Below are 57,671 nucleotides of genomic sequence, written 5' to 3'. Positions count from 1 at the left end.
AATCCCGAAAAGACAACGATGCCCAAGGGTTGCAAAAATTCTGAGCCTTCACCGATGCCCAAGGCCAAGGGAAATAGACCCAATACCGTTGTGATGGTGGTCATTAAAATCGGGCGGAGTCGTTGGGGAGCAGCCTCTAACATTGCCGCTCGATAACTCAGGTGATCGCCCTGCCGAATTTGGTTAGCCAGCTCCACCAAAATAATCGCGTTATTCACGACGATACCGATGAGCAAAACTGCTCCGACAATTACCATTGCACCGATAGCCGTCTCCGTCATAAACAATCCAAAAATTCCGCCCGCCAAAGCCATGGGTACCGTCAACATAATCACCAGCGGATCGATCAACGAATTGTATTGCACCGCCATCACGACAAACACCAAAAATGCGGCCATTATGCCCAATACCTTGAGAGCTGTTTGGATCTGTTGATTGGTTTCTCCGGCAGCACTCGGTCGTCGCGAAACCCCTTCCGGCAAGTCTAATTCCGCATAAATTTCATCGAGTTCTGTTAGCGCCTCACTCAGAGTTGCGCCCTCGGTGAGACTGCCTTCAATCAATAAAATTTGGCGTTGATTAATTCGCTGAATTTCTCCCGGCGCATCACCCGTTTGTACAGTCGCCAAATCACCGAGATTCACTAATTTCTGACTATCTGTAAACAGCGGGATTGTTCGTAATTGTGATGCTTGCTGAATGGTTTGGGGTTTGAGCTGAACCCGTATATCGATCAGGCGATCGCCCCGTTGTAGTTGCGTCTGCACAGATCCATCGAGAGCGGTTTGAATCGTATCGCCAATTTCAGTCGCCGTTAAACCAAGAGCCGTTGCCCGTTGCCAATCAGGTTGAATTTGCACTTCCGGTTGCGGAGGAGTCGCATCCGGTTCATAGGTCGCCGATGTCGCTTTTTCTTCCAAAGCAGCCAACAGAATTTCACCAGCACGATCTAGAGATTTGGTATCAGGACCTTGCAACACGAGGTCAATATCATCACGGGTGAGCGCATTGCCAAAAAATAAACCTCGCACCGTTCCCGGTCGCATAAAAATCGAAGTCCCGATCGCCCGCACATTTTTCCGCAGCTCACCATTGACCCGCGAGACATAACTATCGACATCCGTTCCCGGCTTGAGCGTAATAGTGCTCGACCCCCGCAAAGCATTATTAACCGTGATATTGCTAAATAGCGCACCACCCGAAGTCGTAAACACATATTCCGTTTCCGGTTGCGCCAACAACACCTCATCAACTGCCGCCATCACTGTGCGATTTTCTTCCACAGTTGTGCCCACCGGAAAACGAACAAATAACCCGGCCAAACCAGTATTAATTCTCGGCAAAATTTCCTGCGGTAATTGCCCCACCATCCAAAAACTACTGCCCCCAAAGATGGCGATCGCCGCAATGAGCACAAAAATTCGACGGTCTAAAACCCAACTCAAAATCTTTTTATAGCGTTCCGTTACCGCGGCTAATCCTGACGCAAACAGACGAATGGGCAATGTACTTTGCAGAGAGCTAGTGGTGTTTCGTGTCAGGAGCCGAGCAGAGAGACTGGGCACAATGGTCAGGGCGATCGCCAGAGAAGCCGCCACCGCAAAACTGATGGTGAGAATCAACTCACTAAAAATCAGCGCAAGAAATCCGCCAACTAGCAAAAATGGCAAGACTGAAACGAGATTTGTAGTGGTGGAGGCAAGTAGAGCTGATTCCAAAGATTGGCTGCTACTTTCCACTGTTCGCCGTAATTTGCCGCGAGCACCCGACTGACCTTGCACACCCTTCGCAATATTTTCGAGCATCACAATCGAGTTATCGACAACAATACCTACCCCCAAGGCCAATCCCCCAAGACTAAAAACATTCAGTGAAAGATTAAACACCCGCATCAAGCTAATCGCAGTCAATGTCGCCAGAGGAATTGCCAGCACAATAATCAAGGTTTGGCGCAGTGAACCCAAGAACAACAGCACGGCGATCGCCGCGAGAGTTGCCCCAGTTAATCCGGCGATCGCCACATTACGGATGGAGCTACGAATAAACTTCGATTCATCCAGCGTCGCAGTCATCTCCAAATCATCAGAAAGCACACCCGACTGCTGCAATTCCTCTAACTTTGCCTTCACCCCATCAATCACCCGAATAGTATTCGCGTCCGGCTGCTTTTGCACGGTCATCTTTACCGCCGGTTGACCATTCAGCGTGACCGTTAAACGTTGCTCGGCAATACCATCATTGATATCGGCAACATCTTGCAATTTAATGGTTTGGGGATTTTCATTTGAACCAACTTGTATCGGCAAATTCCGAATTTCATCGGCATCCTGAAACTGACCCATCACCCGCGTCAAAACTTCTGTGTCGCCGCCCCGCAATAATCCACCAGACGTATCTTGATTGCGATCGCCCAACGCCTGCAACACATCTGAGATATTCAGTCCCAAGGCCTGTAGCCGTTTCAGATCGAGATTCACTTGAACCTCTTCCTCGACACCGCCGGACACATCCACATTGGCGACCCCAGGCACTCGAATCAATTCCCGCGCCAGCTCCTCATCGGCAAACACCCGCAGATCAACCGGTTGCAACACACTGGATGTTAACGCCATTTCATAGATTGGCAGTTGAGACGGATCGAACCGAAATAACCGGGGTTGATCGACGCTTTCTGGGAGAGAGCTACGGGCGCGATTGAGGGTGGCAGTGGCATCATTTAACGATTGATCGACATCGGCACCAGCATCAAAAAACATGTCGATACTGATCCGCCCCTCACGGGTTTGGGAAAAAATTTGCGTTACCCCTTCCGTCGCGGCGAGGGCTTCTTCCAGCGGTCTCGTCACCTCATTAACCAAGACTTCTGGCACAACACCTGGCGCATCAGCCCGCACCCCAATGCGCGGATAACTAATCGCTGGCAACAAATCCACTGGCATCTGAAATAGCGAGTAGACCCCCACCACAATCAAGGCGATCGCCAACATCAAAGTACCGATATGCCGCCGAATGGCGAGGGTCGTCAGGCTCGTTTTCTGAGGAGTCGCCATAATTTAGGGTTCCGATAGGAGGCTCAATGTAACCGTTTCGCCAGTTTCGAGGGGGCGATCGCCTTTGAGAATATATTTTTCGTTGGGCGCTAACCCAGACAAAATTTCCACCTGACCATTTTCGATTTTGCCGAGACGTACCGGACGGGTTTGCACTTTTGTTGTCTCACCAGTTATCACTGGCACAAAAATCACATCACCATTGGTCTGCCCAACCTCCAATGCACTTACCGGAATGGTGACCGTTTGCGCCAAAACATTTTGTTTACTGACTCGCGCCAACAACCCTGCCGCAATTTTCCCGGCGGGATTTGGAATCGTAATTTCTACTGGGATCAAACGCGCTTCTGCATCGGCGATCGGCGAAATTTTGGTCACTTCTCCCGGAAAGATTTCATCGGGAAAAGCATCCAACTGCACCGAAACAAGCTTACCCAATTTGAATTCGCTGAGGTCACGATCCGAAATTTGGATTTCTACTTTAATTGCGCTCAAATCCCCAATTTCCAATAGCTCTTGCCCTGACTGCAAAATATCGCCAGTCTCGGCATTCTTTGCGAAAATCACTCCCGATTGCGGTGAAAAGATTTGGGTATAAGTGAGGCGTTCCTGGGTCTGCGCCATGATCGCTTGTTGGGCTTTAACCCGTTTCTCGGCAGCGGCGATCGCCTGGCTTTGAGTAGCCAACTGCGCCTGACTCGATTTCAAAACTTGCGCGGCGGTTTCTTCAGCGGTTTGGGCAACCTCTGCCTGTTGCTCGGCGATCGCCCCCGTATCTGCTAAATCTTGAAACCGTTTTGCATCAGCCTGTGCCTGTTTAAGAGCCGCTTGATTTTCCGCTATTTGGGCATTAATTTCCGCCAGTTCCGACTCAGATTCTTTCACTTCGAATTGTCGGGCAGCCAACTCAGCCGCAGCTTCATTCACTTCCGTCTGCAACAAATCTGGTTCAATTACCGCTAACAAAGCACCTTGACCAATGCGATCACCCACTTCACCATTCAGCGCTAATAATTGCCCTTCTAAACGCGACCGCACTGTAATTGTTTTCAGCGGCAACGTTGTGCCCGTATAACTCGTTGCGGCATTTGTATCCACGGCGGCGATCGCCACATCCACTAAAGGCGGTTTTTCTGCCTGACCTTGACCTTGGCCGGGGCGAGACGGTTGAGCGACACTCTCTTTTTCGAGGCTACAGCCCACCGTGAGCATCGATAAACCAACGAACAACCCTAGACTCACGGATGACTTCAGACATTGCAACATGGTAAATATTACCCGCCCGCACCGGAGCATTATGAAAAGACTTTTGGCATTGAATTGCCGCCGATCTTAACATTCTCTTTTGATTTTGCCTGTCGTCCTCAGGGTGAAGCTTTATCGTTTTGCCACCTCAGTTTTGGCGATCGCCTACAATAATCAAGATACAAAGACTTTTAGTTAGACAGAAGAAAGAAGCATTATGTCCGTATTGGCGGCGATCGCAGTTTTAGCACTCCTCATCGTGATCCATGAACTGGGACATTTCTCAGCAGCTAGACTCCAGAATATTCATGTCAACCGTTTCTCTATCGGCTTTGGCCCAATCTTACTGAAATACCAAGGCAAAGAAACCGAATATGCCATCCGCGCGTTTCCCCTAGGCGGTTATGTTGGCTTTCCCGATGACGATCCAGAGAGCGATATTCCTCCCGAAGATCCCGATCTATTGCGGAACCGTCCCATCTTTGACCGGGCGATCGTGATCAGTGCGGGCGTAATCGCAAACTTGATTTTCGCCTATTTCTTACTTGTCACCCAGGCTGGCACCGTTGGTTTCCAAGACATCAATTACCAACCTGGTGTCCGCATTCCCCAAGTCCTCACTGAAATGGCTTCTCCTGCCGCCAAAGCAGGGATGCAGGGTGAAGATGTTGTCCTAGCCGTCAATCAAACCGAACTGTCCACTGGAGAGGGAGCCCTAGACGAATTGCGAGATTTCATTCAGGATGCCCCTGGCGAAGTCCTCACCCTTGAGGTTTTACGCGGCGATGAAACTCTCTCCATTGATGTCATTCCCGATGCTGACAACAATGGTGAAGGAAAAATTGGCGTTATGCTTGCTCCCAATGGTGAAATCATTCGTCGCCGTGCAGATAACCCCATTGCCGCTCTCCAAGCTGGGTCTCGCGAATTTCAGCGTTTAGTCGGCTTAACCGTTCAAGGATTTGGACAGCTCCTCTTAAACTTCCAAGAAACAGCTCAACAAGTAGCTGGCCCAGTGGCGATTGTTGCCGTTGGTGCTGACCTGGCAAAGGACGACCTCAGCAACCTGTTCCAATTCGGCTCTCTGATTAGCATTAACCTCGCTATCATCAATATCCTGCCTCTACCAGCCCTTGATGGTGGCCAACTCGCCTTCCTTTTAGTCGAAGGCCTACGAGGTAAGCCATTACCAATGCGCCTCCAGGAAAACATCATGCAAACAGGCTTAGTGCTCTTACTCGGTCTTGGTGTCTTCCTGATTGTCCGCGATACAGTTAACCTCGCATTTTTCCAGAATTTCATTCGCTAAGGTTGGCGATCGCCTCTTTCCCTCATTCTAAAAACCTTAGAATGGGGGATTTTTATTGCTGCTTTTTTATTTTTTATTATTAAACTCACCTTTAAAACATTCAAAACCATGTCTCAAAAATTCAGTCCCGAAAAACTCGAACGCCTCCGCACCGAAGCCAAAAATCCCTACCGCACCCTCAGACAATTCGTTTATGTCTGCTTTGGCATTTCTGGATCTGTGGGTGGCTTAGTCTTTATCGGCCAAATTTTGGCAGGGCGAGACCTCGCTAATGCCATCCCAAACTTTGGCATTCAAGCAGGGGTCGTAGGACTGATGATTTTTCTGTGGCGCTGGGAAGATAAGAACAAAAAGAAAAACAAATAGAGCGCTTAGCATTAACCGCCTTATTATCCATTGCCAATAAAAAAGACAACCAAAGTTGGTTGCCCTTAAAAATGCTTTGAAAATTTTATAAAGAGATTTCAAAAATAGAATGAAAGATTAGTTAACGGTCTTACCGCCGCCCCAAGCTTCGCCACGAACCTGTGCTTGCACAAGAACATAACCAGCAACATTCTGAAGATCTTCTTCGTTGTAATTTCTCATGGAGTTCCAGATATCAGCACGGGTAGTGTTGGGGTGGAGTTGGAGAAGATCGTACTCACCATCGTAGGAAGTAGGTTCCTTGAGGTAATCCACCATCGCAAGGATATTGTCGCGACGAGGATCAGCACCCTCTAGGTCATCAGAACTCAAATTAACGTTAGGGTTACTCTTTGTACGACCACTGTTGTGGCACTTACTACAGGTGTCGATGAAAACCCGTTCGCCCTTCGCAACCTGCTGGTCACTGAGGACAACAGTCTCAGTTTCACTGAGGCTTACAGTACGGTCAGCTTCACGCAGTTCAGTTGCGTTCGCTACGGTGGTGTTTAGCTGCCAAAACAGCATAACGAATGCAGCAACGCCAAAAATAAATTTTTTAAGTGGGTCGATCCCCAGAATTTTATTCATGTTTTTCCTCGGTACAGCAATAGCATAATAAATCTGTCTCCACTTATTTAACTGCGAAGGCAGTGTTACAGGCAAGATTTTGCTGCTGTTCTAGGTATATATTCTTATGGTTTTCTTGTGCTGAAAATGGCTGAGGCGAAATTTCCCCAAAAGCCATCATTATCATGCCATTGAGCGGAATTTTTCTAGTGAAACTGTAAAGAAGAGCAATATTTTAAGGAAAGTTGCAGTTCTTTGCTTTTTGTAGTTTTAGATACGTCTGGTTGACTTCTTTGTATGAATTGCTACCATTTTTAGAGTGTGATACTCGTTATTTAACGGCGTAATGCGGGCGTAAAACTCAACGAACAGGCTCATTCACAAGCCTTTCGTTCTATAGGGAACTCAATCGAAACTCTTAAACCGTCCGACACCAGGCATATGTAATCAGCAATTTCTTGAGCATTAAGGGTTTTAAGCTAATGGCAAATCTCACTTCTGAACTTTCTCCGCAAGCTGTCGCCGTCATCAATCGGTTAGAGCCGGAAACGCTACAAATGGGCGATCGCAGTCCAGCGGTCGAGATTTTACAGGATGCTTTAGCGAAGTTGCATTTTTTTAATGGCTCAGCAGATGGTGTCTACGGTATTAAAACGGCAAATGGTGTACGTCGGGTACAACGGCATTTGGGGTTAGACGATACAGGGATTTTCGACCACAACACTTGGTATGGGATGACTTATTGGTCAAATGATTTGGTGATTGATCAACCACCAGCCTCTTCAAATCGCCCTTGGTCTCCTTTCAAACGCGTGGCGAAATTATTTGGTATTTAGATAGAAAATAGAAAAACAAAGATATTAAGGCTGTTTCAAAAAGCTCTATGAGTTTAAAAGTTCGGCGATCGCCACGGCGCAGTCAGATTGTGTACCGAAAGGTTTGCCAAGGTAAAACTGCAATCTTGAGTAAGCTTGCTGTAGTTCTTTAAGCTGTTCGGCGATCGCCGCAGGAATTCTGCCAGAAAACAAAAAATACGGCACAACAAAAATTGTATTTAAAGGTTCCTTCGTCAGTAAAGCCACCGTTTCCTGTAGAGCTGGTTCTGTAGACCAGTAAGCAGTATTGGCATTAAGCGAAGCTGCAAGGGTCTCAATCTGCGGATTCGCGCCTGAACGACTACTACCGTGGGCGAGAAGGATACGTTTAGCTTCTGGTCGTTTTTCAAATTGGCGCTCTAGGAAAGGAGCCAGTAAGCCATCTTGTCCGAGATAAGGCAGAGTTTGCACCGTTATATTAGGAAATTGTTCGCGCAGTTGGGCGATCGCCTCAGGAATATCTTCTCGAACATGGACACCGGGCGATAGAAATAACGGCAAAATCTGGAGCTGTAGATCTGGTTGCTCTAGATAGGACTGTAGAAATTCGGCGATCGCCGCTGCCATTGATTTATCGGTGCATTCGAGGTAGACCCCGCACACTGGATTTTCAACCCTTGCACGGACTCGTTCCAGCAAGAGATTAAATTCTTGGCGATAAATATCGCTATAACTGCCGTGGACCACAACAACTGACAACCGTTGCATATTTCCTCAAGCTTTTTCAAAAAAAGAGACGGGTTGAAGATTATAGAACTCCATTGGAACAGAAATCACGTCGAAACGTTAAGACAACAAATTCACAACAATAAACAGAATATATTCCAAGAAAAAAAGTTTCCAAATAAATTGGTAGAAAGAAGTGATTTCGGGTTTAAGGTCAAGGTTTACCGCTTGGCTACGAATGATTAAAACGGCAGCCAAAAGAATATGGAGAACGGTAAACACGAATGAATTAAGATTCGTATCCAATAACCACACACCACCAATCATTCCCGCATAACAAGCACCAATAATTCCGAGGGATAGTTGAAAAATCTTTTGTTTGCCCAGCAGTAACGTAAAGGTGCGAATACGATATTGCTGGTCTCCTTCCATATCCGGAACATCCTTAAAGATGGCGATCGCCACAGTGAAGACAATAATAAAAGCCGTCAATAGCCAAACCGTTGGTGTAATCACCACAGATTGCTGCAAGATTTGCTGGAAATGGGCAAAAAGTCCAAGGTTTACCACCACACCCCGCACTGTAAAAATACACATCGCTGCGAGCAGTGGAAATCGTTTCAAGCGTACAGGTGGCAATGAGTAGAGCGTGCCAATCATTAGACTGCTACACACCGTCACCGTTAGCCATAATCCACTAAATATGCTCAAAATAAGGGCGATCGCCCCAGCCAGAGCAACGATACCCCAACCTGTTTTCGCGGAGAACTCTCCCGCCGCCACAGGCAGATGAGGTTTATTAATTTTGTCGATCTCGATGTCCGTGAGCTGATTTAAACCCACAATAAAGACATTGCCACCAAGACAAGCAATCCAGGCTGTGAGCACACCCCAGCCATAAAGACCAAATAGCTTTTCCGGAGAAGTCGCGAGGAATGCTAAAGCCCACACACTTAAGCTCGTACCGATGATGGTGTGGGGGCGAGAAAATTGCCAGAGCGATCGCCAAAAAGGCTTATTTCGGAGAGATGGGGAATTCACAGACAAACTTGGCACCTTCGGGAAAATTAGGTTCACACCAAATCTTACCGCTATGTTTTTCAACGATGATCTGATAACAAATTGATAACCCTAACCCTGTACCTTTTCCTACCGGTTTCGTCGTAAAAAACGGATCAAATAATTTCGCCCGAATCTCTTCCGGAATACCTTTGCCATCATCCGCAATTGTCACCTGCACCGTATTAGATTCCACTTGACGGGTCGTCACCCAGATTTTGCCAAAGTGCTCGGGATTTTCCTCATAACATTCATCCAGCACATCCATCGAATTCGATAACAAATTCATAAACACTTGATTGAGCTGACTCGGATGGCATTCAATCATTGGTAATGACCCAAAATCAGAGATCACCTCGATGGGTTCTTGACCTGGATACCGTTCCATTCGACGCTGTAGCAACAGCAACGTACTCTCAATGCCCTCATGGATATCCACGCGTTTTTGGGAGGCTTCATCTAGCCGAGAGAAATTACGAAGCGATAGCACTAAATTCTGAATACGCTCACTCCCATCCCGCATTGAGTCCAAAATTTTTGGTAAGTCTTCCATAATAAAATCCATTTCCAACTCTTCGAGCTGGTCATGCACTTCTTTGGGAACTGGCGCTAAATATGATTGGTAAACGTGAATTAACTCAATCAGACTATCGGTGTATTCATCGATATATTTTAGATTGCCGTAAACGTAATTAATCGGGTTATTAATTTCATGGGCAATGCTAGCCACCATTTCTCCAAGGGATGACATTTTTTCGGATTGGATTAATTGTGCCTGGGTACTTTTCAGTTCATTGAGTGTAAAGGCAAGGGTATTCGCAAATTCCTGTAATCCCACTTGGGACTGGCGCAAAGCATCTTCTGTTTTGCGATGCTCATTAATCTCTATCTCTAAATTTTTGTTGGTAATCGTTAGGGCACGAGTCCGTTCAATTACCTTGAATTCCAGCTCAGCCGCAAGGGTTTCACTGTGTTCGAGAGCCACTTGAAGGCGCTCCATCACGCGGTTATATCGCTCGGCAATAACGCCCACTTCCGTGAAGGGTTCAACAGGAGCACGAAGACTCAAATCTTTGGTTTGGGCTTGTTGCTCCATGACCTGCATAAGGTCATAGATTTCGGTATGGGCATGGTGCTCAGTAATATTGAGCCCAAGTCGTTCTGCTTCGGCGGTAACACGGAGGGGGAAGAATTTTTTCCAGAGGCCAACTAACAAATAGCTGAGGCCAAATGACCAGATAAAGGCGATCGCCACACCGGCAGCTTGAATAAATAGTTGAGAGAGACGACTCGTCGGGAGCAACTCCACCTGACCAAATAATGCGACACAGAGTGTTCCCCAAGCGCCAGCAAAACCATGTACCGGAATCGCGGCGATCGCATCATCGATTTCCCAGCAATCGAGACAATATTGGCCGATCAACATAACAGCACCACCAGTAGCCCCAATAATCACAGCCATCGGCGTACTGACAATATGACAACAGGCAGTAATTGAAACTAAGCCTGCGAGAGAACCATTAATCAAAGCTTCGACATCGATATTACGCGTCTGAATAGCCCGGATACTACCGGCTCCCAGCAAGCCCGTCACAGCAGCCATGAGGGTATTCAGCAAAATGTGGGGCACGTCGTCGTTAAAGGCTAAGGTACTGCCCGCATTAAACCCAAACCAGCCGAACCACAGCAGCATGGTTCCTAAGACAGAAATGATCAGGTTCGAGCCATGGATTTTATGTTTTCTACCCTTTTCATAGACACCCGTACGACTCCCTAAATGAAGTAATACAGCGAGAGCCACCCATGCGCCAATACTATGAACAACGGTTGACCCCGCAAAATCAATAAAGCCTCGTATGCCGAGCCATCCTTGTATCTCAGGCGTATTTAAACCGTTCCAAGCCCAATGGCCAAACAAAGGGTAGACCACACAAGAAATCATCATGGCGATCGCCAAATAGGCCGTAAATCTCGTGCGTTCGGCGATCGCCCCAGAGACAATCGTCGTTGCCGTACCGCAAAACATTATCTGAAATAAGAAAAATGCAATCTCTTGGGGATCTTGCCAATCATGCAAAAAATAATTTTGGCCCCACCAACCAGTAGCTGAAAGCCCAAACATCAGCCCATAGCCGACAACCCAAAAGCAAAACGTCGAGACCGCAAAATCTGCTAAATTCTTAACCGCAACATTAATATTATTTTTCGATCGTGTTAGGCCAGATTCGAGGCACATAAAGCCTGGCTGCATTAGAAAAACCAAGCAGGCACAAATCAAAACCCACAGACTATCTACCATGTAAATGCCTTCGATTCGTTACGCACAATACCAACGCTCCCGCGCGACCTGGACTATCTCAGAGTCTTGTCCTATCTCTTTCGAAGAGAAAATCAATGAGACAGGAAAGATTTAACGATTTTTCTCGACAGCTTTAAGTAAAGTTTAATACATCTTCCTTTGAGCTTTTCTGCCATATCAGCGATCTGAAACTTTAACCATAATCTATGACTTCTGCGCTTTTTTTAACCCTACAAGACCGGATTAAAGCCTCAAAAAAACAGGCGATTCCTTTCGCTGAATATATGGAGATTGTGCTCTACGATTCACAACATGGTTATTACAGTGGTGGCAACGTTGATATTGGGAAACAAGGAGATTTCTTTACCGCATCTTCCTTAGGTTCTGACTTTGGAGAACTACTAGCAGAGCAAATTGTTGAACTACACCAAATACTCGATTGCGATCCATTTCAAATCGTTGAAGTCGGTGCAGGGAAAGGGGAATTAGCTAAAGATATTTTGAGCTATTTGCAATCTCATCACCTCAAAATATTCAAAAAAATCAAATATATTATCATCGAAAAATCTCCAGCATTAATTCAACAGCAACAGGAAAAATTAGAAGCATTTACTGAGGAGATTAACGTTACTTGGTCTGACTGGTCGGCGATCGCCCCAGAGAGTATTCAGGGTTGTGTCTTTAGCAATGAGCTTTTAGATGCCTTTCCAGTCCATCGTGTGGTGGTGAAAGAATCTCAGTTACAGGAAATTTACGTCGCTCTAGACCCAAATTCCGAGACTAGTTTCACCGAGACAATAGAAGAATTATCTCAGCCAGCCCTAACGACATATTTTCAAAATTTAGAGTTGGCGATCACCGACTATCCAGATGGTTTTCAGACAGAAGTTAATTTACAGATGTTTGATTGGCTGAAACAGGTCGAGTCAAAACTAAAATCTGGCTATATTTTAACGATTGACTATGGTTATCCAGCGGCAAAATATTACCATCCCCAACGCTCTCAAGGGACATTACAAGCTTATTTTCAACATCGCCATCATAGTGATTTTTATGTCAATTTAGGTCAGCAAGATTTAACCGCTCATGTGGATTTCACAACCTTACAAAGATGTGGTGAAACCTTAGGGTTAGAGACTTTGGGCTTGACTCAACAAGGTTTATTTTTAATGGCATTAGGGTTAGGCGATCGCCTAAATGAGTTGGCCACAAATCCTCAAGATGTGATGACTGTTTTACGCCGCCGCGATGCCCTCCACCAATTGATGGATCCGATGGGTTTAGGGAAATTCTATGTCTTACTCCAGGGAAAAACCTTAACAGAGAAACAATTACAGTCAACACCAACAGGGTTTGCGCATCCTATCTAATTTTGCCCTAACCTAGAGAGCGAAATGATTGCGGAAAATTTTGTGCCTATGCGTCCCATTTTATACCTTGCGATTACAAGCCACGGATTTGGTCATGCAGTACGTACAGCATCGGTAGCTGCAAAGGTACAAGAATTATTACCCGAAACACTGCTAATTTTCGTGACGACGGTACCGAATTGGTTGTTGGCAAGCTATATCAAAGGCGACTACATCCAGCGGGCTAAAAAACTAGATGTTGGGGTAATCCAGTCGGATAGCTTTTCGATGGATCAAGCAGCAACTCTGGCAAAATTGCAAGATATTCGGGAGCGAGCGAGCCGGATTATTGCAGATGAGGTGAGTTTTTTACGACAAAATCGTGCTGGGCTCGTCTTAGCTGATATTCCTCCACTGGCAGCACCGATCGCCCATGGAGCAGATCTTCCTTGTTGGTTTATGGGAAATTTTGGTTGGGATTTTATTTATCGGGATTGGGGTGGTGATTTTATCGAAGAGTCAGACTGGATTACAAAGCATTACCAGACAGGCGATCGCCTCTTTCGTTTGCCGCTAAACGAACCAATGACACAATTTTCTAATATCACCGATGTTGGTTTAATTGGTGGCGACCCTAGTCAAGATATTAATCAACTCCGAAAAACATTTAACCTCACAACACCCAAAGAAAAAACAATCTTATTGACCTTTGGAGGCATGGGTTTAGAGGGTATACCTTACGATGCTCTCAGGCAATTTGAGGATTATCAGTTCATTACTTTCGATCGCCAAGCGCCAGACTTGGAGAATCTTTGCAAAATTACAGATACAATTTACCGACCCGTAGACTTTTTCCCGCTGTGTGACCGTATTGTATCGAAGCCAGGGTTTGGGACATTTGCCGAAGCGATGCGCCAAGGTACTTCGATCGCCACGCTGCCTCGAGAGGATTTTGCGGAAGGAGCCATTATGTTGGCAAACCTCCAGCAATTTAGTCATCATCAAATTCTTGATCCAATTGCTTTTCGTCAAGGCAATTGGGAATTTATTCGGGAAACACCTACTGCTCCCATTGGCGATCGCCCTATCAATAAAACCGGCGTAACGGCGATCGCCCAAGAAATTGTGAATTACCTCAGTCAATAATTAACCACACCATGTTTGATTACTCATGACCTTGGTTCTCCTCTAACCAAAATTGGTCATCTTGAAAGATCGTGTTCAGTAACTGCTGCCAAGCCTGAGGATAATCCGCACGGTAGGTTGCCAAAAGATCTACCGCATCACCCCATAACCCAAAGAAAGGTGAAAGCTGAGCAAGTTCAAAAGCAATGCGACTCCGCTCTTGGTTAAGTCGATGAAGCTTCACTCTGTCTAAGTTGACAGGAGTTGCCAAGATCGCATCCATCTCCTGCCCCAACTGGTTATAACGTTGCCATAAGACTTGATAGTGAGCCTTCAGTCTATCTTCCACCCAGATCAAAGTTTGGGGTTGACCTCCATCAGAGAGAGCAGCTCCTAATGCCTGTCTATCGGACAACGTCAGAGCTGAATCGCTACGTAATAAGGCATCCTTTAAAGCAGCCAGCGTTGTAGCTTGGGTATCTAATCTCAGCTGTGAACTAGCCTGGCGACGAACTGAACCATAAATATAAACATTGGCGCTGTTATCTTTTTCATCACAAACCAATGTCAGATCCCACCAATATTGCTTGCCAACCTCTAAGGCATTTTTCGGTAGTTTAATTTGGACAAAGCCTTGACGACTACTGATATCGTAAATTTCTTCGTAATGCTCTAAAAAGTCTGTTTTGTTCTCGACACCCAAAACGCTGAAATCATCACCATCACTCAGAATGCTAAATTCTGCACGGATTGCATCATTTTCGGGAATATAGAACCAAAGGCTAATTTCTGATGCCGCAGTGTCAGCGATAACCTCATCTCCCACCACAGGGATAACCCCTCGAAATAACGGCACCGCTTTTTTATTAATGCAGTAACCTCTTTGGGTCGGATTCGGCGTTGGTGGCATACCAGAATCCGGAATGGGTAAGTAGAGCTGAGAGCCTGCTCCCACCGTGCCGCTATCCTTTGGCTGACCAATATCCGACTGCTCTGGGAAAAGCGTCAAAACATTACCCAATTGGCCAAGATGATCCTGAGGTGGGGACTGCGTAATCTCTGGCGGCAATAGACCGTTGGCGATCGCTGACTTCTGAGCATAGCCAAGACCAATGCCCACAAGTACAAATTTCAAGCCAACATTGTATTTGTTCATGGAGTGAGTCCACATAAATCACCTTCAGATTCCACGGAAAGAAATGTTCAATACTAATAACTTCTGTTTGATCGCATGAAGTTCAGTAAAATTACGCTCTTTGTTAAAGATTTGATGAAGCTCTAGGGCCAATCTCAATCACAAAAAAGGCGTAGCAATCTAGTGCCACGCCCTATCAAAAAATTGCCATTAGGCATTAAATTGTCGATTAAGACTGGCTGAGTAAACGAATAATCAAGTCTTCTTCTTCTACCGTGCTCGGATCATCCGCAGGGAAAAGAGCCTTCAGCAAAGATTGCCAATCGTTAGGATAGTCAGCGCGATATTCTGCGAGAAAATCGACTGTATCGCCCCAAACGCCATAAAACGCAGACAGTTGGGCTAACTCCAGAACCATTTCCCCTCGCTGCATTTCCAAGGATTGAATCTCTGCTCGGTTAATGCCAGGGTTTTGCTGTGCTTTCGCCAAGGACTGGTTAAGTTTGGCATAGTCGCTGCGCAATGCAGTGAAGTGGGTTAGGAGGCGATCGCTAACCATCTTGACTGTTGCAGAGCTACGGTTTGTGTCTAGAGCCGATGCTAACTCCTGAGCTTCAGTGCTGGAGAGCGATAGATAAGAGTTAGAACCCTTCAGAGTTGCCGTCAATTTATCTAATAAAGCTGCGTCATTGGGAAGCACCATCTGAGCAAGATTTTGACGCTCAACAGAACCAAAGAGATAAATATCAGCACTGCGATCAATCTCATCACAGGCAAGGGTGAGATCCCACCAATAGGACTGGCCTGGCTTGAGAGTATTGTCTGGTAACTCAACTTGGAGTAGACCAGATTTTTGATTGATGTCATTAATCACTTGATAATGCACAAGGGCATCAGCATCATTATTTTGAGCAAAGACGCTGAATTCCGCTCTGACAGCATCGTTCTCTGGCATATACCACCAGAAATTGAGGTCTGTAGAAACTGTTGTGGCGATCGCCTCACCTTCATTATTAACGGGGAGTACAGGACGGAAAAGAACTTTCGTTTCACGGTTAATACAACCACCGCGCTTACCGCCGCCGAGAGTACTGCCAGGTTGACCACGATCGGTATCCGGAAGATTGAGGCTAAGTTGTGTTCCGATCGAAACGCTTGTCTCAGCCTGATGAGGAGCAGCGGCGATCACTGGATTGAGACCAACCCCTAACCCCATAAAGATCAAGAATGATTGCAACGAAAAATTGAGCTTACTCATAGTTCCTCATAAATGTCCGCCAAACGAACAAAACCCTTGAAAAATATCACAATAAAATTAATGAAGCGTGGACGACATTGCCCTTCAATAAAAGCTAAAAATCAATGTAGAGATTAGCTATCGGAAGATACAGCAGTCACGTAAAGATCAGATTCTGGTAACACATGCGCCGCGACAATATAAGGTAAATTTGCACCCTGTAGTCCCCTAGAAATTCTTTCTGGTGTCTCAGGAAAAATGACGAACAACGGACAGACTTGTTCCGCCATTTCACTAAACATGTGGCTCTCATCATTGGGCATTAGCCATTCATAATCTTGATCAAGATAAACCTGCGTATGCCGCCAACGCAGCAACAACTCGGAAAAATCCTCGTCAGGTCGATGGATAAACACCATAATTTCAACGCCAAGTTTGACTTTCCATTCTGGGTCACACATTAAGATTGCAAGGTCGCAGGGCAAAATCTGGGTTTTTGTAATCTTTTTTGAAGTGTGGAGTTGAAGATGGCTCTGAGAGTCCTCTGTCTTGAGTCTGGCTACAGGTAAAGGAATCGTCACCAAACTCTTTTCTGGACGACGCATACTCGGAATCAGTGACAAATAAGGACGATGTTGCTTAAGCAGGGTGATCGCCGCCGACCGCTCAGAATATTGTGCCAACAAAGCCTCATATTGGGACTGCTTAACTGCCATAAAAAACAAACTGGTTCAGAATAAACAACTACAATTGCCGCCATGAGGCCGACACTTACTTTTTTAACCTAATGTCTCGAAGACCTTAAACATTGGCAGATACATCGAGAGCAAAATTACACCAACCATCCCTGCGATGACCACCATCATCACAGGCTCAAGAATACTTGTCATTGCTTTCACTGTTTGCTCAACCTCATCCTCATAAAAGTCAGCAACTTTCATCATCATGCTGTCAAGTTCACCCGTTTCTTCACCAATGGTCATCATCTGAATCGACAAAATTGGAAAAACCTTATCTCGATCCAAGGCAACACTTAACATGCCACCTTCTTGGATTTCAGCCTTTGCTCTATTAATCGAATTCGCGATCACAACATTACCTGCTGTCGCACCGACGATATCAAATGAGCTCAAAATTGGGACACCGGAACGAGTCAAGGTACCAAAAATCCGACAAAATCTCGCCACGGCATTCTTCTGAAGCAAGTCACCGACTAAAGGAATCTTGAGCATGAGGGCGTCAATTTGCCAGTGGCCTGCGGGGGTTTTGTAGTATTGACGGACAGCAAAGAAAAGAATGTTTAAACCAATAAACATCACGATGACATTACCGAAGGGAATTGGAATTAAGCCTTCGTTAGTGCGCAAAAATTGACTGATGGCCATCATTACAAGGGTCAAACCAGGAAGCTCAGTACCGATACTTGCAAAAATGTCGGCAAAAACAGGAATCAGAAAAACCGTCATCCCGAAAAATACGGCGATCGCCAAAAATGCCACAGCTAATGGATAAGTCATTGCTGACTTAATTTGGTTTTCCAACTTCGCCATATCCTCTAGCACTTTTGCCAGACGGTTAAGGACTTCATCAAGCACACCACCTATCTCACCAGCTTCAACCATACTCACGTAAAGGGTATCAAAACATTCCTCATGGGGACGCATCGCGTCAGAGAGATTCACACCTTGTTGTACCTCAGTTTTGATGGCACCCAAGGCTTTTCGCATCTTGTAATTACTGTGGTTTTCTCCCAGAATGCTCAGGCAACGAACGATCGCCACACCAGCATTGATCATCACCGCAAACTGTCGCGAAAAAACAGCTTTATCTTTGACTGTTACTTTTGAGAGAGCCTCCTCAATAAAGCCAAGATCAATCTCCCCTTGCTTCAGGACTTTGCCCACATCTCCATATTGGGCTTCAAGCATTGTTCGGGCTTGCTCAGCAGAGTTAGCCTCTATTTTTTGTTTTACTTTTTGACCACTACGGTCAACTACCTGAGCAGTGTATACAGCCATTTTTCTAATTTGCGGTGATGATCTATGGGTAAAACGTTAATTATTCTAAGAGAAATTTTGATGTGTAGAATACTTTCCTTAATGGGACAACAGGGTTAGCGCCGCTTCATCTTTGCACCGCCACCAAGAGCACCACCAACAAGTCTTTGGAGTTCATCAGGTTTGCCGCTCTTAGCCAGTCCCTCTTCAAATGTAATCGATCCGGCAGAAACTAGCCCCGCAAGGGCTTGCTCCATCGTTTGCATCCCCAATTTCATACCAGTTTGAATCGCGGAATACACTTGGGCCGATTTTCCTTCGCGGATTAGGTTGGCGATCGCCGGGGTGACAACCATGATTTCCTGAGCCATTGCCCGACCAAACTCACCTGGTTTCGGATTAGATTTTTGGACGAGACATTGACTAAATACTGCCAAAAGCGAATTAGAAAGCATCGCTCGAATTTGAGGCTGTTGAATTGGTGGGAATACATCGAGCATCCGGTCAATCGTTCCAGCAGCGGAGTTTGTGTGGAGCGTGCCAAAAACAAGGTGCCCTGTTTCAGCGGCGGAGATGGCAAGGGAGATCGTCTCCAAGTCCCGCATCTCACCCACAAGAATAATATCTGGGTCTTCCCGAAGTGCAGCCTTTAGGGCATTCGCAAAACTCTTTGTATCTTCACCTTTTTGGCGTTGGTGGAAAAGACTTTTATTATTGGGAAAAACATATTCGATTGGGTCTTCTACCGTCAAAATATGTTCAGCACGGGTGCGGTTGATCAGATCCAACATCGCCGCCATCGTTGTGGTTTTACCAGAACCTGTTTGACCCGTCACCAAAACTAAACCACGGGGACGTTCTGCCATCTCCCGCACAATATCAGGCAGCCCCAACATATCAAAATTCGGAATTTTCGAGGATAATGCTCGCAAACAAGCAGCGTAACAACCACGCTCGCGATAAACATTTACACGGAAACGAGCCAATCCTTTTACGCCATAAGAGCAGTCCAATTCCCAATTCTTCTCAAGGTCTTTGCGCTGAGTACCATTGAGCATACTGAAAATCAGCTTTTGCGCTTCTTGGGGCGATAGCGGTTCATCATCGATAGGGGCAAGTTTACCACTAACTCGGAAATAGACTGGTGCTCCAGCTTGAATATGCATGTCTGAGCCGCCCATTTCAACGAGTTGCTCCATCAAATCTTCGATCATTACATCCATGAATCTATCGCTCCTCAAGTATCGTGATATTCAAAAAAAGTATTGAAGTAAAAGTTGGGGTTTAAATGTTTTGCTATCCTCTTTTAATCATTCCCAGAAGGCGATCGCCACCCTACAGAAATAAAGGTCAACCAAGTCCTCCCAAGCTAAAAACGCGGCGTCATACAGTAGGGGCAATCCACCCATTCTGGTTTTAGCTCAGCTGCACAGGTACCACAGGTCAACCCGGTTTTCCGTTTTGCTTTGAGTTCTGCCTCAAGGCCCGAATCGGAGAAGGTTACACGTTCGACTTCATCAAAGGTCGTATAGCCCTCTTTTACCAAATCAAGACTGTAGGCCAAGATACTGAGCATACCTTCTTGCACAGCAACCTCTTTAATCAGATCAGTAGTGGCACCGCTGTTAATCAGTGCTTCGATCTCCTCCGTATTGCGCATAAACTCATACACACCAACACGACCCTTATAGCCGCCACCATTACACTTCGGACATAGGGTGCCTTTAGAGCGTGCTGTTTGGATTTGATCGGCACTGAGAGTATTGGCTTTATAAATTGTAAGTTCACCATCTTGGGAAGCTGCCAAACCGAAGCGACCTAGTTCATCAGCGGTCGGTTGATAGGGCACACGACATTCGCTACAAACCCGCCTCATAAGACGTTGGGCTAGGACACCCAGCAATGATCCAGAAATCATAAAGGGCTCTACACCCATTTCATCCAATCGGGCGATCGCCCTTGGTGCGTCGTTCGTATGAAGCGTTGTCAAAACCAAGTGACCGGTTAATGCTGCCTCAATCGCTGTTTTTGCTGTTTCTTTATCGCGAGTCTCACCCACCAGAATCACATCTGGATCCTGTCGCATAAACGCGCGGAGAATCGAGGCAAAATCCATCCCTTTTTCGCGAATTACCTGAACTTGCGTGATACCAGGAAGCGAATATTCAATCGGGTCTTCCGCTGTACTAATGTTGACACCTGGATGATTTCGTTCAGCGAGAATCGAATACAGTGTCGTCGATTTACCAGAACCCGTGGGTCCCGTCACCAAAATCAGACCAAATGGACGCTGGGCCATTTCTCGCACCTGCTCCAAAATATCTGGATTGGTAATCAAAATATCTAAGCCTAGCTGTGTCGAAGAGTTATCCAAGATCCGGAGACAAATCTTTTCGCCATAACGACTTGGAAGACTGTTCACACGAAAATCAACTTTACGACCTTTAAAGACTCGACGAATCCGACCATCCTGCGGCAATCGTCGCTCCGCAATATCAAGCTCTGCCATAATCTTGAAACGGGCAGATACAGCCGGAATAATCTTCTTTGGTAAGGGCTCAAAAGCATATTGCAATACACCATCCTTACGGAATCGAATACGCAAATCTTTTTCTTGAGGTTCTATGTGAATATCAGAAACTCCTTCCTGCAAAGCTTTGAGCAAAACCTTGTTAACGAGCTTAATCACAGGCGCAGAACTCGCCTGGTTTTCACTCATCAGATCAGCGCTTTCATCGGCAGCTTCATCTAGTCCCTCATCATCACCGAGGTCAAGATCATCAAGCTCAACAGCCTTACGCATCTCGTCTGCTTCGGCTGCTCTTTCTGCTTCTTCCTTCTCGTCGGCTTGTTGTTGAACTTGTACTTCTAAATATTCGTCGAGAATGCGCCGATAATCTTCATCTGTAATTACAATGCGCTGCATTTTGATGTTTTGCAGCCGGAAGAGACGATTGATATCATCTTGTGCAGCCAGATTATCCGGATCAACCATTGCCACAATGACTTCGATTGCTTCGTCGATCTCAATACGGCGTAAAGGCAAAATTTTGTGACGGCGACAAAGCTCAATAGGGATAAGGCTATTGATCAGCTCTCCCATTTGACTGCTATCGATATCCTGGATTTCAGGGTCAATAGAATCAACACCATAAAGAATCTTAAGTTCGAAAAGATGGTGCTTTTTGTATTGTCGAACTAATTCGGGGGAGAGTGCCTTGCCAGTAAGCTCCTCAATCACAGATGTCAGGGGTCGACCGCTCTTACGGGTCTCAACTAAAGCCTTTTCCATCTGTTGGTGGTCAACAACGCCAGATTGGATGAGTTTGTTGCCAAACGGAGAAAAATCATTACGGAGCGCTAAGGCTTTCTTCCGTTTTGAGAGAGGCGATTGAGTCATAAATTGTTACCGGGCAGGACAGCAAGTATCTATTTATCTAGTTGCACTTCAGTACAACAGTCCTGAGATCCTAATTGTTCCCTCAAAATGTCTACAAAAAGCGATATTTTGAGAAATCATGATTTCAGATTTAGTGATAATTAATTTAAGGCTTAGAATCTTTAGTGAGCAAAGCTTAAGCTTCTATCATTCCAATATAGCGGTTGCTTGAATTTTTGTTCCTTTTCCCTCCGCAAGGATCGAGATTTTTTGAGGACGATGTTACATTTAGTAATGTTAATATCCAAACTCTCCTATCTTCGTTATTCTTTTTCAGGCGATCGCCGCTAGGATACAAAGCAAGAAAGGGAAAGTTGTATTTAATAAAGCTCATCTCGTTTCTTAACCGAATCAATTCACTTAGACGACCATGGCAGAAGACGCACAAAACTTAGAGACCTCAACAGAAGACCTAAATCAAACATCAGAAGCAGCATCTGAGGAAACTCTGGATCAACAAAATAGTGCTGACGTGGATAACCAGACAACTTCTGAAGCTGAGGCAAACTCTGAAACAGATCTTGAATTTGGGGAAAGTGAACTAGATGACACGCCCTTAGATAGCGCTGAACTTGAAGCTGTGATCACTGCTCTACAGCAAGAAATCACAACCTTACGTCAACAGCTCACAACCCAAGGTCAACAAGCAGATAATTTCAAAGCACAGTACATGCGCATTGCTGCTGATTTTGAAAATTTTCGGAAGCGCAGCAGCAAAGAAAAAGAAGACATGGAAATGCGGATCAAGTGCAATACCGTCAATGACATGCTTGGTGCAGTGGATAATTTTGAACGAGCAAGATTACAAATCAAACCTGCCAATGACGGTGAAATGACTATCCATAAGAGCTATCAAGGGGTCTATAAACAGCTTGTCGAAGGCCTGAAGAAAATCGGCGTCTCCGCTATGCGACCAGAAGGCGAAGAATTTGATCCCAACTTTCATGAAGCTGTTTTCCAAGAGCCCACAAGCGAATATCCAGAAGGTACAGTGATCGAACAGGTTGTGCGTGGATATTTATTGGGCGACAAAGTCTTACGTCATGCAATGGTGAAAGTTGCCGCAGCTCCTGCAGAAGAAGCATCTAGTGAAAACACTGATGCTGAGACCTAAAGAAGCATTAAATGCTGATGCAGTTCTATCTAAAGTTTTTCATGTCATCTTATATTTCGACTAGATCCTTTAGACATCCTCGTCTGCTTAAAACCAACTTTAAATATAACTTCCAAACAACAACTCTTTCTATCACTAAACCATGGGTAAAGTAATTGGCATTGACTTAGGCACAACCAATAGCTGCGTTTCTATCCTTGAAGCAGGCAAGCCAATGGTCGTCACAAATGCAGAAGGCGGTAGAACGACCCCAAGTATAGTGGGCTTTGGTAAAGGTAATGAAAGGTTGGTTGGTCAACTAGCAAAACGACAGAGCGTGACAAATGCAGAAAATACAGTGTATAGTATCAAGCGTTTTATTGGCCGCCGCTGGGATGACACTGAACGGGAACGTTCTCGCGTACCTTACAACTGTGTAAAAGGCCGTGATGATACCGTCGATGTAGAGATTCGCCGCCGGAGCTTTACACCTCAAGAAATCTCTGCAATGGTTTTGCAAAAGCTGAAAACAGATGCAGAAGCATTCCTCGGAGAAAAAGTTTCACAAGCTGTTATTACTGTTCCTGCTTACTTTACTGATGCCCAGCGCCAAGCAACAAAAGATGCTGGCACGATCGCCGGACTAGAAGTACTTAGAATCATCAATGAGCCGACAGCAGCAGCCTTAGCTTATGGACTCGACAAACAAGATCAAGAACAATTTATTCTTGTATTTGACCTTGGTGGTGGAACGTTTGACGTTTCTGTTTTGCAACTGGGAGATGGGGTCTTTGAGGTGAAAGCAACCTCTGGCAATAATCACCTTGGTGGCGACGATTTCGATAATGTCATTGTTCGGTGGATGGCAAAAACCTTCCACAAAAATGAAGGGATTGACCTTAGTACCGACAAAATGGCATTGCAACGACTCCGAGAAGCTGCAGAGAAAGCACAAATCGAGTTGTCTGGAACTTTAACCACTTCCATTAACTTACCCTTTATCACTGCTGATGAAACTGGACCCAAGCATCTCGAAGTTGATCTGACCCGTGCCCAGTTTGAAAAGTTAGCCCAGAAATACATTGAGGGAACTCTAAAACCTGTCCAACAAGCTCTAAAGGACTCAGAACTTACCGCTGACCGAATTGATCGCATTATTCTAGTTGGTGGCTCAACCCGAATCCCAGCAGTTCAAAAAGCTATTCAAGCTTTTTTTGATGGCAAACAGGCAGATCGTTCAATTAATCCCGATGAGGCTGTCGCCTTAGGAGCTGCCATCCAAGCGGGTGTTTTAGGCGGAGAAGTAGAAGATGTTCTTCTCCTTGATGTCACTCCCATTTCTCTGGGCATCGAAACCCTTGGCGAAGTATTCACAAAGGTTATTGACCGCAATACAACAGTTCCAACCAGTAAGTCCCAAACCTTTTCGACAGCGACGGATGGTCAAACATCTGTCGAAATTCATGTCTTACAAGGTGAACGAGCCTTGGCAAAAGATAATAAAAGTTTAGGTCGTTTTCTACTGACTGGCATACCACCAGCACCAAGAGGCTTACCTCAAATCGAAGTGAGCTTTGAAATTGATGTCAATGGTATTTTGCAAGTGTCAGCGCAAGATAAAGGCACAGGCAAAGCGCAAAGCATCAAAATCACGAATACAGGTGGTTTGAGTCCTGCCGAAGTCGATAAAATGCGTGCGGAAGCAGCTCAATTTGAAGAGCAAGATCGTCGTCGCCTCAAAATTGTGGAATTACAGAACCAAGCCGATAGCTTGTTCTATAGCTTCGAAACAACTCTGCGTGAGAATAGCTCACTCCTCAATGAAGAAAAAGAGACAGAGTTAACAGAAAAGCGCCATGCCCTTGAACGAGCTTTTAGCGATAAATCTGTCACAACGGAAGCTGTTCAAGCACTTCTCGATGATTTTCGGGATTCTCTACTAGCAATTGGTTCTCAGATCTACGATGGGAATCAGAATGCAGGGTCTGCCCAGTCCTCCGCCGATGCAAATCCTGCATTTGATTCTGATCACGAAACAATGGTTATTCCTTCCGGAAATGAAGGGATGGTTGAGAACGGCGAAGGCAATATTACAGGTGACTATGAGGCAATCGATTAAGGTCGCTGAACTAAAACAACTCTATTGCTGATAGTAATGGTCTAGAGTTCGCAGCTTTCCCCTCTTCAAGTTAAGATTAGTAAACGCTTTTTTTGCTCATTCATTCAGAACTAAATTTATGGCTGGTGATTATTACGAAATCCTTGGTGTGTCCCGTGATTGCGGGAAGGATGAGCTAAAGCGGGCTTATCGTCGTTTAGCTCGTCAATATCACCCAGATGTAAATAAAGAAGCGGGAGCTGAGGATAAGTTTAAAGAAATTAATCGCGCTTACGAGGTGCTATCTGAGCCTGAAACTCGTGCTCGTTATGATCGTTTCGGGGAAGCGGGAGTTTCTGGTGCTGGTGCCAGTGGTGCTGAATATGGAGATATGGGTGGCTTTGCCGATATCTTTGAGACAATATTTAGCGGTTTTGGTGGTATGGGTGGCCCTGGTGGGTCAGCTGGAGGGACACGTCGTCGTAGTGGACCAACCCGTGGTGATGATTTACGGCTAGACCTAAAGCTTGATTTTAAGGAAGCTATTTTTGGTGGCGAGAAGGAAATCCGCATTCCGCATTTAGAGACTTGTACAACTTGTAGTGGCTCTGGTGCGAAGGCGGGTACATCGTCTGATACCTGTGGAACTTGTAGTGGCTCTGGTCAAGTCCGCCGAGCAACCCGAACTCCTTTTGGGAGTTTTGCACAGGTATCTGTCTGCCCCACTTGTAATGGTGATGGTCAAGTTATTGCAGAAAAATGTGAATCCTGTGGTGGTGTTGGCAGAAAACAGGAAACAAAGAAGTTAAAAATCACAATTCCACCAGGAGTCGATACAGGGACACGTTTGCGGGTATCTCGCGAAGGTGATGCTGGTTTAAAGGGAGGTCCTCCAGGTGATCTTTATGTTTATCTCGCGGTTAATTCGGACAAGAAATTCCGTCGTGAAGGCATTAATATCCACTCAGATGTTGAGGTGAGCTACCTTCAAGCAATTCTTGGAGCCAGAATTACTGTTGAAACAGTCGATGGTACTGAGGAGCTTGATATTCCAGCAGGTTTACAACCGAATAAGGTTCTGACTTTGGAAAATCAAGGTGTCCCGAAATTAGGGAATCCAGTGAGTCGTGGTGATCATTTAATTACAATTAAAGTTGTGATTCCGACGAAGCTGGGACGCGAAGAGCGAGAGCTATTGCACCAGTTAGCACAATTAAAAGGTGCTGGTACTGGTAAGGGTGGCTTTGAAGGAATTTTAGGCAATATTTTTAATAAATAATGGGTGATTCTAAGTCATTGGTTGCTGATGCTCAGCTAGATTTACGGGGAACGCCTTGCCCGATTAATTTTGTGCGGACAAAGTTACAGTTAAAAAAAATGGCCGCGAATACACTGTTGGAAGTATGGCTTGATGCAGGTGAGCCCATGGAACAGGTTCCGGATAGTTTAGTCATGGAAGGTTATCTCGTTGAACAGGCGATCGCCCAAGAAGATGGTGAATATTATTCGCTCTGGGTTCGTTGTCCTGCTGGGGAGTAACAGTAGTGACTCAAACTGAAATTATTTCGGTAGAAGGCACAGTAACAGCGGTACAAGCAAATTTTTATCATGTCCAACCTAATAACGGGTCGGCAGATTTATTATGTACGCGACGCACTCGATTAAAGAAAATTGGGCAGCAGGTCATGGTTGGTGATCAGGTTGTGGTCGAGGAGATCGATCGTCAGGATAAGCGGGGGGCGATCGCCGCAGTTTTACCAAGGAAAACCGAACTAGATCGCCCCCCTGTGGCGAATGCAAATCAATTATTGCTGGTGTTTGCGCTGGCGGAACCGGCCCTTGATCCTTGGCAACTCAGTCGTTTTCTCGTCAAGGCTGAATCAACGGGCTTATCGTTACTTTTGGCGCTAAACAAACAAGATTTACTGGAAAGTCATGAATGTCACGCTTGGCATAAACGGCTGAGTGAATGGGGTTATGATGCAGTGCTTTTGAGCATTGAACAGCGGATCGGTTTAGAGAAATTACAGCAAAAATTGGCAGGAAAAATCTCGATTGTGGCAGGGCCTTCTGGGGTCGGAAAATCCAGTCTCATCAATTGTTTAATTCCCGAAGCAACATTGCGGGTTGGGCAGGTGTCTGGCAAATTGCAGCGAGGACGACATACAACGCGCCACGTTGAGCTTTTTGAGTTGCCATGTGGGGGATTATTGGCAGATAGTCCGGGATTTAATCAACCGGATTGGCAAATTTTACCGCAAGCTCTGGGTAATTATTTTCCTGAAATTCGTCAGCAATTAGCACAAGAAAATTGTCAATTTAAGGATTGTCTCCATCTGCAAGAGCCGAATTGTGCAGTGTCTGATGATTGGGAACGATACGAGATTTATCAAAAATTTCTCGATGAGGCGATCGCCTACAAAGAAAATCAGCAACAACAGCGGGACGAAGAAACACAGCAAAAAGTAAAAATGACGGCGGGCGGCAAACAGCATGAACCTAAATTAGCAACAAAAAAATATCGCCGAACTTCGAGACGGGAACGCCACCAAAATTTAAAAGATCTCTATGAAAAGCAGTCTATCGATGATTTATTTCTTGACGAGTAGGCGACAGGACTCCTTTAAAATGAGGAGTTGCACACCCAGTCAGACAATCGATATATGACGGCATCTTGGCAACGCTGGCTATTTTTACAATTTCCCTTTGAGCTTTGGCTACGGAATAGCTATATTTATGGCGGTTTCGGCCTGCTGCAATCATGGCGGGGAGGGAGTTGGCTATTGCAATGGGCGGAGCCACTCGGTGTCCTAATTCTCTGCGCTTTGCTAGTTTTTGCGCCGTTTGTTTCGACTGGAGTGATTGGTTTTTTCCTCCTTGCAGGAGCAGCCTACTGGGCGTTATTGAGCATTTCTGATCCACCAGCGGATTATCTGACATCAATTCATGTGTTGGTTTTTCTGTTTGCTAGTGTTGCGGCGATCGCCACAGTATTATCTCCAGTAAAATCGGCCGCCTTGTCTGGCCTAATTAAACTCTGTCTATATCTATTCTTTTTTCTTCTGAGTGCAAGGGTGCTGCGATCGCCCAAAGTTTTAGCAGGGGTGATTTGGGTTTATTTAATGCTCTCGCTGGTGGTCAGTGGCTATGGCATTCGACAAGAATATTTTGGTGTCGAACAGCTTGCAACATGGAATGATCCACTCTCCGAACTCGCCAACGACACAAGGGTTTATAGCTATCTCGGCAATCCCAATCTTCTCGCCAGTTATTTGATTCCGGCGATCGCCTTTAGTGCAGTCGCATTCTTGGTATGGCGGACATTTCCACAGAAGATTTTGGCAGCAGTAGCCTTTTTTAGTAATACGGCCTGTGTCTTTTTTACCGATAGCCGTGGTGGTTGGTTAGCACTGTTAGCGTCAGGGATTGTTGGCGCGCTAATGCTTTATGTCTGGTACGGCGATCGCCTCAGTCCTTTTTGGCGACGCTGGCTATTGCCTCTTTGCTTCGCCTTTGGCTTAGGATTGCTTGCCGTTGCGGTGGTGGCTGTAGATTCGATCCGTATTCGTCTATTCAGCATTTTTGCAGGGCGAGGAGACAGTAGTAATAATTTTCGGATTAATGTTTGGTACGCCGTATTTAGAATGATTGGCGATCGCCCATTTTTTGGCATTGGCCCTGGCAATGATGCTTTTAACCTGATGTATCCACGCTATATGGAAAGCCGTTTCTCGGCCTTGAGTGCCTACTCTGTCATTCTCGAAACTGCCGTTGAAGTTGGATTTATTGGCCTAAGTATCTTCTGTTGGCTCATTATCAATGTCTTTGGACAGGGTCTCGAAATCGTTAAACATTGCCGTGACCACAAAAAACTGGAAGGGCTTTGGCTTGTAGGGGCGATCGCCGCAATGGCTGGTTTAATGACCCAAGGACTATTTGACACCGTTTGGTATCGCCCTCAAGTAAATACCCTCTGGTGGTTAATGGTTGGGATGATTGCTGCATACTATCCCCAAATTCGTCATTCTCAACCTAAATAATCTTCACGCTTTTATTACATTTTTTCATTACTTTTCCCCAAGCAATTGATCTCTATTTTCTGTAGGATCAAAATATCTTTCCTCATAAAAATTTCAGATAATGTTCAGCTAGTTCTCAAAAAATAGCTGAATAGCACTTCAATTTCATCTCGAGAAAAACTCATTGTTTCTAATACACTACTCTCCGTATTTCCTATGTTAATACAACACTATGATTTTAATTGGCGACGATCCAGAATCGAGTTCTGACCTCTATAAAAAGATTTTACAAAGCTCTAATGATACTTGCTTTGAAACGAGTCAGAAGGAAATCTTTAAGCAAGCAATTGCTTTAAAACCGCAACTCATTATTCTAAATGCTGAGCTATTTGGAAATGCGGTTTATCGTCTTTGTGTCAATTTGAGGGAACAGTATCCTCTCATTAATACATCGCTAATTTTAATCAATGTCCCCAACGAGACAGTAGAGAAATCCCGTGGCTTTCAGTCAGGTGCTAATGATGTTGTGACTCAGCCCTGCGATCGCCTCGAACTTTTCCAAAGAGTGAAACAGCAACTCTCGAATGTAAAACTCCGACAGCTCCAACAGCAACGTAATCAATCATTAAAACAAACAGTCAAACAACAAAAAGCTCTCAGTGTCGTCATCCAACGCATTCGCCGTAGCCTCGATCTTGAAAGTATTTTCTGGAGTACAGCCAGCGAAATTCACTATGCTCTAAATTGTGACCGGGTTGTTATTTATCGGTTTAATCCAGATTGGAGTGGTAATTTTGTCGCAGAAGCTGTTTCTTCTCAATGGCGATCGCTCATCGATGATCCCAACCTTGCAGTCGAAGAAATAAAATCCACGTCAGCAAAACAGGCTGATTCGGGTGAATGTATCATCCAACTTCTCGATGGCACAAAAAAAAGTTGGATTGAAGATACTTACCTCCAAGAAAATAAAGGTATCTATGAAAAAGAAGGGATACCTTATCGTGTAGCAGATGATGTTTATAAAGCAGGATTTTCTGAGTGCTACATCGAACTGCTCGAAACATTTCAAGCGAAAGCCTATGTTGTCCTGCCCATTTTCTTGGGCGATCGCCTCTGGGGTTTACTAGGTATTTACCAAAATGATGCTCCTCGACAATGGCAAACAGAAGAAAAAGAAATGCTCCTCCAAATTTCCAGCCAACTCGGTATTGCCCTCCAGCAAGCTGAGCTCATCACAGAACTCCGCAGCGCCAAAGAAAAAGCAGACATCGCAAATAAAGCAAAAAGCCTCTTTCTTGCAAGGATGAGCCATGAACTAAGAACGCCCCTTAGTTCAATCCTCGGTTTTGCTGAATTGCTGAGTGTAGACCCAACGTTGAACGAAGATCAGCTAGACTCCATCACCTGCATTAGCCAAAGTGGCAAACATCTCCTCGATTTAATTAATGATGTTCTATCCATTTCGCAAATCGAAGCAGGTCAAATCACCCTTAATCCAGACATCTTTGAATTGACTGAGTGCTTAAATTCCATTAAAGATATTGTCCAAATTGCGGCGACACAAAAGGATATCAAACTTACCTTTCATATTGATGGCAGTTTGCCTCCCTATGTCTATTTCGACCAAGCAAAACTTAAACAGATACTCATTAATCTATTAAACAACGCCATTAAATTCACCGACGTTGGTCAAGTCATTCTCCAAGTGTCTTATCGCACCACAGGCAAGTCATCTTACTTTATTCGCTTTGAAGTAATTGATACGGGTTTGGGTATCAAAGCCGTCGAGCAAAAGACATTATTTCGCTCTTTTCAACAAACCACTTCTGGTCGCCAATCAAAACAAGGAACGGGCTTAGGGTTAGCTATTAGTCAAAGCTTTGTGCAGAAGATGGGAGGGAAAATAAAGGTCGATAGTGAAGCAGGAGAAGGTTCTCGTTTTTGGTTTGATCTGCCTCTTACAGAGGAATATGCGTCTACCGAACAACAAGCTCAATTCACCATAAATGACAAGGATATTCAGCCTGACAAAGACCAAACTATGACCAAGGTTCTAGTGATTGAAGATCATCCAATTCAGCGAGAGTTATTAGAACTCCAGCTCATTGAGATGGGATTCGAAACGAAAGTGACTGCTGATGGTGCCGATGGGCTCGAATGTTGGCGCAGGTGGCAACCAAATATCATTCTGCTCGATCTGCGTATGCCTTCGGTGGATGGCTCCACTGTCATTCAGGAAATTGATCAGGCGATCGCCGACAACCCAGAATATACAAAACCTAAAATTATCGTCATTACAGCCGATGTCTTTTACGCTCAAGAAAATAAAGACCTATCCTTAAACTGCGACGAGATTATCTACAAACCAGTTAAGCCCAAACGATTACTCAGCACCATCAATTACCACTTAAAGAACAGCAGAAAAACAGCTTAAAAAATCAAGCTTCAATCAAAATTTTTAATGATTTAAGAACGCGACGGGCAATTTAAGCTTGCGCGGGTATTTTTTCGTGTGAAGGAATTCCAGGTGCCAAGTTCTTTGGGCGATCGGCTACAAAGATAGGATCGCTCTGAATCACTCAAACCCCTCACATCACTAAAATCAGCCCCAGCTAAACTTTCGATTTGCTCTAACATTGCCCCTGTTAAATCTGCCCCTCGCAAATCAGCCATCTCCAATTCCACATTGATGAGACGAGCTTCCCTTAAACAAGCACCAGTTAAAAAGGATCGCTTCAAATTGGCACCACTAAACGCAACACCCGTTAAATTAGCACCAGTAAAATCAGTGCCACTCAAGTAGGCACCACGAAGATTTGCGCCCTGTAAATCGGCACCTCGTAAATTGGCTGTATTGAGATAAGCGCCAGAAAGATTTGCCTTGGGCCCTACAGCACCAGAATTGCGGTAATTGAAATCGTCTGGCCAGATTGTCTGAGAATTATAGAAAGCCAGAGTTAAATTGGCACCATCAAGGACTGCACCTGCAAGATCACAATCATTCAAAATAGTGCGTTGTAAATAAGCTTCAGAAAGCGTGGCTCCTTTCAGAGATGCATTGGTTAAATTGGCACGGCGTAGGTCTGCATTCTGTAACTGAGCACCAGCTAAAGTTGCCCCAGTGAAATTCACACCAATTAAAATTGCGCCTTGTAAATTAGCATCACTGAGATCATATCCCGCTAAATCAAGGTCTTCTAAATTAGCATTCTCTAAGCTATTTCCTCTCTCTAATATCTCTTTGACTTCGGCAGGAAGATAATGCTTAAAACTGAGGCGATTAGCGAGAGAACTCATGAAATTTAAAATGGTGTGAAATTAAAAAACATAATGATTGTAAAATCCAGTGAGTCATTCAGTTGACTTTTAATATTTATTTGTTAACTTTGTTAAATTTTCATTCACAAAAGGTCTGAGGGCAAACAAAAGATGCTTATTGAAACACCCATGAGTATGATGGCATTTTTCCGCAAGAGTGAAGGGACATGGTTTTCCCAGCGGACAGTGCATCGTTTTGATTCGGCGGCTGATGAGTCGGGGGAATCGAATTTAATTATTTCTGTTTTGTCAAAAGATGATCCTAAGGTTTTAGAAATTTGTGAAGTACAAAATACGGATCCAGCGCTTGTTAGTGGTGGTGCTAGTTTCCAATGGCAAGGAAATTTGAGTGAGAAAGAACCAGACCCAAATTATGAAGCAATCTTAGTCGACATTCCAAACCCTGATAATCCTTGTGAAGGTAAGTTTCTGCGAAACAAGGGTTATGTAGAAGGGATTCCTGTGGTCGGTGTTTACAATTTTGCGCTGGATGGTGTCATGACAATTGACACAGAATATGAGCGTAATCAAGGTCGTGAACGCGCTTGGTTTATCACAGATGATTTCCGAGTACGGGTCAGCACGGTTCAGATTATGAATGGAGTGAATCTGATGACTTATGCATCAGAACGCCGCTGTGTGTCACCGGAATCTTTGCGAGAGATGATGCAAAAACAATTTGCTTGATCTGCAATTAAATTTCGTCCGTTTTTATTCGGCCATTTTTTAAAATACACGGTGCTGTAAGCAGGGCATTTGCTGACGGACTTGCTTGAGGCGGATGGGGCTAATTTCGGCGATCGCCACCCCGGGATGAACCCCAACATCATCTAAAATTGTGCCCCAAGGATCAACGATCATGGCGTGGCCATGAGAATAGCGCATTCCGTAGTGCTTACCAGTTTGAGCAGGGGCAACCACATAAGCTGTATTTTCAATTGCCCGCGCTTGGATCAACGTTTGCCAATGATCTTTACCGGTATAAGCAGTGAATGCAGCAGGAATACAAAGAATGTCCGCCCCTTGCTTAGAAAGGTGACGGTACAGTTCTGGGAAACGTACGTCATAGCAAACAGATAAACCAATATTGCCAAGCTGTGGCGTCCGACAGAGCTGTGGCAAGCTATTTCCTGCCTGTACAGTGCTTGATTCAGTGTAGGTGTTGCCATCCGGCAAATCTACATCGAATAAGTGGACTTTGTTATAGCGTGCGAGTTCTTGCCCTTCTGGGGAAATGAGCAGCGCGGTATTACAGACTTTATTTTCACCGGCAGGCACAGGAAATCCACCACCCAACAATGTAATGCGAAATCGCTGAGCCATCGTTTTGAGAAATTTCTCACTTTGCTCAGCAATTTCCTGAGCTTGGGTCATTTTGCTTGCTTCATCGCCGAGATACGAAAAATTCTCGGGTAATGTGACTAACTCAGCACCTTGGTTGACCGCCAACTGGATTAGATCTTCTGCCTCTCCGAGGTTATGAATAAGGTGCGGCTTACTCTTCATTTGGACAGCGGCGGCAAGGTAGGATTTCATGCTGGTCGTTTTATGGGGCTGGGGAGGAATGGCGTTTGATAGAAATACTTTGTTTATCAAACTGGTTTAATAAGATAGCAGAATCTAATGATTTCACCACAGGCGATCGCCAAAAAATTAATTAGTCTTTTTCCCCGTTAATCTGTCATATTTGGTGGGGATCCACCCCAATGAAAAATAAGTCATCATCCTAAAGCCGCAGATTACTAAAAGGCGCAGAAAATTGATCCCATCCTCGAAAACGCTAGAAGCCAGCTATATTGGGCTTTCTCCCAATAAATTAGTGGATTTGTTCAGTTTTTTTTTATTATTCCGGACATTTTTGAAAAAGATCAGTTAACCTATAACCAATTAAGTTTGTCCAAGACCCTTGGCAAACTGCACATCTAACCAAAAGTAGAAATTTCCAAGTCCATGCCATCGGGCGATCGCCATTCGTATAGAATCGATCCCCAAATGACAAAGACAAACGTTAATTTCAGAAAAATCTTATTTAAGAAGTGCCAGTTTGCAAGATTTTTGTTATAACCGTGTGGGCGATTAGACATATTTTTTTTAGAATGTCTAGCAATTTCAGCCGAAATGAATAGTTAAACCGTTTCGGTTCAGGGATTTAACCCATTCAGGATAAATCTGTATAGACGATTGTCTACTGGTGTTTATCTGCCTCAAAGCAGGATCAAACCCAAAACTTTTTTTCATGACCGGATATTTTGCAGGAGCATCACAACCAAATGAGCTATCGCAAGGAATTCCGTTAGACTGATTATTCTCAAATTTTGTACACCGTCATATATAGCTAATAGAAAGAGGAAAACAGGCATGACCCAAGCGAAGACAGCACTGGAACTAACCACTAAAACGAGTCAGAACAATGCTGAGATTGATTACAGTGCCCTTGCCGAGGCGGAAGTCACGACAGTAAAAGAAGAATACGTCGAAATCAAACTCACCACTAAAAAAACTCGTAAGGCTAAAACCAGTCGTCGCAAGGAGTCTGCCACCAAAAAGAAACCCTACACTGAAGATTCAATTCGGATTTATCTTCAGGAAATCGGTCGTATTCGCCTCCTCCGTGCTGAAGAAGAAATTGAACTCGCTCGTAAGATTGCAGATTTGCTAGAGCTAGAGCGGATGCGTGAACAACTTGAAGAGCACGAGTCTCGCGTTCCCACTGATAAAGAGTGGGCTGAAGCTGCGGGTATGCCTCTTAAGGATTTCCGTCGTCGTTTGTTCCATGGTCGTCGCGCGAAAGACAAAATGGTGCAGTCCAACCTGCGTCTTGTGGTTTCCATCGCGAAGAAGTATATGAACCGTGGTCTATCTTTCCAAGACCTTATTCAAGAAGGTTCCCTTGGTTTGATTCGTGCAGCTGAGAAGTTTGACCACGAAAAAGGCTATAAATTCTCTACTTATGCAACGTGGTGGATTCGTCAGGCTATTACCCGTGCGATCGCCGACCAATCCCGTACTATCCGCCTCCCAGTTCACCTTTACGAGACTATCTCTCGGATTAAGAAGACTACCAAAATTTTGTCCCAAGAACTCGGTCGTAAGCCAACTGAGGAAGAAATTGCAACTCGTATGGAAATGACCATCGAGAAACTTCGCTTCATTGCAAAATCTGCTCAGCTACCTATTTCTCTCGAAACGCCCATTGGTAAAGAAGAAGATTCTCGCCTCGGTGACTTTATCGAAGCCGATGGTGAAACACCTGAAGATCAGGTTTCTAAGAGCCTACTTCGCGAAGATCTTGAGAATGTTCTCGATACCCTCAGCCCTCGTGAGCGTGATGTTTTGCGCCTACGTTATGGCCTCGATGATGGTCGCATGAAGACCCTCGAAGAAATCGGTCAAATCTTTAACGTGACTCGTGAGCGTATCCGTCAAATCGAAGCAAAAGCACTTCGTAAGCTCCGCCACCCCAACCGCAACAGCATTCTCAAAGAATATATCCGCTAGATTGCGACGCGAATTCAATTAGCTATTTGTAACATTTTTTGCCCTGCCGATGGTGGGGCTTTTTGTTAGGTTTAAACAAAATTTTGGAGATGAAATTTTTATGTGGACAAGATGTTTTCTGACGATCGCCCCCATTTTGGCAGCAATTTCTGTCGCAGCCGGAGCTTTCGCGAGCCATGCTCTCAAAGCAAAACTAGATACCTATGCCCTAGACATTTGGGAAACTGGTGCGAAATACCAGATGTACCATGCGATCGCCTTGCTATTTGTAGGTTTGTTAGCACTCCAAGAATCAATGCCACAAGCTTGGCTCAATGCTGCGGGGATTGGATTTATCGTCGGAACAGTACTTTTCTCTGGGAGTCTCTATACGCTCAGTTTGAGTGGCGTAAAAATTCTTGGAGCCATTACGCCATTGGGTGGTGTTGGGTTTTTGATTGGTTGGATTTGTTTGGCGATCGCCGGATGGTCACAGGTTTCGAGTTGACGTTATTGCCAATCTCCAACGAATTCATTGGCTGGCGAATATTCATCAAAATCCCAGCGGAAGGGCAATGCTTCTGGCAAATAAATAATTTCTTCCGCCGTGACTCGAATTAATTGTTCTGCCCCTTTAAAATTTTCGAGTTGTTCATCTTCCCAAATAATTTCAGCAGTACCAGTGAGAGATACTAAATTCCCGGCTTCAAAATCGACAAACAATACCCCAATATGATTGTTGAGATGGAGATTACCGAGAGTATTGTAAAAATTGTTGCCTGCAAAATTCGGAAAAATAAAAGTGCGATCGCCCTCTAATTTCACAAAGCCTGGTTTGCCGCCACGGTGGGACATATCAACGCCTTCATTCCCTTTTTCATATTTGCCATTAAAACTAGTCGCGAGATAAAAGCTGTCGGCTTGACGAATAATATTGGCGATGTCTGCGGTGAAATGGTCAAAAGTTTGAGCTTGGTTAACCGGATTTTCGAAACGCTCCGGTAGCCAGACTAAATTACGTTTGTGGATAAATTGCGGGCAATTGCCAAAGGATTGGGTCACATGAACGGAGAAATTATTTGGGGCGATCACCGTAACTTTTCCATTAACTCGATTGCGGCGACGAGTATGAAGTTCAATGCCCAGAAATCCTAAATTTGCGTTGAGCTTGAGATTATCAGAGAGGCGATCGCCAAGTAATGGAGAAGCCTGAAATTGAAGGGTTTGGCTGTCGAGTGCAGTAATAAAAGATGATTTATTTGTCAGAATTGAAGCCCAAGGACGAGATTGATCATCAAGACTGCCAACCAAAATAAACGGCAACTGCGCGTAAAATTCTCGGTGCTGATCCGGCATAAAATCTCGAATAAACCGACGCCCAACTTTTTCTGCTTTTGCACGTACTCCGGCGAGTTCTTGCACTGCTTGTTCACCATCATGAAAGGGTGAAATATCCTGTGTCCAACCAGCTAATTGAGTCATTATCTTGTTCTCACAAAGCTTCAAAAAAAGCCCAGCACCAATACAGCACCAGGCTCCATGGGAAAAGTCTAAGCACTCACGGGTGCATCAATACTGCGCATCCCGACGAAATTGGGCAGATGCTTAATGCGGTCAATCCACGACAAGACATTCGGGTAAGCATCAAGGGAAATATTGCCATCAGGCGCTAATGCAACGTAGGGAAAGACAGCGATATCTGCAATGGTTGGGCGACCAAATTCAAGCCACTCTTGGTCAGCTAAATGCTCATCGAGTTGCTTCAAAATCAGATTTGCTTTTTCTTCTGTCCGCTCGATATTAAGGGTCTTCATTTTAAAGAGATGATAGAGTCGCGCACTTTCGACACCTTGGCGCACTTCACCTGCTGTCGTCGAGAGCCAACGGACAACTTTACTGAGGGAAACAGCGTCAGTAGGTAGCCAATCTTCACTGCCATATTTTTTCGCGAGATAGACCAAAATCGCCTGGGCATCAAGCACCGTTTCATCACCATCAACAAGGGCTGGCACTTGACCAAAAGGATTAATCGCCAGGTAAGGGGGCTTTTTATGCTCACCTTTCATCAGGTCAACTTTTACAAATTCGTATTCTGTGCCGAGCAATTCTAAGAGGAGACGAACTTTGTAAACGTTACCGGAAAGCTCATGACCATAAAGCGTAATCATTTGGATATTCTCCTAAAAATAAACAGTGGAGTGAGTTGAAAAACTTGAAATTTGCAACATCAGGCAGTTTGCAAAACGTTGGCGTATTGACTGCTGAAATCAGGGGCAAAAATTTTCATCCCTATCTTTACCGCGGGGCGATTGCCGACCGTATTGAGCCACCGCTGCACACTAGGGAAATCATCGAGCGGCAGTTGTAAATACGAGCTTGCCGCCGCCGCAATCCAGGGATAAAGCGCCATATCTGCGATGGAATAATCCCCAACCACAAACTCATTATTTTCAAGCTGACGATTTAAAACACCCAATAACCGCAAATCTTCTTTCTCATAACGGGCGATCGCATAATTAATCTTTTCGGGCGCTGAATTTCTAAAGTGACCGAGCTGACCGAACATCGGGCCAACACTCGCCATCTGAAACATCAACCACTCAACAACCTTTGTTTTCGCGGCAAGATCAGTCGGCAAAAACTGGCCATACTTTTCCGCCAGATACATCAAGATTGCGCCCGACTCAAACACAGAAAGACCATTATCGCGGTCAACAATCGCCGGAATTTTGTTATTAGGACTAATCGCTAAAAACGCTTTCGAAAACTGATCGCCTTTACCAATATCAACTTTATGAATTTCATAGGGCAAGCCTAGCTCTTCAAGGAGAATTGCGGGCTTACGACCGTTTGGCGTCGCGTAGGCATATAAATCAATCATCTTGTTTTCCTCCAACTGCCTAAGTAGAAAGGTCTGTATACTTATGTATATCAATCACTATATAGACAGTTCTGTATAGTGTCAAGCGTTTTTTAGAAAAATATTTCGTCTTTTCAAAGTGGCGATCGCCTAAATACTTGTCAAATAAGGTTTTGAGGTCCTAAGATAAATATACAGACTTGTCTACTTAATGAGGCTTGATCAGAGAAATGGCTACAAAAAAAGCGCCGAGGCGATCGGCGCGTGAAAGAATTTTAGAAGCGGCATCAGATTTGTTTTACCAAGAAGGCGTGCAAAATGTGGGAATTGACCGCATCATCGCCGAATCTGGTGTGGCGAAAATGTCCCTCTACAACAATTTCAAATCAAAGGATGATTTGATTGCCGCCTATATCGAACAACGTGGAGCTGAATGGAGCGCTTTTCTCGCGAAACGTTTGGATGAATTGGCTTCAGAACCTCAAGCCAAGATTTTGGCGATCTTTGATGTGTTGGCAAAATGGGCGGCGAAACCAAATTTTCGAGGCTGTGCTTTTATCAACTCCAGTGTGGAATTGGCAAATCCTGAGCATCCGGGTTTTCAGATTGCAGTCGAGCAGAAAAAAATGACCCTTGCTTTTCTGCAAGATTTAGCGACTCAAGCGAATTTATCTCAGCCGGAACCCTTGGCGCAACAACTCATGATATTGATCGAGGGTTCGATTGTGGTAGCCATGATGCATAAAAATTCCGAAGCCATGATATCGGCAAAACAGGCTGCTCAAGTTCTAATCGACGTTCACGCACCGGACCCTAACTAAAATTTTTTTCGTGCCAATAACCGATGAGTTTGTAGACAAGTTTCGCAGCCGTATATTCGGAGACGACTGTGCCTTGGATGGGAGCAAGTTCCATCACATCACAGCCAATTACGGTTTTCTGTTGGAATAATTGGCGCAAAAATTTCAAGGTGCTATACCAATCTAAGCCGCCGGGCTCCGGGGTTCCCACGCCACCAATTAAACTTGGGTCAATGCCATCAAGATCAATGGTGAGAAAGACTTTTTCGGTAGAAATGTTGGCGATCGCCTCTGATATCCAATTGGGATTTTGATGAATATCCCAAGCCCAAACCACCGGAATATTTTTTTCGGCAACTAAATCAGCTTCTTCTTTACAGAGACAACGAATCGCCACAGGCAAACTTGGCAACCCCAAATCCATAATGCGGCGCATCACACAGGCATGATTATGTTCAGAGCCTTCAAATGTCTGACGCAAATCCGTGTGGGCATCAATCTGTACTACAGTAAACGGCTCATTATCAAAATCCAGAAATCCCTGTACTACACCCGTTGTAATGGCATGTTCTCCACCGAGAGCAATCACAAATTTATTATCGTCCAGAAGTTCTTTTACTGTTGCGCGAGTCTCCCGCAACATCATTTCCGGCGTTAAATCAGGATTCTTGCGAGTGTCGGCGATCGCCTGATATGTAAAAATCCCGAGGTCAAAACAAGGTTCGCAACGCAATTCATCATCATAATATTCCAACTGATAAGATGCATCTAAAAGTTCGGCGGGACCATGCTCGCAGCCTTTGCGATAGCTCGTTGTCACCTCATAGGGAATCGGTAAAATCACAACTTTGGCAGACTCATAGGAGCTATAAACTTCGTCTCCGATAAAATCTGGCAATTCCGATTGAAAATTCTTTAAGGCGTTCATAGCTTATGGTTGCGTTGCATAGATGGAAAGGGTGAAAATTTACAGCCTATATCCTAAATCTAAAACCGTTATGCCTTGGATTTTTGGCAGAGATCGCACTGACCACAGCGAAAATTTCGCGCATGTGTGGCAAACCCAAAAGCATTGAGTAAATATTGCCACCGACAATTTTTGTCCTTCCAAAAATCATTAATTTGCTGAGCTTGTTTCGTGTGGGATTGAACGAGCAAATTAAATGCTTTTTTACTGGGCTTAGCAGATTTCTGAAACGTAAATGGATCAAGCCATTGTAATTGGCCAATGCGATGGAGAATTGCTAAACTCAACTCAGCATTTTTTATACTTGATTCATTCAGGTTACCTTGAGTAGGCAAACGCGAACTGAGCTTTTGAGCCTCTTGAATCTGACGCTGTAATTTTTGTTGAAAGAACGTTCGTCGTTGTTTGTCCTCGGGGTTCAATAAGCCTGTGGGTTCACTGATAAGACTTAAGACATCACTCGGTTGCCCATCGCGTCCAGCCCTACCAATTTCTTGGACATATTCAGCGAGTAGTGATGGTGGATGGTAATGCAGAATCCAGCGCACATCGGCCTTATTGATGCCCATTCCAAAGGCATTTGTACAGACCACAAACTGCAATTTATTTGTGAGCCAATCTTTTTCTCGTTGGCGGCGATCGCCCGGACTCAGTCCCCCATGATAAGCAGCAGTTTTGTAACCCTGTTGCTTTAACTCCTTTGCTAATTTTTCAGTATCTTTTCGCGATCGCCCATAAATTAAGCCGGACTGATTTTTGTGCTGCACCAGAAACTCTTGTAATGCTTGGCGTTTACCTTTGGGTGTCCAAATCGTTTTGCTGCGGATACGTAAATTCGAGCGATAGGGATTTTGCAGAAATTTTTTCGGACTTTTTAAACCTAGTATTCGAATAATTTCTGATTGAGTTGTGGGATCAGCTGTGGCAGTAAAGGCGGCGATCGCCATTTTTGTGCTCTTGGGTTTATGGCGTAATAAAGCAGAACGCACTGCACCGAGACGGAGATAAGCAGGACGAAACGTATCTCCCCATTGCGCCAGACAATGAGCTTCATCAATAATCAAACCGTTAATTTTGATCGTTGGTTGAATTAGCTTTTCCCAAACCTGTGGCGATAGAAGAGTTTCCGGCGAAAGATACAAAAGACGTAGCTTATTTTGTTCAAATTGAGTCAGAGTTTGATGGCGATATTGTCGCGACACTTGACTATGGAGAACCGCCGCAGAGAGACGTTTTTGCCGTAGTTCAAGCACCTGATTTTCCATTAGCGCAATCAAAGGCGAGACAATCAGCGTTAATCCTTCTTGCAACAATGCAGGCAACTGAAAACAAATCGATTTGCCGCTCCCCGTCGGCATGACAATCAAAGCATCCTGGCTCGATAGTAAGCTGCGAATAATCTGATCCTGTGGCGGACGAAATGATTGGTAGCCCCAAGTTTCTTGAAAGAAGCGTTCAATTTGCGACCATTCCTGCATGAATTTTTCTAACCACAGATCGCGACAAACAGAATTTTTGACTTGAGCCTTTAGAATAAGGAAGTTTTGCGAGCAACACCAATTACTTAGCGATTTTTATGTCCACAGCTACCCTTCTCGTTTCTTGTCCTGATCAACAAGGTCTCGTCGCCAAAATCGCAAATTTCATTTATTCCAATGGCGGCAATATTATTCACGCAGACCAACATACGGATCTGAGTGCTGGTTTGTTTTTAAACCGCATTGAATGGGAGCTAGAGGGGTTTAATTTACCCAGAGAAGTGATAGATCCTGCTTTTGGAGCGATCGCCAAACCATGGGATGCAACGTGGACATTACATTTTTCGGATCAGCTGCCACGCATTGCCATATGGGTCACCAAGCAAGATCATTGTCTACTCGATCTTCTCTGGCGACAACAAGCAAAAGAACTCCCCGCTGAAATCCCACTCATTATGAGTAACCATGCAAAATTAGGGGCGATCGCCGCACAATTTGGCATTGACTTTCACCATATTCCCATCACAAAAGAAACAAAGGTGGAACAAGAACAAAAACAGCTAGAACTGCTCGAAAAATACAATATTGACTTGGTAATTCTGGCGAAATATATGCAAGTGCTGAGCCCGACATTTTTACAGAAATTTAATCGTGTGATTAATATTCACCATTCCTTTTTGCCAGCCTTTGCTGGTGCAAAACCATATCATCGTGCCCATGCCCGTGGTGTCAAAATCATTGGTGCCACAGCCCATTACGTCACCCAAGATCTTGACGAAGGGCCAATTATTGAACAGGATGTTGCACGGGTTAGTCATAGAGACGATGTCAAAGATCTCATCCGTAAAGGTAAGGATTTAGAACGGATGGTTTTATCTCGTGCCGTCCGCTTACATCTACAACACCGAATTTTAGTTTATGGCAATCGAACCGTTGTCTTTGCCTAAGTAGTTTTCGCTTTAATGGGAATTTGAATAACAAACTCAGCTCCTTGATTTGGAGTAGAGACACAGGACAATTGCCCCCCATGTTTTTCGACAATAATCGAGTGGGAAATTGATAATCCCAGACCTGTACCTTTACCTACATCTTTGGTCGTAAAAAAGGGTTCAAATAATTTCTTTTGAACCGCTTCTGGAATCCCTTTACCGTTGTCACGAATTCGAATGGTGATCGCCTCTGGTTCTTCAGGAGTTGTCTTGAGCATTTCGGTTCGAATCGTAATCTGGCTCGGATTTGCTTCATTCTCCGCTGGCGATCGCCCAGCATTATGATCATTCAATGCATCAATAGCATTACTGAGAATATTCATAAAAACCTGATTGAGTTGTCCTGCATAACATTCCACTAATGGCAATTTCCCATAGTCTTTTTTGACGGCGATCGCCGCGTGACCTTGCTTCTCTTTCAGGCGATTATGCAAAATCATTAATGTACTATCAATACCAGCGTGAATATCGACCCTTTTCATCGCCGACTCATCTACCCGTGAAAAAACCCGTAACGATTTCACAATTTCACGAATCCGCTCTGCACCGACAGTCATAGACGATAACAGCTTCGGAATATCCTGCAACAAATAATCTAATTCAATCAAATTCTCTTGTGCCTGGATCGCTTCATTCGGTTCAGGATATTCAGCACGATAGAGCTCGATTAAGCCTATTAAATCCCCAATATATTCCCGTGCATGATTAATATTGCCGAAAATAAAATTCACTGGATTATTAATCTCATGGGCAACACCCGCCACCATTTGCCCAAGACTCGACATCTTTTCACTCTGAACGATCTGCGATTGAGTTTGTTGGAGTCGCTGAAGCGTAATTTCTAATTCATCCGCTTTCTGGCGTAGCTCTGATTCCGATTGCTCAAGGGCTTCTTGAGCTAAATGCCGTTCAGTGATGTCCCGCGACACGCCTAAAATGCCAACAACTTTGCCATCCTCATCCAGTAAAGGCAGCTTCTGCGTATCCAGCACATAGCTAATACCATGGACATCCGTGACATAATCACTCGGATTATGAACACTTTGCCCTTTTAAAACCAATTCATCTTCTTGTCGAATTATTTCAGCACTCTTCACCCCAGTGCCAACATCAAGGATATCCATCTCCTCAAGCTCAAATATCGACCGACCAACAATATCTTCTTCTGTTAAGTCGAAGTGGCTGACAAAACTATTGTTTACAAGAACAAATTTCAAGTTCGTGTCTTTAACGAAAATCCAGTCAGGTGTTGCATTAATAATGCTAGAGAGGAGCTGTTGCGACTGCTGAGTATTTTCAAAAATACGTCTGAGTTCTTCCTCAATCACTTGGCGCTTCAGGATTTCATCTCGAAGAATTGTATTTTTTTGCGCAATTTGATTGGTACGCTCTGACACCTTACGCTCTAGATTTTCATAAGATGTGGCGATCGCATCTGTCATCTGGTCAAAGGTTTGAGCAACACGAGCAATTTCGTCTTTCCCTTGAATATTGAGATGATACTCAAAATCTCCTTCACTAAGCCGCTGTGCCCCAATGGAAAGACGTTCTAGTGAGTCAAGCACTGGAATCACAATGGCACGATACTGCAGCAACATCAGAAGCGCAATCAACAATACAACAATCCAGACCACTTGAATAAAGCGTTGATTAATAGTCTTTTTGTCAGCGATCACCTGATCAAGGTCAGATTGTATTTCCTTCTGTAATTCTTCAAGGTACAGTTCAATATCACGGCGAAAAAACCGAACACTCCGAATATCCTGCTGTTGGATTACCTCACTCTGGAATACACCAGTCAGACTATCTGCAATCGTCAATAGATTTTGATAACGCTCTTCTAAGGAAGCAAGAGTTTGATTATCTGGATTATTATCTCGGAGCTCTACAAGCGTCAGTAGGAAATTAGATTTCGCCTGCTGATAATCATCCATCTCGCCTGGATCACGATCGAGTACTAAAAAATCTTTTAGGCTAATCGCTTGTTTATCAAGAAACAGCTGTAAATTCGTATATTGTTCTTGCTGCTTTCTAATCGCATTTTCTTCTGTCTCAATCCGCCATTCCTGCACCTGCACCCAGAGATTGGTGCCACCGACTAAGGCGATAATCAAAGCGCCAAGACTAAGGGATGAACTGAAAAATTTGGTAGATATTTTCATAAAGTGGGGTCAGCCGAACGATGATGCTAAACCCTGTCGCCGGGATATTTCAACTCTTTTTTCTAACCTATGGATAAGTTAATAGCGGCCATCATCCACAATAGTTTAACCTTGCCTGATCGTGCTGCTTTTTAGGATTCTGGAGGATGCGCCAATTCTTCATGCAGCTTACGGATGAGTCCATAGTCACTATCTTCAACGATGGTATAGCCTTCGGTTTCTGCAACACCAACAGTGACAAGGCCACTAGGTGCATCGATAAACGCTCTTTGGAGAGCCAATTTAACCTCTTCTGGCACTGCACCAGACACAACAATGGGTGAGTTAGTAATGGGGTCAGACTCCCAGATTAGATGAAATTTTTCAGGATTAAGTTGTTCCGCCTCTAGAGCATGGCCATAGGTATTACGATCAACGGCGATCGCCTCGACTTCAGCATCAAGCAATAATTGTAAATTTTTATCATGGGCACCACCATAACGAACTGATGCAAAATCCGTTTCAGGATCGATGCCTAGAGTCTTAAATTCATAACTAGGAACCAGAAAACCCGATGTAGACGAATCACTGACAAAACTAAAATGTCGACCTTTAATCTCTTCAAGAGACTGAATATCGATTGTGCCTATAATGACGCTGGTATACCAAGGCCTACCAGTATTTTGATCAATGGGAGCAGCAATGGGTTCAATACTGGGATTTTGCTCTTTGGCCTTGATATAAGTAAAAGGGCCAAGATAGGCTACGTCTACTGAGCCATTCACAATTTTTTCGACAGCATCTTCGTAGCTACTCGCCGCATCGAATTCTACGGGAATATTTAAAGTAGTCGTTAAATAAGCCTTTAATTCTTCGATTCTCTCATCACGTTCAGCATTAGAGTTATCGGGCAGAATAGTGATTTTTAGTTCTTGTAGCGAATCATCTTCCTGTTCCGCTGTCTCACTACTTGGAATCGTTCCAGTATTTTCTGAAGGCGTCGCATCAGGTGTCGCAGGGTTTGGAGCAGCGCAACTATACAGCAGTAGCGAACAGATAATTACACCAGAACAGACAAAGTGACGCATAGGTTGGGCTATTAATTATTTAGTTTTACTCTGGGTTGCCAGAGATATCACTAGTACTCACAGACATTTTCTACAGTCTTTTTTTCAGTGAATCAGCAGTGATCAATAAAATAATGAGCCAATTTTTCAAGTCAACCTTATGAGATGAATAACACTATCCTAGTGAAGTAGAAGGATATAAAGATGCAACTTCAGTAATCGGAAGACGAGATTGTACAGATAAATTTAATGGGCTGCGATCGCCCCGATCGAAATGTTCTGCTGCTGCACAGGCAATCATCGCGGCATTATCTGTACAGAACTTTAAAGGCGGAAAATGTACAGCAATGCCTTTTTCTGCCGCTGCTGCTGTCAACATCTCTCGTAAACCGCTATTTGCGGCAACACCACCACCCACCACAATCGTCTTGAGTTGGCGATCGCCAGCACATCTAACCGCTCGTTTTGTGAGGGCTTTCGCAACCGTATGCTGAAAACTTGCTGCAATGTCATTAACAGGAATCTCGTTGCCAGCTTTCTCTAATTTTTGAACAAGATACAGTACCGCTGTTTTTAAACCACTAAAACTACAGTCATAGGGATGATAACCACCCTCAGGCAAAGAAATCCGACCTTCGGGCAAGGGAAATGCTTTAGGATTACCTTCCTTTGCCAATCGATCGATGATTGGGCCTCCTGGATAACCGACACCTAAAAGCCGCGCCACTTTATCAAAGGCTTCTCCAGCGGCATCATCACGAGTTTGGCCAAGCAATTCATACTCTCCGCAACCCTGCACCTCAATAAAGCTTGTATGTCCCCCTGAAACCAACAAACAGAGAAAGGGAGGCTCTAATTCCGGTTGACTCAGATAACTTGCATAAATATGACCTTCTAAGTGATGTACCCCAACAAAGGGCTTATTTCTCAGCATCGCCAAAGTCTTTGCAGCTGATACCCCGACAAACAAAGCACCGACCAATCCCGGCGCACAAGTCGCGGCGATCGCCTCAATCTCATCCCAGCTGAGATTAGCCTGCTCAAACGCCTCAGCAATGCAACTATTAATACTTTCTAAATGATGACGAGAAGCAACCTCAGGAACCACCCCACCAAACTCTCGATGAATGTCAATTTGTGAAGCGACAATATGGCCAAGAACTTTACGATTATTAACAATTGCAACCGCTGTTTCGTCACAACTTGTTTCGATTGCTAAAACAATACCCATATATCGGTATAACTTAGATTTAAGTTAATAACTTTAACCTTTTTTGCCTTTACTGGATACGCTATTCCCATTAATATTGCTTCCGAAGTACAAATGGATTGGCGTATCTTTTGTACAAAAAACTTAATTATTTTGTAACAAAAGGAAACAAACTTATGCAACGTTTCGTAGCTGTTGTTTGCGCCTTTGCTCTTTCTTTAACATTGTGGCTCGGCTTTGCAACTCCTGTAAAAGCTGACACGCTATCTCACCTTACTCCTTGTAGTGAGTCCGCCGCATTCCAAAACAGAGCGAAGACTTTCCGCAACACCACCGCAGACCCCAACTCTGGCCAAAATCGCGCAGATGCTTATTCTGACGCGCTCTGCGGCCCTGAGGGTCTACCCCGCCTCATTGTTGATGGTCGCCTTGACCATGCTGGTGATTTCTTAATCCCCAGTATTTTATTCCTGTTCATCACCGGTTGGATTGGTTGGGTTGGCCGTGCCTACCTAATCGCCGTCCGCAAGGATCCCAAAACCGCTGCTATGAAGGAAGTCATCATCGACGTTCCTTTAGCAGTTAAAGTGATGCTAACTGGCTTCTCTTGGCCTCTACTAGCTCTGAAGGAGTTCACCTCTGGCGAACTTATTGTCAAAGACGGGGAAGTCCCCATTTCTCCTCGCTAGAGCATTTTAGTTAGGTTTAGTCATTACTTTCTGGAGTAAAACACATGGGTAAATTTTTATCTTCTGCACCAGTACTGCTAACTGCAATGATGGTTTTCACTGCTGGTCTTTTAATCGAGTTTAATCGTTTTTTCCCTGATCTTTTGTTCCACCCATTGGGATAAGATTCGGTTTTTTACTAAAAAATAAAACAGATAAATCGAAGGTATGGAATCATCTAGTTCTATGCCTTTTTTGTTGTCTAAATATCCTTTAATTTCCATCAATAACATCTTTCATAGACACAATAATTTCTCCTAGGAGAGGGTTGAGAAAACATTCATGAGACTGATAATTCAACTCTCTTATCTTCTATTTTTATAAAAAATAGTTGCAATGCAGCCAAGGGAGATTTGCCTAACCAACGTGAGTTCGGGAGAAGAAAGAAAAAGGAGAAAGTGCATATTGTGGAAGTTGATAAGCAATCCCACCACTTTCTCCCATGACCAGTCTAGAGCCTTTGTTTTGTGCCGTTGATGATTTCTGCCCAGTCTTTGAACCTCAATGGCAACAACAATTACTGGCCTCGAAACAACGGCGGCGTCGCCCCAGAAGCCTTAGTCTCAGCGAGATAATGACGATATTGATTACATTTCATCAATCTCACTATCGTAATTTCCAATATTTCTATCTCATCAATGTGCGTCATCACTGGCGAGGAGCTTTTCCCAGAGCAGTAAGTTATCAACGTTTTGTGGAGTGGATGCCTTCAACATTAGTACCGCTGTGTGTCTATTTGCGTCACTGTTATGGTCAATGCACAGGAATCAGCTTTATTGATGCCACCAGTATCAAGGTTTGTCACAATCGCCGTATCTCTCAACATCACGTTTTTGATGGTCATGCTGCTCGAGGGAAAACCTCTGTGGGTTGGTTCTTTGGCTTCAAACTATAGCAGTGGTCAAAAGAGTTAAGACGTAGCAGAACGAAGAGTCATATCCATCGCATCTCTCAGAGATGGAAAGTGTTTGAGTTGTTTTCGAATGCGGCTTTTCAACCAAGACCAGCACCGCTCAATCTTGTTCAAATCTGGTAAATAACGTGAGTTCTGGATAAGGAAAGAAAAGGAGAAAGCCCATATCGTGGAAGTTGTAACGAATCCACGGCTTTCTCCCATGTCCAGTCTAGAGGCTCTGTTTTGCCATGTTGATGATTTCTGCCAAGTCTTTGAACCCTTATGGCATCAAGCGTTACTCAGCTCTGGCAAAAAATACCGTCGCCGTCAGAGAAGCCTCAGTCTGAGTGAGGTGATGACTATTCTCATTGCTTTCCATCAATCTCACTATCGAAATTTCAAGCATTTCTATCTCATCAAGGTGAAATGCGATTGGCAACAAGAGTTTCCTCTAGCTGTGAGCTATCAACGCTTTGTGACATGGATACCTTCGAGCTTGATTCCTCTCTGTACATATCTGCGACGATGCTTCGGATAATGCACTGGTATTAGCTTCATTGATGCCAACAGCATCAAGGTTTGCCATAATCGCCGTATCTCTCAACACCGTGTTTTTGAAGGTTGCGCGGCAAGGGGCAAGACTTCGGTGGGATGGTTCTTCGGCTTCAAACTACACCTGGTCATCAATGAGCGAGGAGAATTACTCAACGTCCAAGTGACGCCCGGAAATACCGATGACCGCCAACCTATAGCAGGCAAGGAGTGGGTTAAGACAGAATAGGATAGAAGCAATAAACATAGATGCCATGCCTGCTCCCCATAGTCTTGATTTACGCCTAAAAGCTGTTGCCGCCTTCGATAAAGGTGAACGAAAAAGTGATATCTGTCGCTTCTTTGGTATTAGCCGAAATACGCTAGACCTGTGGCTGAAACGACGAGAGAAAATCGGTTCAGTCGCTCCGAAGACAGATTACCGTCGAGGCCCTCAACCGAAGATTAATGATCTAGATGCTTTTCGTGCTTTTGCAGAGGAATATGGGCATCTAACCCAGAAGGAAATGGCGGAGAAATGGCCAGAGTCTATTAGTGATGCATCCGCTGCTATATATGACATCCGATTTCAGCTTATGGTACTTCGTGACAGCTACGCTTGCATTACCCCTGGTAGAATTCAGGCAACATTTTTGTCGGAGTAGGGAGGATATTTTCACCCTACTTTTTTTCTGCCTTCATTTCCTCAAACTCACTCTCCACCATCTTTTTATCCTGCTTGTCATCCCCTAAGCTCATAAAGATATGGTGCTGAACTGTAAAAGGATCAACACTTTTACCGCAAGTAATCCTTTGAACGTTATTTCAGACTTAAGGAATTAGACGAATAAACTTCTTTTTCCCGACCCGCAACACTTTATCTATTAATTGCTCCGCTGACTCAAACTTCGTATTTATATCAGTCATTCGCTCATCATCAAGACGGACTGCACCACCTTTAATCTGACGGCGACCATCACCACTGCTGGAACATAAACCGCTTGCCCCAAGAATATAGAAAAGAGGTGAGGGGAACTCGATTTCTACTAAAGAGAATTCAGGGATATTCGCCGCAGCTACATTTTGAACCGCTTTTTCTGCATCTGTCGCGGCATCCGCACCATGAAATTGGGTGACGATTTCTCGCGCCAATAACTTCTGCTGTTCACGAGGATTTTCAGGTAGAGTTCCTAAATCAATTTTTGTAAGTAGCTCGAAATAGTCGGGTAACAATGTATCAAGGGTATTTTGCAATTTTTGATACATCGTATGGTGATTATCTTTGAGACCTACATAATTATTAAGGCTCTTCGACATTTTTTCCTTGCCATCTGTTCCAACCAAAATCGGGAGGAGTAAACCAAACTGGGGCTTTTTACCAAAGTATCGCAGCAGATCACGACCTACCGCAACATTGAATTTTTGGTCAGTGCCACCCAGCTCAACATCAGCCTCGACCATCACAGAGTCATAACCCTGCATTAAGGGATAGAGAAACTCATGAATATAAATGGGATTTTCGCTGTCATAACGCTTTGCAAAGCCTTCCTTAGCCAACATTTGCTGCACAGTCATGGTCGCCAATAATTCTTGGGTTTTAGCGAGGTCAAGATCCTTGAGCCATTCCGAGTTGTAGCGAATCTCTAAACGTCCAGGAGTATCAAAATCTAAAATCGGACGCAGCTGCTCCAAATAAGTCTGAGCATTTTCTTTGACCTGTTCAGCTGTAAGCTGCTTACGTACATCAGATTTACCTGTAGGGTCCCCAATCTGTGCTGTGAAGTCGCCAATAATTACTACTGCAGTATGGCCAGCATCCTGAAAATCCCGTAGCTTCCGAAACGGAATGCTATGACCCAAGTGCAAATCAGAACCTGTGGGGTCAATGCCCAACTTCACCCGTAATGGTCTGTCAATTTCGGCGATCGCCTTTGCGAGATTATCATCGGGGTTATCAGGAAAAATTTCGCTGGTGCCACGGGCTAACCATTCAGGATTCGCAGACATACTTTACAGAATTACGCTAAACAAGGATTTTGACCTGCTTATTGTGCCATATTCTGTTGGAGTTGATGGGTAGAGAAAAGATTTACCAAGTAATTTTTCCTTCGAGAGTTGCCACTTTCTTTTCACCAATCCCGGGGACTCGCTGTAAGTCATTTGAATTTTTGTAAGGACGATTCTCAATAATCTTTTGAGCAAGGCTTTCTCCAATACCAGGTAGAGTTTCGAGTTCAACAGCTGTCGCAGTGTTGATGTTTACAATGCCGCGGGAAGACGCAGGAATGCAGTCAGCAGGAATTGATTTTTGTTTCTCTGCAATAAATGGTGGTATTCCTAAATAGGAATCACTGTATAAACGATCGAACTCCCGCTGGAAATGCTGGGCAATTTGAGGATTTTGAACCACTAATAGCGTTTCGTCGTTTTGAGAATTGGCGGAAGCTGACCAGTTATGGGAACCAGTGATTACGGTGTATTCATCTAAAACAGCAAATTTATGGTGGAGCTTATCGCCCTGAGGGAGTTTGGGTGTGCCAACGGATTGAATCGGCGATCGCCATGGACGGTTAAAGGGATCACATTTTTCTTTGATGTTCACTCCGAGCATATCTAAGCCATCGCTATAGTCTCGAAAGGCAAAGCTTGAGTCGATTAAAGCCTGAATCGTTGTGCCTTCCTGTGATTCTGTTTCGAGGATATTGGCGATGTCTTGTTCTGCAAAAACAAAAAGGGCTAAATTAATGGATTTATCGGCTTGGGATAAAGTTTGGCCGATTAAACCATTGCTGGTGTTTTCCCAGGGTTGTGAACTGGAAAATGGTGAAAATTGTAAGGTGACTTGGCTGTTTCCAACAGTAAAAGTTTTGGGGGAGTCTTGAATTTTTTGGACGCCAAAATTTCGGTTTGTCCACATCTCTTCAAATTCTTTAGTGAATTCTGCGGCGATCGCCCCATCTTCAATCACCAATAAATGATTTAAATTGCCTCGGGTATCGAGATTCGCGAAATCGCCGTGAATACCACTCAATGTCCAGTTCGCGGAACCTGTGACTATTTTGCGGCCATCGATCACCATAAATTTGTGGTGCATTAAACCACTGCCTTTGGTGCCGTCTGCTGTGTCATCGAGGATTGGCACACCTGCATTCTCTAGAATGGCGATCGCATCATATTTTTCCTTTTCTTCATCACTCAGAAATCCATCCTTATCATCATCGGCAAGGGCAACAAATTCCTGATATTTACGCTGCTCTTGCTCATCAAATTTCAATAATTCGTTCTCGTCAATAGCTACCCAGGGACGACGGTAATTATTTTCGACAATGACCCGTACATTTAAACCTTCAGCCTTTTTTTGGGCGATCGCCTCCGCTACTAGTGGCAAATTTATTTCTTGTATTGCAATGTCAATGCTTTGGGTGGCAGCGGTAATTTCTGCAACTAAAACCGCCTCCAGATTATCCCCAGCCCGAAAAATGTCTCGATAAGGCTCCTTATAGTCAACGCCTTTGGCCTCAAGATGATTGAAGTAAACCTGAATAAACTCATCTTGGGATAATGCATCTGGACGCTGATCTTTTGATGAGCAACCCACCAGTAATGCTGCACCAGCAAAAAAACTGACGCATTTTCGGAGGCGATCGCCCCAGCTCGTTTTAGACAAAAACATTTAATAGTCGTAAGGATTTCGGGGCGTCGGAATTTCCTTGGCTTCGGCAGCACTAATCACCAATTGGCGCTGAGGTAAACCCACCTCACCATCCTCATCTCCCAACTCAAGATCTTCCGTAATCATCTCCCCTTGCACCTCGATCCACTGATCATTTGCAAAAGTGGGTTTCTCCTCAAACTTCACAGGTAAACCTACCGGATAAGCATCAACAGCACAGCAGGTCAATACAAATCGCGATACCATCACGTAATTTTCAGGAAGCTGCGGCAATGATGTCACAAAACCCTTCACTGTAACTGGATCACCGGTGTAAGCGTCAGGCTCAGGATAAGCATTCAATGTTCGAATCCAATCTAATAACGTCCGTTCTTCTGGATTCGACCCTGCCCGAAAACTTTCCGGCTGACTGCGTGTTAAAGGTAACTCTTCCGTTAAGCCCCGCTGAATTGCTGTTTGGCTCGCTAAAACCGATGGCGAAATGATAAATCCGGCGATCGCCACCACAATCATTAAAAAGCTCGCCACATTTTGGGGCAACAGCGCCACGTGTTGTACAGATTCACTCGGATCGAGACTTGGATTAATCGTTTGCCAAAGCTTACCGAGACCCAACAAAAGCAATATAACCCCTGCTCCCATACAGAGCCCAAAATAATTTGGGTGGATCAGTAACGCGAGCTGCCCAGTAATCCCATACTTCAGCAATAAACTGCCCCAGAGCACCAACGCCAAACTATCCAACCAGGGCGACCAGTTCTTTTTTCGGCGTGGAGATGCAGATTTAGCCATAAAAATAAGTTCTTCTCAAAAACAATCTGTCAAAGGAAAGATATTTGTAAAAAAATGTGAACAATAGGTGTTACACTTCTTGACATTGGCTGGCACGGAGCCACCTAGATCAAATATTACATGGATACATTGCCCATTGCGATCGCCCTCGCCTTCTCCACAAATCTCGACAATTTTGCAGTTGGAGTCGCGTACAGCACTAAGTCTCGTAGCATTCCCCTCTCAGGCAATCTCATTATTGCACTCTTGTCAGGACTCAGTACCTGGGCATCAATGTTCCTAGGCGACCTAATTTGCCAATATCTCCCGACGTTTTTCTCGCAATGGTTTGGCAGTTGTCTATTAATTGCAATCGGTTGCTTCAGCATTTGGGAACAGCTCAAACACTACCTCCAACCGCAGCTTGTTGGTTCCGCAGCGACAGATATTAGTCTTGACCAAACAGGTACGCTTTCAGCACAGGATTCATTGCTACTTGGCCTTGGCTTAACTGTTAGCAACCTGGGCACAGGGATTGGTGCAGGGATGGCTCACATCGAAATTGGTCTTGTCACCACCCTAAGCATTGCGACTTCTATCATCATGATTGGCGGTGGAACAATGCTCGGCAAGGCCGCATTAAACATGGGCTCTGATAATCGCATTATGGGTTGGTTGACTGGCTTTGGTCTAATCGTCTTAGGAGCTTACGAGGCGATCGCCTAATCTGTTAGAGAATCACCTCAGACCCTCGAAAATGCTAGTTACATACACCAGAAGTCGTCGGTAAATCAGGTGTATTAACTGAACCAGTATTTCCAGTATTTGTGCCAATAATTAGTTGTGGATTGGATGGACCGAAGAAGAAAGAGCCACTCATTGGGGAAAAATTGGTAATTTGGCTGCTGTTATTCCTAACAAACTGGAAACCTGAGCCGCCGATACTATCCGCCATATTATTTTCAAGATTGAGGCAAACTGTACCGTTATTCCCTGCGATCGCCGTAAAACTACCATTGTTGTAATTCGATAAGTTATAACCGACACCATTCATTCCCACTAGACTGGATAAATCATCAATTCCTGCACCGCTACCCGTCAGATTATTACCAGAAATATCGGCATCAATACGAGAGCTACCAGCAAATTCAGTTTGTAAAAATACAGTGACTAATGGATTATCTGGTGTGATATTACCGCTACCACTACCACCCAATACAGTGGATGCCGCAGAGTCGAGATAAACAAAGGCCGGATTTACTGCGATACCTATTTTTGCGTCTTGGGTATTACTAATTTGATTATTCGTAATTGCCAAAGCTAAATTACCATCACCTAAAGTAATCACACCAACGCCAAAACCACCTGCACCAATATCAACAGCAGGTGGTCCCGGTGTCCGCGTAATCCCGTTACCGAGAAGTCCTGCCTGATCAATAGCGTTGTTATCCACAGTCATTGTCATAGCAACATTGCTGTTGTGGAGAAAGAGAATACCATCGCCACCTGAATTTGTAATTTGATTATTGGTGATTGTGCTATTGAGGCTGGAATTAGGGGCATCGCTATTGGGATTCGTTTCTAGTTCAATACCAGAATTTTGTGAGTTTGTGATTGTATTACCTTCAGCAAGGAGAGTCACATTTGAGTTACCTGACACCTCAATATCAATTCCATCGGCTGAAGGGACTGTCATTCCACCTGTTAATTGCGGATTATCAATTTGATTATTGAGGACATTAATTGTCGTAGTAGAGCCGTTACTAATATTTGCTTCAATGGCATCGCCAGTACTGTTATTGATAACGTTATTGGCAACGGTCACTGTCCCGCCAATATCTGCAAATGTAATACGACTACCATTATTAAATTCAAAACCGTTCAGCTCGCCGCCACCATTGCTAAACCCAACATCAGAAGTGATTTCGGGGCGATCGCCTGTCCCCGCGCGGGGCAAAGTAACATTACCAGTTAAAACACTGCTAGTAACATCAACTGAAGGCAGAGCGGGAACGCTATTAAGCACTTGAGGTAAGAGTGGCGCACTAGAAACAACTTTGACATTCGCGGGCACTGTAAAACCAGGAGAAGAAGTCCCTGTGCCTTCGACATAGACAATGCCGTTGCCATCCTGCGGCACAATTCCTAAAGCCGTTGCGATTAGGTTGTTAGGATCTTCTTCAGTACCACTACCATCACTCATCGACTCAAGATTGACATGACTAAAGAACCAAGGTTGACCTGTGACAGGATTATTCAGCACGACAGGGTCTGAAGTCGTTGTATTTGTGACAGTGCTCGTTTCTGTTTGCTCAGTGAACTCTCTAAACTGATTTAGTGCAATATTTCGTTGACGTTGGAGCGGTAAGACAAGGTTGTCAGTTTTTGAATCAGAAGCCTTGGATGGCTGACCACCAAAATTTGCGCCGATCGAGAAAATTAAATTAGTGCCGAATTCACCATCGCTTTCTAAACCTAGACCTAAATTCAAGTTGGAAAATTTTGCTTCAAGACGACCTCGGATACCCAAAAAGGTTTCGGTGCGATCGCCACTGTAAAGATAAGAGCCTAAAAATCCTTTGAGAAAACCATTTTGCCAAGTGGTTAGTTTTGCGCCTGTCTCGATATCCAAACCGCCAAGGGATTCTTCGGAAATTAGTTCTCGAATAGTGCGTGTGGTCGTGGTGATTGTTGTGAGGGTATCAGCTGTCACCACCAAATTATTGCTGCTGAACGTCGGGTCTGAAACGACAGTATTTGTCGTGGTGTTGCTTGTCGTGCTTGAGCTGAGGGTAGAATTCCTGATCGTTTCGCGGCGATCGCCCACTGGGATATAACCATTAACTCGCGCTTCCCATCCTGGATTAAGAGCTTCGACCCCCAAGCCAATTTGGTGGGTTGTCCAGTCTTCTAAGCCGCGCACATCGTAGCCAATATAGCCACCTAAAATCGTTTTGCCTGAAAAATTCCGGTAACCCAGAGCCACATTGCCGCCCCAATTACCGTTATCCGTATCGATATTCCCGCGTGCTTCTGTAAATAGCAGCTGGCTAGTGCCATCCTGTGCAAAGGGAAACCAGCCATAAAATGATCCATAGGAGCTTTCATAACCTGAACCTGGCCCCGTCGTAAAATTCACGCCGTACTGCGGTTTTACAAATAATTCCGTCGTAGTTTCCGTCTGGGCAATTTCTGAAGGAGTCGTTTGGGCGATCGCCGTGGATACACTACCCAAAGTCGTAAAAATAAGGCATGGGAGGAGAACTGACGATTGCTTGAGGATGAACATAGCGCGGCAGGAAGAATCCAAAACTTTAATCAAATTTCCCTAAGACTACAAGATCATCAAAGCTTCGTCGGAGAACTTTCAGTAAAGTTTGAGAAGTGCAAAATCTGTAACAGCCCTTTCAAGGGTAGAAAAATTGACTATTCTAGATCCTGTACGTTTATGGTGTTTGCCGTCCGGTAGTGTAATCGATGACTCAACCCAATCAACAACCTCCCAAGACTCAGATTGGACAAATGGTTACCCAAGCCATCAATACAATGGTGAGCTTTGGACAGCAAACCCTCAAGCCGGATGCCCGAGTTCCTGAAATTCATGTCGAAGGCCATACTAAACCCTATCCTCTCGTCGGCGATCGCCATACCGGAGGACGCAGCCGAAAAAACGATATTCCAATCAAAAACGATACCGTTAGCGCCACCCATTTTTCCCTGAGCAAAGACCCCAACCATCCGCGCCATTACATCATTCAAGACGAGAAGTCATCCAATGGCCTCTACATCAACAAAC

At 44.6% G+C, this 57,671-nt stretch carries 49 protein-coding genes and 4 pseudogenes (2 of these 53 cut by a window edge); 25 read left to right on the top strand and 28 right to left on the bottom strand.

The window, feature by feature from the left end; translation table 11 throughout:
* Both LEPTO7376_RS15025 and LEPTO7376_RS15020 read right to left on the bottom strand, forming a co-directional pair.
* Positions 1-3,050 carry the 5' portion of an efflux RND transporter permease subunit gene (locus LEPTO7376_RS15025; protein ID WP_015135017.1) on the bottom strand. 133 nt of this gene lie to the left of the window's left edge, so only the first 3,050 of its 3,183 coding nucleotides appear in the window; it begins with the start codon at positions 3,048-3,050; its stop codon lies beyond the left edge, outside the window.
* Positions 3,051-3,053: 3 nt separating this feature from the next.
* Complete coding sequence (locus LEPTO7376_RS15020) at positions 3,054-4,292, bottom strand: efflux RND transporter periplasmic adaptor subunit (RefSeq protein WP_160148472.1); 1,239 nt, start codon at positions 4,290-4,292, stop codon at positions 3,054-3,056.
* A gap of 15 nt (positions 4,293-4,307) precedes the next feature.
* Here LEPTO7376_RS15020 and LEPTO7376_RS26500 point away from each other — a divergent pair, with 15 nt between their 5' ends.
* From LEPTO7376_RS26500 to LEPTO7376_RS15010, 3 genes are all read left to right on the top strand, one after another.
* Positions 4,308-4,469 carry a hypothetical protein gene (locus tag LEPTO7376_RS26500; RefSeq protein WP_160148471.1) on the top strand — a complete coding sequence of 54 codons (162 nt, stop codon included), beginning with the start codon at positions 4,308-4,310 and terminating at the stop codon, positions 4,467-4,469.
* Positions 4,470-4,512: 43 nt separating this feature from the next.
* Positions 4,513-5,604, top strand: coding sequence for an RIP metalloprotease RseP (rseP, locus tag LEPTO7376_RS15015; RefSeq protein WP_015135015.1), 1,092 nt, complete (start codon positions 4,513-4,515; stop codon positions 5,602-5,604).
* A 108-nt stretch (positions 5,605-5,712) separates the two neighbouring features.
* Positions 5,713-5,970 (top strand): DUF3493 domain-containing protein, encoded by a 258-nt coding sequence (locus LEPTO7376_RS15010; RefSeq protein WP_015135014.1) that lies wholly within the window; start codon positions 5,713-5,715, stop codon positions 5,968-5,970.
* A 117-nt stretch (positions 5,971-6,087) separates the two neighbouring features.
* On the opposite strand, the gene psbV is transcribed toward LEPTO7376_RS15010, so the two are convergent.
* On the bottom strand, positions 6,088-6,600 hold the full coding sequence (psbV, locus tag LEPTO7376_RS15005) for a photosystem II cytochrome c-550 (protein ID WP_015135013.1): 513 nt from the start codon (positions 6,598-6,600) through the stop codon (positions 6,088-6,090).
* A 461-nt stretch (positions 6,601-7,061) separates the two neighbouring features.
* On the opposite strand from psbV, the gene LEPTO7376_RS15000 reads away from it, so the two are divergent.
* A complete protein-coding gene (locus tag LEPTO7376_RS15000; protein ID WP_015135012.1) occupies positions 7,062-7,415 on the top strand; it encodes a peptidoglycan-binding protein in 354 nt (117 codons plus the stop codon).
* A gap of 45 nt (positions 7,416-7,460) precedes the next feature.
* On the opposite strand, the gene LEPTO7376_RS14995 is transcribed toward LEPTO7376_RS15000, so the two are convergent.
* The 3 genes from LEPTO7376_RS14995 to amt all read right to left on the bottom strand — a co-directional run bounded on the left by LEPTO7376_RS14995 (position 7,461) and on the right by amt (position 11,478).
* Positions 7,461-8,162 carry a sirohydrochlorin chelatase gene (locus tag LEPTO7376_RS14995; protein WP_015135011.1) on the bottom strand — a complete coding sequence of 234 codons (702 nt, stop codon included), beginning with the start codon at positions 8,160-8,162 and terminating at the stop codon, positions 7,461-7,463.
* Between the two features lie 78 nt (positions 8,163-8,240).
* Positions 8,241-9,161 carry a homogentisate phytyltransferase gene (locus LEPTO7376_RS14990; RefSeq protein ID WP_216700247.1) on the bottom strand — a complete coding sequence of 307 codons (921 nt, stop codon included), beginning with the start codon at positions 9,159-9,161 and terminating at the stop codon, positions 8,241-8,243.
* The gene (gene amt / locus LEPTO7376_RS14985) at positions 9,136-11,478 is read right to left on the bottom strand and encodes an ammonium transporter (RefSeq protein ID WP_015135009.1); all 2,343 of its coding nucleotides are present in this window, start codon (positions 11,476-11,478) and stop codon (positions 9,136-9,138) included. Before amt ends, LEPTO7376_RS14990 begins: the two co-directional genes overlap by 26 nt.
* A gap of 206 nt (positions 11,479-11,684) precedes the next feature.
* Between amt and LEPTO7376_RS14980 the strand changes: the two genes are divergently transcribed.
* Both LEPTO7376_RS14980 and LEPTO7376_RS14975 read left to right on the top strand, forming a co-directional pair.
* Positions 11,685-12,848 (top strand): class I SAM-dependent methyltransferase, encoded by a 1,164-nt coding sequence (locus LEPTO7376_RS14980; RefSeq protein ID WP_015135008.1) that lies wholly within the window; start codon positions 11,685-11,687, stop codon positions 12,846-12,848.
* Positions 12,849-12,872: 24 nt separating this feature from the next.
* Positions 12,873-13,973, top strand: coding sequence for a hypothetical protein (locus LEPTO7376_RS14975; protein WP_015135007.1), 1,101 nt, complete (start codon positions 12,873-12,875; stop codon positions 13,971-13,973).
* A 19-nt stretch (positions 13,974-13,992) separates the two neighbouring features.
* Here LEPTO7376_RS14975 and LEPTO7376_RS14970 read toward each other — a convergent pair whose 3' ends face one another.
* From LEPTO7376_RS14970 to LEPTO7376_RS14945, 6 genes are all read right to left on the bottom strand, one after another.
* Complete coding sequence (locus tag LEPTO7376_RS14970) at positions 13,993-15,108, bottom strand: DUF928 domain-containing protein (protein WP_015135006.1); 1,116 nt, start codon at positions 15,106-15,108, stop codon at positions 13,993-13,995.
* Positions 15,109-15,316: 208 nt separating this feature from the next.
* A complete protein-coding gene (locus LEPTO7376_RS14965) occupies positions 15,317-16,345 on the bottom strand; it encodes a DUF928 domain-containing protein (protein ID WP_015135005.1) in 1,029 nt (342 codons plus the stop codon).
* A gap of 113 nt (positions 16,346-16,458) precedes the next feature.
* The gene (locus LEPTO7376_RS14960; protein WP_015135004.1) at positions 16,459-17,040 is read right to left on the bottom strand and encodes a hypothetical protein; all 582 of its coding nucleotides are present in this window, start codon (positions 17,038-17,040) and stop codon (positions 16,459-16,461) included.
* Between the two features lie 63 nt (positions 17,041-17,103).
* Positions 17,104-18,342, bottom strand: coding sequence for a type II secretion system F family protein (locus LEPTO7376_RS14955; RefSeq protein ID WP_015135003.1), 1,239 nt, complete (start codon positions 18,340-18,342; stop codon positions 17,104-17,106).
* A gap of 95 nt (positions 18,343-18,437) precedes the next feature.
* A complete protein-coding gene (locus tag LEPTO7376_RS14950; protein ID WP_015135002.1) occupies positions 18,438-19,544 on the bottom strand; it encodes a type IV pilus twitching motility protein PilT in 1,107 nt (368 codons plus the stop codon).
* Positions 19,545-19,690: 146 nt separating this feature from the next.
* Positions 19,691-21,721, bottom strand: a complete 2,031-nt coding sequence (locus LEPTO7376_RS14945; RefSeq protein WP_015135001.1) for a GspE/PulE family protein — start codon at positions 21,719-21,721, stop codon at positions 19,691-19,693.
* 409 nt (positions 21,722-22,130) lie between these two features.
* Between LEPTO7376_RS14945 and grpE the strand changes: the two genes are divergently transcribed.
* The 7 genes from grpE (at position 22,131) to LEPTO7376_RS14910 (ending at position 31,404) form a co-directional block, all read left to right on the top strand.
* Positions 22,131-22,874, top strand: a complete 744-nt coding sequence (grpE, locus tag LEPTO7376_RS14940; protein WP_015135000.1) for a nucleotide exchange factor GrpE — start codon at positions 22,131-22,133, stop codon at positions 22,872-22,874.
* A gap of 142 nt (positions 22,875-23,016) precedes the next feature.
* A complete protein-coding gene (gene dnaK / locus LEPTO7376_RS14935; protein ID WP_015134999.1) occupies positions 23,017-24,972 on the top strand; it encodes a molecular chaperone DnaK in 1,956 nt (651 codons plus the stop codon).
* A gap of 118 nt (positions 24,973-25,090) precedes the next feature.
* On the top strand, positions 25,091-26,230 hold the full coding sequence (gene dnaJ / locus LEPTO7376_RS14930) for a molecular chaperone DnaJ (protein WP_015134998.1): 1,140 nt from the start codon (positions 25,091-25,093) through the stop codon (positions 26,228-26,230).
* Positions 26,230-26,490: a sulfurtransferase TusA family protein gene (locus tag LEPTO7376_RS14925; protein ID WP_015134997.1), complete on the top strand. Its 261-nt coding sequence runs from the start codon at positions 26,230-26,232 to the stop codon at positions 26,488-26,490. Before dnaJ ends, LEPTO7376_RS14925 begins: the two co-directional genes overlap by 1 nt.
* A 5-nt stretch (positions 26,491-26,495) precedes the next feature.
* A complete protein-coding gene (rsgA, locus tag LEPTO7376_RS14920; protein WP_015134996.1) occupies positions 26,496-27,560 on the top strand; it encodes a small ribosomal subunit biogenesis GTPase RsgA in 1,065 nt (354 codons plus the stop codon).
* A 54-nt stretch (positions 27,561-27,614) separates the two neighbouring features.
* The gene (locus tag LEPTO7376_RS14915) at positions 27,615-28,991 is read left to right on the top strand and encodes an IctB family putative bicarbonate transporter (protein WP_015134995.1); all 1,377 of its coding nucleotides are present in this window, start codon (positions 27,615-27,617) and stop codon (positions 28,989-28,991) included.
* 211 nt (positions 28,992-29,202) lie between these two features.
* Positions 29,203-31,404, top strand: a complete 2,202-nt coding sequence (locus LEPTO7376_RS14910; RefSeq protein WP_015134994.1) for a response regulator — start codon at positions 29,203-29,205, stop codon at positions 31,402-31,404.
* Positions 31,405-31,436: 32 nt separating this feature from the next.
* On the opposite strand, the gene LEPTO7376_RS14905 is transcribed toward LEPTO7376_RS14910, so the two are convergent.
* Positions 31,437-32,267 carry a pentapeptide repeat-containing protein gene (locus tag LEPTO7376_RS14905; protein ID WP_015134993.1) on the bottom strand — a complete coding sequence of 277 codons (831 nt, stop codon included), beginning with the start codon at positions 32,265-32,267 and terminating at the stop codon, positions 31,437-31,439.
* Positions 32,268-32,399: 132 nt separating this feature from the next.
* Between LEPTO7376_RS14905 and LEPTO7376_RS14900 the strand changes: the two genes are divergently transcribed.
* Positions 32,400-32,975: a phycobiliprotein lyase gene (locus LEPTO7376_RS14900; RefSeq protein ID WP_015134992.1), complete on the top strand. Its 576-nt coding sequence runs from the start codon at positions 32,400-32,402 to the stop codon at positions 32,973-32,975.
* A gap of 39 nt (positions 32,976-33,014) precedes the next feature.
* On the opposite strand, the gene LEPTO7376_RS14895 is transcribed toward LEPTO7376_RS14900, so the two are convergent.
* Positions 33,015-33,824 (bottom strand): carbon-nitrogen hydrolase family protein, encoded by an 810-nt coding sequence (locus LEPTO7376_RS14895; protein WP_015134991.1) that lies wholly within the window; start codon positions 33,822-33,824, stop codon positions 33,015-33,017.
* A gap of 386 nt (positions 33,825-34,210) precedes the next feature.
* Positions 34,211-34,372, bottom strand: a complete 162-nt coding sequence (locus LEPTO7376_RS26495) for a hypothetical protein (protein WP_015134990.1) — start codon at positions 34,370-34,372, stop codon at positions 34,211-34,213.
* Between the two features lie 274 nt (positions 34,373-34,646).
* On the opposite strand from LEPTO7376_RS26495, the gene rpoD reads away from it, so the two are divergent.
* Positions 34,647-35,786 carry an RNA polymerase sigma factor RpoD gene (gene rpoD, locus LEPTO7376_RS14890; protein WP_015134989.1) on the top strand — a complete coding sequence of 380 codons (1,140 nt, stop codon included), beginning with the start codon at positions 34,647-34,649 and terminating at the stop codon, positions 35,784-35,786.
* A 100-nt stretch (positions 35,787-35,886) separates the two neighbouring features.
* Positions 35,887-36,273, top strand: a complete 387-nt coding sequence (locus tag LEPTO7376_RS14885; protein ID WP_041765659.1) for a DUF423 domain-containing protein — start codon at positions 35,887-35,889, stop codon at positions 36,271-36,273.
* Between the two features lie 2 nt (positions 36,274-36,275).
* Here the strand turns inward: LEPTO7376_RS14885 and LEPTO7376_RS14880 are convergent, their stop codons facing one another.
* From LEPTO7376_RS14880 to LEPTO7376_RS14870, 3 genes are all read right to left on the bottom strand, one after another.
* Positions 36,276-37,247: a pyridoxamine 5'-phosphate oxidase family protein gene (locus LEPTO7376_RS14880; protein WP_015134987.1), complete on the bottom strand. Its 972-nt coding sequence runs from the start codon at positions 37,245-37,247 to the stop codon at positions 36,276-36,278.
* Between the two features lie 68 nt (positions 37,248-37,315).
* Positions 37,316-37,933 carry a glutathione S-transferase family protein gene (locus LEPTO7376_RS14875; RefSeq protein WP_015134986.1) on the bottom strand — a complete coding sequence of 206 codons (618 nt, stop codon included), beginning with the start codon at positions 37,931-37,933 and terminating at the stop codon, positions 37,316-37,318.
* A 59-nt stretch (positions 37,934-37,992) separates the two neighbouring features.
* The gene (locus LEPTO7376_RS14870) at positions 37,993-38,646 is read right to left on the bottom strand and encodes a glutathione S-transferase N-terminal domain-containing protein (protein ID WP_015134985.1); all 654 of its coding nucleotides are present in this window, start codon (positions 38,644-38,646) and stop codon (positions 37,993-37,995) included.
* Between the two features lie 209 nt (positions 38,647-38,855).
* Here LEPTO7376_RS14870 and LEPTO7376_RS14865 point away from each other — a divergent pair, with 209 nt between their 5' ends.
* Complete coding sequence (locus LEPTO7376_RS14865) at positions 38,856-39,446, top strand: TetR/AcrR family transcriptional regulator (RefSeq protein ID WP_015134984.1); 591 nt, start codon at positions 38,856-38,858, stop codon at positions 39,444-39,446.
* Here LEPTO7376_RS14865 and speB read toward each other — a convergent pair.
* On the bottom strand, positions 39,439-40,353 hold the full coding sequence (speB, locus tag LEPTO7376_RS14860) for an agmatinase (protein WP_015134983.1): 915 nt from the start codon (positions 40,351-40,353) through the stop codon (positions 39,439-39,441). The genes LEPTO7376_RS14865 and speB overlap by 8 nt on opposite strands.
* Positions 40,354-40,421: 68 nt before the next feature.
* Positions 40,422-41,870 carry an ATP-dependent DNA helicase RecQ gene (locus tag LEPTO7376_RS14855; protein WP_015134982.1) on the bottom strand — a complete coding sequence of 483 codons (1,449 nt, stop codon included), beginning with the start codon at positions 41,868-41,870 and terminating at the stop codon, positions 40,422-40,424.
* A 98-nt stretch (positions 41,871-41,968) separates the two neighbouring features.
* Between LEPTO7376_RS14855 and purU the strand changes: the two genes are divergently transcribed.
* The gene (gene purU, locus LEPTO7376_RS14850; protein ID WP_015134981.1) at positions 41,969-42,817 is read left to right on the top strand and encodes a formyltetrahydrofolate deformylase; all 849 of its coding nucleotides are present in this window, start codon (positions 41,969-41,971) and stop codon (positions 42,815-42,817) included.
* Here the strand turns inward: purU and LEPTO7376_RS23695 are convergent.
* From LEPTO7376_RS23695 to tsaD, 3 genes are all read right to left on the bottom strand, one after another.
* Positions 42,814-45,021, bottom strand: a complete 2,208-nt coding sequence (locus LEPTO7376_RS23695; protein ID WP_015134980.1) for an ATP-binding protein — start codon at positions 45,019-45,021, stop codon at positions 42,814-42,816. The genes purU and LEPTO7376_RS23695 overlap by 4 nt on opposite strands.
* A 131-nt stretch (positions 45,022-45,152) precedes the next feature.
* Positions 45,153-46,088, bottom strand: a complete 936-nt coding sequence (locus tag LEPTO7376_RS14840) for a phosphate/phosphite/phosphonate ABC transporter substrate-binding protein (protein WP_015134979.1) — start codon at positions 46,086-46,088, stop codon at positions 45,153-45,155.
* Between the two features lie 154 nt (positions 46,089-46,242).
* Positions 46,243-47,298: a tRNA (adenosine(37)-N6)-threonylcarbamoyltransferase complex transferase subunit TsaD gene (tsaD, locus tag LEPTO7376_RS14835; RefSeq protein WP_015134978.1), complete on the bottom strand. Its 1,056-nt coding sequence runs from the start codon at positions 47,296-47,298 to the stop codon at positions 46,243-46,245.
* Between the two features lie 155 nt (positions 47,299-47,453).
* Between tsaD and LEPTO7376_RS14830 the strand changes: the two genes are divergently transcribed.
* The 3 genes and pseudogenes from LEPTO7376_RS14830 to LEPTO7376_RS14825 form a co-directional block, all read left to right on the top strand.
* Positions 47,454-47,966, top strand: a complete 513-nt coding sequence (locus LEPTO7376_RS14830) for a photosystem I reaction center protein PsaF subunit III (RefSeq protein WP_015134977.1) — start codon at positions 47,454-47,456, stop codon at positions 47,964-47,966.
* Positions 47,967-48,010: 44 nt separating this feature from the next.
* A complete protein-coding gene (gene psaJ / locus LEPTO7376_RS24900; RefSeq protein WP_015134976.1) occupies positions 48,011-48,130 on the top strand; it encodes a photosystem I reaction center subunit IX in 120 nt (39 codons plus the stop codon).
* 317 nt (positions 48,131-48,447) lie between these two features.
* Positions 48,448-48,897, top strand: a pseudogene (locus tag LEPTO7376_RS14825) (transposase); the annotation flags it as partial.
* 18 nt (positions 48,898-48,915) lie between these two features.
* On the opposite strand, the pseudogene LEPTO7376_RS26490 reads toward LEPTO7376_RS14825, so the two are convergent.
* Positions 48,916-49,044 (bottom strand): annotated as a pseudogene (locus LEPTO7376_RS26490) (IS630 family transposase); the annotation flags it as partial.
* Positions 49,045-49,120: 76 nt separating this feature from the next.
* On the opposite strand from LEPTO7376_RS26490, the pseudogene LEPTO7376_RS29135 reads away from it, so the two are divergent.
* Positions 49,121-49,651 (top strand): annotated as a pseudogene (locus LEPTO7376_RS29135) (IS982 family transposase); the annotation flags it as partial.
* A 55-nt stretch (positions 49,652-49,706) separates the two neighbouring features.
* Positions 49,707-49,997: pseudogene (locus LEPTO7376_RS14815) on the top strand (helix-turn-helix domain-containing protein); the annotation flags it as partial.
* A 265-nt stretch (positions 49,998-50,262) separates the two neighbouring features.
* Here LEPTO7376_RS14815 and tyrS read toward each other — a convergent pair.
* The 3 genes from tyrS to LEPTO7376_RS14800 all read right to left on the bottom strand — a co-directional run bounded on the left by tyrS (position 50,263) and on the right by LEPTO7376_RS14800 (position 53,896).
* Positions 50,263-51,438 carry a tyrosine--tRNA ligase gene (gene tyrS, locus LEPTO7376_RS14810; RefSeq protein WP_015134975.1) on the bottom strand — a complete coding sequence of 392 codons (1,176 nt, stop codon included), beginning with the start codon at positions 51,436-51,438 and terminating at the stop codon, positions 50,263-50,265.
* 82 nt (positions 51,439-51,520) lie between these two features.
* On the bottom strand, positions 51,521-53,104 hold the full coding sequence (locus tag LEPTO7376_RS14805; RefSeq protein ID WP_015134974.1) for a phospholipase D-like domain-containing protein: 1,584 nt from the start codon (positions 53,102-53,104) through the stop codon (positions 51,521-51,523).
* On the bottom strand, positions 53,105-53,896 hold the full coding sequence (locus tag LEPTO7376_RS14800) for a TIGR03943 family putative permease subunit (RefSeq protein ID WP_015134973.1): 792 nt from the start codon (positions 53,894-53,896) through the stop codon (positions 53,105-53,107).
* A gap of 120 nt (positions 53,897-54,016) precedes the next feature.
* On the opposite strand from LEPTO7376_RS14800, the gene LEPTO7376_RS14795 reads away from it, so the two are divergent.
* A complete protein-coding gene (locus LEPTO7376_RS14795) occupies positions 54,017-54,601 on the top strand; it encodes a hypothetical protein (RefSeq protein WP_015134972.1) in 585 nt (194 codons plus the stop codon).
* A gap of 34 nt (positions 54,602-54,635) precedes the next feature.
* Here the strand turns inward: LEPTO7376_RS14795 and LEPTO7376_RS14790 are convergent, their stop codons facing one another.
* Positions 54,636-57,110 carry an inverse autotransporter beta domain-containing protein gene (locus LEPTO7376_RS14790; RefSeq protein ID WP_160148470.1) on the bottom strand — a complete coding sequence of 825 codons (2,475 nt, stop codon included), beginning with the start codon at positions 57,108-57,110 and terminating at the stop codon, positions 54,636-54,638.
* A 242-nt stretch (positions 57,111-57,352) separates the two neighbouring features.
* Between LEPTO7376_RS14790 and LEPTO7376_RS14785 the strand changes: the two genes are divergently transcribed.
* Positions 57,353-57,671, top strand: partial view of a PBP1A family penicillin-binding protein gene (locus LEPTO7376_RS14785; protein WP_015134970.1) — the 5' portion only. Its footprint extends 1,916 nt past the window's final position; only the first 319 of its 2,235 coding nucleotides appear in the window; the start codon lies at positions 57,353-57,355; the stop codon falls past the right edge of the window.

Source organism: [Leptolyngbya] sp. PCC 7376 (assembly GCF_000316605.1).
GTDB lineage: Bacteria > Cyanobacteriota > Cyanobacteriia > Cyanobacteriales > MRBY01 > MRBY01.
Note: the sequence above shows the minus strand (reverse complement) of the source record. Positions and strands in the feature narration are given on the sequence as shown.

Excerpts from the sequence above, each read along its gene's own strand:
- LEPTO7376_RS14840 (WP_015134979.1), bottom strand. The coding sequence starts at position 46,088 with ATGCGTCACTTTGTCTGTTCTGGTGTAATTATCTGTTCGCTACTGCTG.
- grpE (WP_015135000.1), top strand. The coding sequence starts at position 22,131 with ATGGCAGAAGACGCACAAAACTTAGAGACCTCAACAGAAGACCTAAAT.
- tyrS (WP_015134975.1), bottom strand. The coding sequence starts at position 51,438 with ATGTCTGCGAATCCTGAATGGTTAGCCCGTGGCACCAGCGAAATTTTT.
- LEPTO7376_RS14830 (WP_015134977.1), top strand. The coding sequence starts at position 47,454 with ATGCAACGTTTCGTAGCTGTTGTTTGCGCCTTTGCTCTTTCTTTAACA.
- LEPTO7376_RS14805 (WP_015134974.1), bottom strand. The coding sequence starts at position 53,104 with ATGTTTTTGTCTAAAACGAGCTGGGGCGATCGCCTCCGAAAATGCGTC.
- LEPTO7376_RS14880 (WP_015134987.1), bottom strand. The coding sequence starts at position 37,247 with ATGACTCAATTAGCTGGTTGGACACAGGATATTTCACCCTTTCATGAT.
- LEPTO7376_RS14910 (WP_015134994.1), top strand. The coding sequence starts at position 29,203 with ATGATTTTAATTGGCGACGATCCAGAATCGAGTTCTGACCTCTATAAA.
- LEPTO7376_RS14995 (WP_015135011.1), bottom strand. The coding sequence starts at position 8,162 with ATGCAACGGTTGTCAGTTGTTGTGGTCCACGGCAGTTATAGCGATATT.
- dnaK (WP_015134999.1), top strand. The coding sequence starts at position 23,017 with ATGGGTAAAGTAATTGGCATTGACTTAGGCACAACCAATAGCTGCGTT.
- amt (WP_015135009.1), bottom strand. The coding sequence starts at position 11,478 with ATGGTAGATAGTCTGTGGGTTTTGATTTGTGCCTGCTTGGTTTTTCTA.
- LEPTO7376_RS14970 (WP_015135006.1), bottom strand. The coding sequence starts at position 15,108 with ATGAACAAATACAATGTTGGCTTGAAATTTGTACTTGTGGGCATTGGT.
- psaJ (WP_015134976.1), top strand. The coding sequence starts at position 48,011 with ATGGGTAAATTTTTATCTTCTGCACCAGTACTGCTAACTGCAATGATG.
- speB (WP_015134983.1), bottom strand. The coding sequence starts at position 40,353 with ATGAACGCCTTAAAGAATTTTCAATCGGAATTGCCAGATTTTATCGGA.
- rpoD (WP_015134989.1), top strand. The coding sequence starts at position 34,647 with ATGACCCAAGCGAAGACAGCACTGGAACTAACCACTAAAACGAGTCAG.
- LEPTO7376_RS26495 (WP_015134990.1), bottom strand. The coding sequence starts at position 34,372 with ATGTCTAATCGCCCACACGGTTATAACAAAAATCTTGCAAACTGGCAC.
- LEPTO7376_RS14800 (WP_015134973.1), bottom strand. The coding sequence starts at position 53,896 with ATGGCTAAATCTGCATCTCCACGCCGAAAAAAGAACTGGTCGCCCTGG.
- LEPTO7376_RS14905 (WP_015134993.1), bottom strand. The coding sequence starts at position 32,267 with ATGAGTTCTCTCGCTAATCGCCTCAGTTTTAAGCATTATCTTCCTGCC.
- LEPTO7376_RS23695 (WP_015134980.1), bottom strand. The coding sequence starts at position 45,021 with ATGAAAATATCTACCAAATTTTTCAGTTCATCCCTTAGTCTTGGCGCT.
- LEPTO7376_RS14955 (WP_015135003.1), bottom strand. The coding sequence starts at position 18,342 with ATGGCTGTATACACTGCTCAGGTAGTTGACCGTAGTGGTCAAAAAGTA.
- LEPTO7376_RS14900 (WP_015134992.1), top strand. The coding sequence starts at position 32,400 with ATGCTTATTGAAACACCCATGAGTATGATGGCATTTTTCCGCAAGAGT.
- LEPTO7376_RS14965 (WP_015135005.1), bottom strand. The coding sequence starts at position 16,345 with ATGAGTAAGCTCAATTTTTCGTTGCAATCATTCTTGATCTTTATGGGG.
- LEPTO7376_RS14980 (WP_015135008.1), top strand. The coding sequence starts at position 11,685 with ATGACTTCTGCGCTTTTTTTAACCCTACAAGACCGGATTAAAGCCTCA.
- LEPTO7376_RS14950 (WP_015135002.1), bottom strand. The coding sequence starts at position 19,544 with ATGGATGTAATGATCGAAGATTTGATGGAGCAACTCGTTGAAATGGGC.
- LEPTO7376_RS14855 (WP_015134982.1), bottom strand. The coding sequence starts at position 41,870 with ATGCAGGAATGGTCGCAAATTGAACGCTTCTTTCAAGAAACTTGGGGC.
- LEPTO7376_RS15000 (WP_015135012.1), top strand. The coding sequence starts at position 7,062 with ATGGCAAATCTCACTTCTGAACTTTCTCCGCAAGCTGTCGCCGTCATC.
- LEPTO7376_RS14925 (WP_015134997.1), top strand. The coding sequence starts at position 26,230 with ATGGGTGATTCTAAGTCATTGGTTGCTGATGCTCAGCTAGATTTACGG.
- LEPTO7376_RS14875 (WP_015134986.1), bottom strand. The coding sequence starts at position 37,933 with ATGATTACGCTTTATGGTCATGAGCTTTCCGGTAACGTTTACAAAGTT.
- LEPTO7376_RS14975 (WP_015135007.1), top strand. The coding sequence starts at position 12,873 with ATGATTGCGGAAAATTTTGTGCCTATGCGTCCCATTTTATACCTTGCG.
- LEPTO7376_RS15010 (WP_015135014.1), top strand. The coding sequence starts at position 5,713 with ATGTCTCAAAAATTCAGTCCCGAAAAACTCGAACGCCTCCGCACCGAA.
- LEPTO7376_RS14795 (WP_015134972.1), top strand. The coding sequence starts at position 54,017 with ATGGATACATTGCCCATTGCGATCGCCCTCGCCTTCTCCACAAATCTC.
- rseP (WP_015135015.1), top strand. The coding sequence starts at position 4,513 with ATGTCCGTATTGGCGGCGATCGCAGTTTTAGCACTCCTCATCGTGATC.
- psbV (WP_015135013.1), bottom strand. The coding sequence starts at position 6,600 with ATGAATAAAATTCTGGGGATCGACCCACTTAAAAAATTTATTTTTGGC.
- LEPTO7376_RS14895 (WP_015134991.1), bottom strand. The coding sequence starts at position 33,824 with ATGAAATCCTACCTTGCCGCCGCTGTCCAAATGAAGAGTAAGCCGCAC.
- LEPTO7376_RS14865 (WP_015134984.1), top strand. The coding sequence starts at position 38,856 with ATGGCTACAAAAAAAGCGCCGAGGCGATCGGCGCGTGAAAGAATTTTA.
- LEPTO7376_RS14915 (WP_015134995.1), top strand. The coding sequence starts at position 27,615 with ATGACGGCATCTTGGCAACGCTGGCTATTTTTACAATTTCCCTTTGAG.
- LEPTO7376_RS14870 (WP_015134985.1), bottom strand. The coding sequence starts at position 38,646 with ATGATTGATTTATATGCCTACGCGACGCCAAACGGTCGTAAGCCCGCA.
- LEPTO7376_RS14945 (WP_015135001.1), bottom strand. The coding sequence starts at position 21,721 with ATGACTCAATCGCCTCTCTCAAAACGGAAGAAAGCCTTAGCGCTCCGT.
- dnaJ (WP_015134998.1), top strand. The coding sequence starts at position 25,091 with ATGGCTGGTGATTATTACGAAATCCTTGGTGTGTCCCGTGATTGCGGG.
- LEPTO7376_RS14960 (WP_015135004.1), bottom strand. The coding sequence starts at position 17,040 with ATGGCAGTTAAGCAGTCCCAATATGAGGCTTTGTTGGCACAATATTCT.
- tsaD (WP_015134978.1), bottom strand. The coding sequence starts at position 47,298 with ATGGGTATTGTTTTAGCAATCGAAACAAGTTGTGACGAAACAGCGGTT.
- purU (WP_015134981.1), top strand. The coding sequence starts at position 41,969 with ATGTCCACAGCTACCCTTCTCGTTTCTTGTCCTGATCAACAAGGTCTC.
- LEPTO7376_RS14885 (WP_041765659.1), top strand. The coding sequence starts at position 35,887 with ATGTGGACAAGATGTTTTCTGACGATCGCCCCCATTTTGGCAGCAATT.